The organism is Pseudoflavitalea sp. G-6-1-2 (assembly GCF_012927185.1).
GTDB lineage: Bacteria > Bacteroidota > Bacteroidia > Chitinophagales > Chitinophagaceae > Pseudobacter.
The window spans coordinates 288,358-346,028 of sequence record NZ_JABBGB010000002.1 but is presented as its reverse complement, the minus strand read 5'-3'; the positions used below and the strand labels follow the sequence as shown (position 1 = coordinate 346,028).

Annotated in this window: 50 protein-coding genes and 1 riboswitch (2 of these 51 only partly in view); of the genes, 31 read left to right on the top strand and 19 right to left on the bottom strand. The window is 45.2% G+C overall.

The window, feature by feature from the left end; genetic code table 11:
* Positions 1-588: the 5' portion of a hypothetical protein gene (locus HHL16_RS11085; protein ID WP_169425269.1), read on the bottom strand. Its footprint begins 351 nt before the window's first position; the window shows 588 of its 939 coding nt (coding positions 1-588); its start codon is at positions 586-588; the stop codon falls past the left edge of the window.
* 306 nt (positions 589-894) lie between these two features.
* On the opposite strand from HHL16_RS11085, the gene HHL16_RS11080 reads away from it, so the two are divergent.
* Positions 895-1,317 (top strand): DUF6326 family protein, encoded by a 423-nt coding sequence (locus tag HHL16_RS11080; RefSeq protein ID WP_169425268.1) that lies wholly within the window; start codon positions 895-897, stop codon positions 1,315-1,317.
* Positions 1,318-1,326: 9 nt separating this feature from the next.
* On the opposite strand, the gene HHL16_RS11075 is transcribed toward HHL16_RS11080, so the two are convergent.
* Positions 1,327-2,241 (bottom strand): helix-turn-helix domain-containing protein, encoded by a 915-nt coding sequence (locus HHL16_RS11075; RefSeq protein ID WP_169425267.1) that lies wholly within the window; start codon positions 2,239-2,241, stop codon positions 1,327-1,329.
* 202 nt (positions 2,242-2,443) lie between these two features.
* Between HHL16_RS11075 and HHL16_RS11070 the strand changes: the two genes are divergently transcribed.
* From HHL16_RS11070 to HHL16_RS11060, 3 genes are all read left to right on the top strand, one after another.
* Positions 2,444-2,650 (top strand): 4-oxalocrotonate tautomerase family protein, encoded by a 207-nt coding sequence (locus HHL16_RS11070; RefSeq protein ID WP_169425266.1) that lies wholly within the window; start codon positions 2,444-2,446, stop codon positions 2,648-2,650.
* A gap of 2 nt (positions 2,651-2,652) precedes the next feature.
* The gene (locus HHL16_RS11065) at positions 2,653-3,396 is read left to right on the top strand and encodes an SDR family oxidoreductase (RefSeq protein ID WP_206022383.1); all 744 of its coding nucleotides are present in this window, start codon (positions 2,653-2,655) and stop codon (positions 3,394-3,396) included.
* A gap of 208 nt (positions 3,397-3,604) precedes the next feature.
* On the top strand, positions 3,605-4,351 hold the full coding sequence (locus HHL16_RS11060) for a Bax inhibitor-1/YccA family protein (RefSeq protein WP_169425265.1): 747 nt from the start codon (positions 3,605-3,607) through the stop codon (positions 4,349-4,351).
* Positions 4,352-4,443: 92 nt separating this feature from the next.
* Here the strand turns inward: HHL16_RS11060 and HHL16_RS11055 are convergent, their stop codons facing one another.
* From HHL16_RS11055 to HHL16_RS11045, 3 genes are all read right to left on the bottom strand, one after another.
* A complete protein-coding gene (locus HHL16_RS11055) occupies positions 4,444-4,782 on the bottom strand; it encodes a TfoX/Sxy family protein (RefSeq protein WP_169425264.1) in 339 nt (112 codons plus the stop codon).
* A gap of 131 nt (positions 4,783-4,913) precedes the next feature.
* Positions 4,914-5,150, bottom strand: a complete 237-nt coding sequence (locus HHL16_RS11050; protein WP_169425263.1) for an RNA-binding protein — start codon at positions 5,148-5,150, stop codon at positions 4,914-4,916.
* Between the two features lie 129 nt (positions 5,151-5,279).
* A complete protein-coding gene (locus HHL16_RS11045) occupies positions 5,280-5,747 on the bottom strand; it encodes a DUF3291 domain-containing protein (RefSeq protein ID WP_206022382.1) in 468 nt (155 codons plus the stop codon).
* 48 nt (positions 5,748-5,795) lie between these two features.
* Between HHL16_RS11045 and HHL16_RS11040 the strand changes: the two genes are divergently transcribed.
* Together HHL16_RS11040 and HHL16_RS11035 are read left to right on the top strand one after the other, a co-directional pair.
* The gene (locus HHL16_RS11040; protein ID WP_169425262.1) at positions 5,796-6,194 is read left to right on the top strand and encodes a helix-turn-helix domain-containing protein; all 399 of its coding nucleotides are present in this window, start codon (positions 5,796-5,798) and stop codon (positions 6,192-6,194) included.
* Positions 6,195-6,205: 11 nt separating this feature from the next.
* Complete coding sequence (locus HHL16_RS11035; RefSeq protein WP_169425261.1) at positions 6,206-7,063, top strand: AraC family transcriptional regulator; 858 nt, start codon at positions 6,206-6,208, stop codon at positions 7,061-7,063.
* Between the two features lie 394 nt (positions 7,064-7,457).
* On the opposite strand, the gene HHL16_RS11030 is transcribed toward HHL16_RS11035, so the two are convergent.
* Both HHL16_RS11030 and HHL16_RS11025 read right to left on the bottom strand, forming a co-directional pair.
* Positions 7,458-8,375: a VOC family protein gene (locus tag HHL16_RS11030; protein ID WP_169425260.1), complete on the bottom strand. Its 918-nt coding sequence runs from the start codon at positions 8,373-8,375 to the stop codon at positions 7,458-7,460.
* 103 nt (positions 8,376-8,478) lie between these two features.
* Positions 8,479-9,690 carry an acyltransferase gene (locus HHL16_RS11025; RefSeq protein WP_169425259.1) on the bottom strand — a complete coding sequence of 404 codons (1,212 nt, stop codon included), beginning with the start codon at positions 9,688-9,690 and terminating at the stop codon, positions 8,479-8,481.
* 238 nt (positions 9,691-9,928) lie between these two features.
* On the opposite strand from HHL16_RS11025, the gene HHL16_RS11020 reads away from it, so the two are divergent.
* Both HHL16_RS11020 and HHL16_RS11015 read left to right on the top strand, forming a co-directional pair.
* Positions 9,929-10,819, top strand: coding sequence for a helix-turn-helix domain-containing protein (locus tag HHL16_RS11020; RefSeq protein ID WP_169425258.1), 891 nt, complete (start codon positions 9,929-9,931; stop codon positions 10,817-10,819).
* 65 nt (positions 10,820-10,884) lie between these two features.
* Entirely contained in the window at positions 10,885-11,670 is a 786-nt protein-coding gene (locus HHL16_RS11015; RefSeq protein ID WP_169425257.1) for an alpha/beta hydrolase, read from the top strand.
* Positions 11,671-11,722: 52 nt separating this feature from the next.
* On the opposite strand, the gene HHL16_RS11010 is transcribed toward HHL16_RS11015, so the two are convergent.
* Both HHL16_RS11010 and HHL16_RS11005 read right to left on the bottom strand, forming a co-directional pair.
* On the bottom strand, positions 11,723-12,643 hold the full coding sequence (locus HHL16_RS11010; RefSeq protein ID WP_169425256.1) for a nucleotidyl transferase AbiEii/AbiGii toxin family protein: 921 nt from the start codon (positions 12,641-12,643) through the stop codon (positions 11,723-11,725).
* A gap of 6 nt (positions 12,644-12,649) precedes the next feature.
* Positions 12,650-13,255: a hypothetical protein gene (locus HHL16_RS11005; RefSeq protein WP_169425255.1), complete on the bottom strand. Its 606-nt coding sequence runs from the start codon at positions 13,253-13,255 to the stop codon at positions 12,650-12,652.
* Between the two features lie 110 nt (positions 13,256-13,365).
* On the opposite strand from HHL16_RS11005, the gene HHL16_RS11000 reads away from it, so the two are divergent.
* From HHL16_RS11000 to HHL16_RS10985, 4 genes are all read left to right on the top strand, one after another.
* Complete coding sequence (locus HHL16_RS11000) at positions 13,366-13,848, top strand: hypothetical protein (protein ID WP_169425254.1); 483 nt, start codon at positions 13,366-13,368, stop codon at positions 13,846-13,848.
* A gap of 186 nt (positions 13,849-14,034) precedes the next feature.
* On the top strand, positions 14,035-15,720 hold the full coding sequence (locus HHL16_RS10995) for an amidohydrolase (RefSeq protein WP_169425253.1): 1,686 nt from the start codon (positions 14,035-14,037) through the stop codon (positions 15,718-15,720).
* 506 nt (positions 15,721-16,226) lie between these two features.
* Positions 16,227-18,929: a discoidin domain-containing protein gene (locus HHL16_RS10990; protein ID WP_206022381.1), complete on the top strand. Its 2,703-nt coding sequence runs from the start codon at positions 16,227-16,229 to the stop codon at positions 18,927-18,929.
* A 201-nt stretch (positions 18,930-19,130) separates the two neighbouring features.
* Positions 19,131-19,997 (top strand): hypothetical protein, encoded by an 867-nt coding sequence (locus tag HHL16_RS10985; RefSeq protein ID WP_169425252.1) that lies wholly within the window; start codon positions 19,131-19,133, stop codon positions 19,995-19,997.
* A gap of 108 nt (positions 19,998-20,105) precedes the next feature.
* On the opposite strand, the gene HHL16_RS10980 is transcribed toward HHL16_RS10985, so the two are convergent.
* Positions 20,106-20,261 carry a hypothetical protein gene (locus HHL16_RS10980; RefSeq protein WP_169425251.1) on the bottom strand — a complete coding sequence of 52 codons (156 nt, stop codon included), beginning with the start codon at positions 20,259-20,261 and terminating at the stop codon, positions 20,106-20,108.
* Between the two features lie 149 nt (positions 20,262-20,410).
* The gene (locus tag HHL16_RS10975; RefSeq protein WP_169425250.1) at positions 20,411-21,235 is read right to left on the bottom strand and encodes a hypothetical protein; all 825 of its coding nucleotides are present in this window, start codon (positions 21,233-21,235) and stop codon (positions 20,411-20,413) included.
* Positions 21,236-21,427: 192 nt separating this feature from the next.
* Here HHL16_RS10975 and HHL16_RS10970 point away from each other — a divergent pair, with 192 nt between their 5' ends.
* Positions 21,428-21,841, top strand: a complete 414-nt coding sequence (locus HHL16_RS10970) for a putative quinol monooxygenase (protein WP_169425249.1) — start codon at positions 21,428-21,430, stop codon at positions 21,839-21,841.
* A gap of 234 nt (positions 21,842-22,075) precedes the next feature.
* On the top strand, positions 22,076-23,032 hold the full coding sequence (locus tag HHL16_RS10965; protein WP_169425248.1) for an ADP-ribosylglycohydrolase family protein: 957 nt from the start codon (positions 22,076-22,078) through the stop codon (positions 23,030-23,032).
* 375 nt (positions 23,033-23,407) lie between these two features.
* On the opposite strand, the gene HHL16_RS25020 is transcribed toward HHL16_RS10965, so the two are convergent.
* Positions 23,408-24,313, bottom strand: a complete 906-nt coding sequence (locus tag HHL16_RS25020; protein WP_169425247.1) for an SRPBCC domain-containing protein — start codon at positions 24,311-24,313, stop codon at positions 23,408-23,410.
* Positions 24,310-24,630, bottom strand: a complete 321-nt coding sequence (locus HHL16_RS10955; protein ID WP_169425246.1) for a metalloregulator ArsR/SmtB family transcription factor — start codon at positions 24,628-24,630, stop codon at positions 24,310-24,312. The genes HHL16_RS25020 and HHL16_RS10955 overlap by 4 nt, the downstream gene beginning before the upstream one ends.
* Before the next feature lie 193 nt (positions 24,631-24,823).
* Here HHL16_RS10955 and HHL16_RS10950 point away from each other — a divergent pair, with 193 nt between their 5' ends.
* The 8 genes from HHL16_RS10950 (at position 24,824) to HHL16_RS10915 (ending at position 34,869) form a co-directional block, all read left to right on the top strand.
* The gene (locus tag HHL16_RS10950; RefSeq protein WP_169425245.1) at positions 24,824-25,762 is read left to right on the top strand and encodes an alpha/beta hydrolase; all 939 of its coding nucleotides are present in this window, start codon (positions 24,824-24,826) and stop codon (positions 25,760-25,762) included.
* A gap of 187 nt (positions 25,763-25,949) precedes the next feature.
* The gene (locus tag HHL16_RS10945) at positions 25,950-26,507 is read left to right on the top strand and encodes a sigma-70 family RNA polymerase sigma factor (RefSeq protein WP_169425244.1); all 558 of its coding nucleotides are present in this window, start codon (positions 25,950-25,952) and stop codon (positions 26,505-26,507) included.
* 162 nt (positions 26,508-26,669) lie between these two features.
* Positions 26,670-27,713 carry a FecR domain-containing protein gene (locus HHL16_RS10940; RefSeq protein ID WP_169425243.1) on the top strand — a complete coding sequence of 348 codons (1,044 nt, stop codon included), beginning with the start codon at positions 26,670-26,672 and terminating at the stop codon, positions 27,711-27,713.
* A 157-nt stretch (positions 27,714-27,870) separates the two neighbouring features.
* Positions 27,871-31,215 carry a TonB-dependent receptor gene (locus HHL16_RS10935; protein ID WP_169425242.1) on the top strand — a complete coding sequence of 1,115 codons (3,345 nt, stop codon included), beginning with the start codon at positions 27,871-27,873 and terminating at the stop codon, positions 31,213-31,215.
* Between the two features lie 21 nt (positions 31,216-31,236).
* On the top strand, positions 31,237-32,001 hold the full coding sequence (locus tag HHL16_RS10930) for a hypothetical protein (protein WP_169425241.1): 765 nt from the start codon (positions 31,237-31,239) through the stop codon (positions 31,999-32,001).
* A gap of 197 nt (positions 32,002-32,198) precedes the next feature.
* On the top strand, positions 32,199-33,230 hold the full coding sequence (locus HHL16_RS10925) for a hypothetical protein (RefSeq protein WP_169425240.1): 1,032 nt from the start codon (positions 32,199-32,201) through the stop codon (positions 33,228-33,230).
* Positions 33,231-33,343: 113 nt separating this feature from the next.
* Positions 33,344-34,456 (top strand): serine hydrolase domain-containing protein, encoded by a 1,113-nt coding sequence (locus tag HHL16_RS10920; RefSeq protein WP_169425239.1) that lies wholly within the window; start codon positions 33,344-33,346, stop codon positions 34,454-34,456.
* Between the two features lie 62 nt (positions 34,457-34,518).
* The gene (locus tag HHL16_RS10915) at positions 34,519-34,869 is read left to right on the top strand and encodes a DUF2200 domain-containing protein (protein ID WP_169425238.1); all 351 of its coding nucleotides are present in this window, start codon (positions 34,519-34,521) and stop codon (positions 34,867-34,869) included.
* 12 nt (positions 34,870-34,881) lie between these two features.
* Here the strand turns inward: HHL16_RS10915 and HHL16_RS10910 are convergent, their stop codons facing one another.
* Complete coding sequence (locus HHL16_RS10910) at positions 34,882-35,259, bottom strand: VOC family protein (RefSeq protein WP_169425237.1); 378 nt, start codon at positions 35,257-35,259, stop codon at positions 34,882-34,884.
* Positions 35,260-35,604: 345 nt separating this feature from the next.
* On the opposite strand from HHL16_RS10910, the gene HHL16_RS10905 reads away from it, so the two are divergent.
* The 3 genes from HHL16_RS10905 to HHL16_RS10895 all read left to right on the top strand — a co-directional run bounded on the left by HHL16_RS10905 (position 35,605) and on the right by HHL16_RS10895 (position 43,972).
* Entirely contained in the window at positions 35,605-37,338 is a 1,734-nt protein-coding gene (locus HHL16_RS10905) for a hypothetical protein (protein WP_169425236.1), read from the top strand.
* Positions 37,339-37,539: 201 nt separating this feature from the next.
* Positions 37,540-40,548 (top strand): AAA domain-containing protein, encoded by a 3,009-nt coding sequence (locus tag HHL16_RS10900; RefSeq protein WP_169425235.1) that lies wholly within the window; start codon positions 37,540-37,542, stop codon positions 40,546-40,548.
* A gap of 238 nt (positions 40,549-40,786) precedes the next feature.
* On the top strand, positions 40,787-43,972 hold the full coding sequence (locus tag HHL16_RS10895; RefSeq protein ID WP_169425234.1) for a reprolysin-like metallopeptidase: 3,186 nt from the start codon (positions 40,787-40,789) through the stop codon (positions 43,970-43,972).
* Between the two features lie 73 nt (positions 43,973-44,045).
* Here the strand turns inward: HHL16_RS10895 and HHL16_RS10890 are convergent, their stop codons facing one another.
* Both HHL16_RS10890 and HHL16_RS10885 read right to left on the bottom strand, forming a co-directional pair.
* Entirely contained in the window at positions 44,046-45,734 is a 1,689-nt protein-coding gene (locus HHL16_RS10890) for an RluA family pseudouridine synthase (protein ID WP_206022379.1), read from the bottom strand.
* A gap of 135 nt (positions 45,735-45,869) precedes the next feature.
* Positions 45,870-46,346, bottom strand: coding sequence for an RDD family protein (locus HHL16_RS10885; RefSeq protein WP_169425233.1), 477 nt, complete (start codon positions 46,344-46,346; stop codon positions 45,870-45,872).
* Positions 46,347-46,540: 194 nt separating this feature from the next.
* A riboswitch (cobalamin riboswitch) is annotated at positions 46,541-46,748 on the top strand.
* Positions 46,749-47,145: 397 nt separating this feature from the next.
* Between HHL16_RS10885 and HHL16_RS10880 the strand changes: the two genes are divergently transcribed.
* From HHL16_RS10880 to HHL16_RS10865, 4 genes are all read left to right on the top strand, one after another.
* The gene (locus HHL16_RS10880; RefSeq protein ID WP_169425232.1) at positions 47,146-48,621 is read left to right on the top strand and encodes a PKD-like domain-containing protein; all 1,476 of its coding nucleotides are present in this window, start codon (positions 47,146-47,148) and stop codon (positions 48,619-48,621) included.
* 48 nt (positions 48,622-48,669) lie between these two features.
* Positions 48,670-49,593 carry a DUF4465 domain-containing protein gene (locus HHL16_RS10875; protein WP_169425231.1) on the top strand — a complete coding sequence of 308 codons (924 nt, stop codon included), beginning with the start codon at positions 48,670-48,672 and terminating at the stop codon, positions 49,591-49,593.
* Positions 49,594-49,674: 81 nt separating this feature from the next.
* Positions 49,675-51,198, top strand: coding sequence for a hypothetical protein (locus tag HHL16_RS24815; RefSeq protein ID WP_206022378.1), 1,524 nt, complete (start codon positions 49,675-49,677; stop codon positions 51,196-51,198).
* 107 nt (positions 51,199-51,305) lie between these two features.
* Positions 51,306-52,655 (top strand): DUF5074 domain-containing protein, encoded by a 1,350-nt coding sequence (locus HHL16_RS10865; protein WP_169425230.1) that lies wholly within the window; start codon positions 51,306-51,308, stop codon positions 52,653-52,655.
* Positions 52,656-52,739: 84 nt separating this feature from the next.
* Here the strand turns inward: HHL16_RS10865 and HHL16_RS10860 are convergent, their stop codons facing one another.
* The 3 genes from HHL16_RS10860 to rluF all read right to left on the bottom strand — a co-directional run bounded on the left by HHL16_RS10860 (position 52,740) and on the right by rluF (position 56,888).
* The gene (locus tag HHL16_RS10860) at positions 52,740-54,617 is read right to left on the bottom strand and encodes a M1 family metallopeptidase (RefSeq protein ID WP_169425229.1); all 1,878 of its coding nucleotides are present in this window, start codon (positions 54,615-54,617) and stop codon (positions 52,740-52,742) included.
* 112 nt (positions 54,618-54,729) lie between these two features.
* Positions 54,730-55,656, bottom strand: a complete 927-nt coding sequence (locus HHL16_RS10855) for a hypothetical protein (protein WP_169425228.1) — start codon at positions 55,654-55,656, stop codon at positions 54,730-54,732.
* 50 nt (positions 55,657-55,706) lie between these two features.
* Positions 55,707-56,888, bottom strand: a complete 1,182-nt coding sequence (gene rluF / locus HHL16_RS10850) for a 23S rRNA pseudouridine(2604) synthase RluF (RefSeq protein ID WP_206022376.1) — start codon at positions 56,886-56,888, stop codon at positions 55,707-55,709.
* Between the two features lie 246 nt (positions 56,889-57,134).
* On the opposite strand from rluF, the gene HHL16_RS10845 reads away from it, so the two are divergent.
* Together HHL16_RS10845 and HHL16_RS10840 are read left to right on the top strand one after the other, a co-directional pair.
* A complete protein-coding gene (locus HHL16_RS10845) occupies positions 57,135-57,491 on the top strand; it encodes a DHCW motif cupin fold protein (RefSeq protein WP_169425227.1) in 357 nt (118 codons plus the stop codon).
* 4 nt (positions 57,492-57,495) lie between these two features.
* A protein-coding gene (locus HHL16_RS10840) for a RidA family protein (RefSeq protein ID WP_206022374.1) crosses the window boundary here: on the top strand, positions 57,496-57,671 show its 5' portion. Its footprint extends 289 nt past the window's final position; 176 of the gene's 465 nt are visible here — the first part of the coding sequence; it begins with the start codon at positions 57,496-57,498; the stop codon falls past the right edge of the window.

The window sequence follows — 57,671 nt, the reverse complement described above, 5'->3', positions numbered from 1 at the left end:
AAGGAAGTTAGGCAGACAGCTCACCGTTGGACTGCCGGGTAATCCCAGTTTCACTACACGATTGTTGGGATTGGCAGTACCACGGTTAATGGCGTAGTAGGCGCCGGTTACAGGATCCCGCTCGATATCGCTGAGGTTGAGTGAAAGTGCGCAACCTGAAACAACGGCTGCGGCAGGAGATACGCAGTTGGGATCGTTGAACTTCAGGATATTGTTCACAGGTGAACTGGGTGGAAGCCCTGTTGTTCCATAGAATGTACCTGATGCTGGTTCATAAGAAATACCGGTTGCAAACTTGATTGGAGCACCGGAGCAGGTAGTAAGCTGATTGCTACCGGCAGAACCAATCACGGGCGAAAGACTTACCGGACCGGCAGATGGCGATCCTACCACTTTGAACAGATAACTGAAACCAGTACCCGGATCTACAATGAGACCGAAATACACTGGTTGACAGGCAGCAGCGGCTGTAATGGCATTGGCAGCTGCATCATCATTTACCGGCAGGTTATCGCCGGAATTCTTTTTTTGACAGGCGGCTAGCAATAGCATAGCAGCAGCCATCAAAGCAAGGTTGATTTGCTTCATACATTTGGTTTTAGCTGTGGAAGAAATGAATGATGAGGGTGGGATAGCGGGAAGAGAATGTATGTACTCAAATTTAATGTGTTTACCGGAGATGCGTAATCGTAATTGCCGTAAAAATGGTTCATACTTCCACATATCTTACCGGCCTTCAATTGCTGTTTCCATAGAGCGCTATGGTCCGGAATCGGTAAGATCACGGTACTGGTCCCCAGACAGTTGGGGCAATTTCGGATAAACCGCAGCTAAATTTTCAGCACCCTGTAACATATTGCCTGCTGCATTCGTAGTACCCTAAACTAACTTAGCATGCCAGGCACATCAACCGGTTTACAGGATTTTACTGTCAATGTAAAAATCAAGCTCGCAGGCCTTTGGGCCTCGCTCATGTTCTGCTATATCTATGGAGATTATTTTGAACTCTATGTGCCGGGTAAAACTGAAGGGCTGGTAAACGGAAAGAATCTATTGGATAGTCCGGCTAAATTGTTTGCAGCCACATTGCTGCTGACCATCCCTTCGCTGATGATCTGTCTTTCGCTTTTACTGAAGCCGCGCGTCAACAGGATGCTCAATATTGTGTGGGGTGCTTTTTATGCAGCGCTGATGCTGCTGATTGCAGTTACCTCTTTCTCTGAATGGAGATTATTCTATGTTTTTCTTGCATTAACAGAAACTATACTCGCCATCACTATTCTGGTGACTGCTGTGAAATGGCCGAAGAATATGTAAGATGATGAATTAACTCCCGGCCTGCAGCAGGTACGATGGTCCGGCTTTCGGATTATTTTCTTTGTATTCCTGCGGACTTATGCCGGCATGTTTCTTAAAGAATCTGGTGAAGTAGGCCGGATCTTCAAAGCCCAGCGAATACCCGATGCCTTTGATGTTATCCGTGCTGTAATACAGTTCCCGCCGGGCTTCGAGCAGTATGCGGTCTGCAATCAATCCACCTGCAGTTTTGCCCGCGAACTTTCTGCAAATTGCATTCAGGTTACGCGCCTGTGTGGAAAGCATGTCTGCATATTCCTGAACGCCGTGCAATTTTTTAAAGTTATGCTCGATAGCCGATTTGTATTTGGTGAACAGCAGATATCCTGCATCGACGCGCGCATGCTCCTGTGTTATTTGCGTGCGTTTGAGTCTTTGTATCTGTGTGAGCAAAATCTTCAGATAGGAGTGCAGCACCACTTCTTTGTCTTCTTCATTTGAATTGTATTCGATCTCCATCTTGTGCAACAACTCTTCAAAAACTGTATGCATGGCAGCAGGAATAGTGAGCATTGGCTTAGCCTGAATATTATCGAACAGGTGGCTGCCGATCAAAGTATCCTCCATATCTCTCGTGTCTTTGAAAAGGGCAGGTAGGAATTTAATGAGAAAGCCATCGGCTTTTTCTTCCGGACTGATCTGGTGTATTTGTCCGGGTGAAAGCAGAAAGAATACCGATCCGGAATAAGGATAGTTCACCATATCGATCATATGCACGCCCTTTCCTCTTCTCAACCAGATGATCTCATAGTATTGATGGCGGTGATTTTCTTCAAACTCAACCATCGTGCAACTTTCATTGGTGAATGAAGTTACTTTCATATTATCGATGATACTCTCGCATTGTTGCCCGATATGAAATACAGGCGCTTCTTTCTTTGCCATGATCCCGGATTTACTGCTGCTAAGATACATAGGTTCTTCTGCCCGCGGGATGGACAAAACCACCTTTTACTTGCACAATTCCTACATGATGCCGGAAGATGGTATAAAAATGCAAGTGATATGATCTTTTATCCATTTACCCGCGGCGATGAACTTTTCAACTTTGCATAGTCAATCATTCAATCATCGTAAACAATAGAATATGCCTTTCGTACAAATAGATGTAACCAAAGACGGAGTTACCAGAGAGCAAAAAGCACAACTGATCAGCGGCGTAACAAAACTGCTGCTCGATGTATTGCAAAAAGACCCTGATCTCACGCATGTGATCATCCGCGAAGTGGAAACCGATAACTGGGGACTTTCAGGCATTCAGGTAACCGAAAAAAGAAAACAATCAAAAGCATAATTATGAAACGGACAGTAATTGTAACAGGCGCATCAACAGGAATAGGAAAAGCCATTGCCAAATCATTCATCGAAGCAGGACATAATGTAGTGCTGAATTCCGTGAGCAAAGAAAATCTTTCCAAAACGTTTGAGGAACTGGGCGCTCCGTCCAATGCAAGAATGCTGGCAGGGGATGTGGGGAGGAAGGAAACAGGAGAAGCGCTGGTGTCGCTCGCAGTGAGTGCATTCGGGCGGTTGGATATACTCGTTAACAATGCAGGTGTTTTTGAAGCAAAACCATTTCTCGATGTGGAAGAAAGCGATCTGGATCGATACTTAGGCACCAATCTGAAAGGCACTTTTTTCACGAGCCAGGCTGCCATCAGGACAATGGTGCAAAATGGTGGCGGTTCGGTAATCAATATCGGTACAGTGCTGGTAAATCATGCCATTGCAGGTTTTCCTGCTACGGCACCAGTGGTAAGTAAAGGAGGGATACATGCGCTTACCGTACAGCTGGCAGCAGAGTTCGGCGCACAGAATATTCGTGTGAATACCATTGCTCCCGGAATCATCAGGTCTCCGTTGCAGGGAAAGAACGGTATAACGGACGCTGATTCATTGGGAAGTCTTGCTTTGCTTAATCGCATCGGTGAGCCGGAAGATATTGCCGAAGTGGTGCGCACGGTTGCGCTCAGCAATTTCATCACGGGGGAGATCATCAATGTCGATGGCGGAACGGTTGCCGGGCATGCATTCAGATAATCAATCATGATCAGGCCGCTGGCAGATTGTTAACAAAACTTTTATCGCTTTTTAATCCTGATAATCAATTTTGAGTGAAAATCACGAGCGAAGCCGCATCCGGGAGATGCGGTTTCTTGCTTATATGGAATCTCCTTTCTATATTCGGCCGGTACGGAGTTCCAATATCAGGGAATTTCCTATTTTTACGTAAATCAACCGATTGTATATGGATAATTTCAATCAGAATTCTTCTTTTTTCACTACGCAGGAGCAGGCAGCTTCACAAACTGTTGCCAGAAGCTTCATGGCGAATGTATTTATGTGGATGTTTGTAGCGCTCGGCATTTCTGCTGTGTTCGCTTTCTTATTCTCGAACAATCTGAGCCTGCTGTCTTATCTCATCAGTTTTGAAACAGGCAAACTGAATATACTTGGCTGGATCGTTATGTTCGCTCCACTGGGCTTTGTGTTGCTGATGTCTTTTGCTTACAGCAGATTATCAGCCCCCATGCTCACACTGCTCTTCATGTTGTATGCAGCTATTAATGGTATCAGCTTCAGCTTCATTCTGCTGGCTTATACTGCCAATTCAGTACTGGGTTGCTTCCTGTCAGCATCCGCCATGTTTGGTGTGATGGCAGTGATGGGATATACTACCAAAAAAGACCTCACTTCATTCGGACGCATCCTGATGATGGCGCTCATCGGAATAGTGATCGCAATGCTGATCAATATGTTCCTGAAAAGCGATACCATGGGTTATGTGATCAGCATCATTGGTGTGATGGTATTCACTGGTCTTACCGCTTACGACGTTCAGAAACTGAAACGCATCGGCGCTGGTATCGAATACGGAGATGTGCCTGCATCTGAAGGCAAGAAATTGTCTATTCTTGGTGCACTCACTTTGTACCTCGACTTCATCAATATCTTCCTGTTCCTGCTGAGATTGTTCGGAAGCAGAAGAGACTAATATTGTTTAGTAAGAATATTCGTGAACCCTTTGGCTATGCTGAAGGGTTCTTTTGTTTTTGGGAATAGTTACTGAGCAGTGATGCAGTGGGATTATTTAGACGCCTTTGCTTTGGGGTTGAACTCGAGGCAGATATTCATCCACCAGTCAAAATCCTTCTTTGTTTTGTAGCCTTCTGCATTTACGTAGCAGTATCCGGCGAGTTCTTTTCCTTTCATGATCATGGGCTCGAAGCCGCGTCTGCCTGCAACTTCTTCCTGCAACGCTTTATCGAAACGGCACATCAGGTTTTCTCCGCTGATATTGATGCACATTTTCCCATTCACCAGAAAGGCGAGGCCTTTGAACATTTTCTTTTCCTCCAGTTTCAATGCAGGAATGTCTGCAAGATATTCCCTTACCCTGGCGGCGAGTTTTTCGTTGTAAGCCATACCAGTAAGGTACTGATTTATGAAGAAACAAAAAATCAGTAGGCTGCTTTTGTTTAGTGCATTAATGATGCAACAGCTGTTTTACTAGCAGTGGGAATACTATATTTTTCAATTACTGAAGTGGAGTAAGCTTAATCTGTGAGTTCGTATACTTCGAGATAAAAGTTCATGAACAGGAGATTGTTCAATCTTTCAATGGCCATCAGGCCTGCGCGGTAGTCGATTCTCACGATTCCTGTACAACTGGATCTGCCGGCGGGATCTCTGCCTTCGATGGTAACCGACCTTACATTTCCGAATGGAAACAGTAGCCTTTTCAAATGATCAACCGTTGTGCGGCTGTTCAGGTTTGTAATAGCAATTTTCATAGAAATATTGAGGTTAAGGTAGATACCGAAGATACCGATAAACCTTAACCTGACAAATTAAAAATAATCGTTGAATGGCAGTCGTGCCAAGGGTTTTGGTTAACCGTAAGGCAGTGTAATATCAACACTTTATGCATTGATGTATTCTCTTGCTTGCTCCGGTGTAAACCTGCTTCTGAATCCAAATGCATAAGGCGTATCTCCATGCTGCCTTACATGATCGAGGCGGGCTACAGCTTCCTCAACGGAGGGTGTGGTTCCGGCAGGGATGTACCATAACACCATATGCATCTGCTGCATCTTCTCAAACCACTGCCTACGCTTCCGCATGATGTCTGAATGTGCGGTCTGATACGTGAACTGGTGCAGGGTATCCGCGTTGGTCCATACGGACATATTCACTAAAATAAAGTCGTCGTTGTATACCCGAACGGAAGTGGCATTGCCGGCTTCTTCCTGTAGTCTCCAGACGAAACCTTCGCTCTGATCGGCAATGGCATTGATCCTGTCGAGATTATCCATGAATTCAGCCATAACCGGACTATCGGCCGGTGCCAGCATTTTGGCGATATTGATTTGTGCGAGATGAAATTCCATTATGAATAAATTTGACGATAGATTTGTAAAATTAAACCCGGCGAAATCATGGAACAAGAGGTTACGAAAAGGTTACCGGCCAGAAAAAGAACGAGCATCGTTTTAAACGAACAGTGTTCAGTAATTGCAACGCTGAAATTATTTGCTACCAAATGGAAGCCCTGCATACTCTGTTATTTGTCTGAAGGGCCGTTGCGCTACAACGATCTCTACCGCATCATTCCGAATATCAGCAGAAAAATACTGTCGGAACACCTGCGAGAACTGGAACGCGATGAAGTGATCACCCGCACGCAATACGATCCCAAACGCCAGAAAGTAGATTATGCACTCACGGAGAAAGGCCGCTCATTGCTGCCGCTGCTGAATCAGTTGCAGGATTGGGGAATGCTTCATCTCAACAACGTACTCACCATCAGGCAGATGCTGGATGCCACTTTGAACTAAATAATTGGTTAATGACTAAGATCCCGGTCAGAACGCTCAAATCTTCTTTTCAACGGGCCCGCATTACAGGTAGCTTCAGCATTCGCAGCATTCAGCAAATGCTGAAAGGAGCAGACATGAAACAGCATCTGCATCGCCACGATTATTATCATATGATGGTAATTGAACGTGGAGAAGGTGTGCATGAGATCGATTTCAATTCGCATAAAATAACCAACAGAACCATCTTCTTTATTCGTCCGGGTCAGGTGCATCAGCTGCAACTGAAAGCAGACAGCACAGGATATATGTTGCAGTTTGGAGCAGAATTCACCAGTGGCCGCGAAAAAGCCGCCGGCAAACTGCTTCGCAGCGCCAGCAATAAAAGTTATTATCAACTGGATGCTGCCAGTTTCAGCAAGCTCTCCAATCTGCTAGGTGAAACTTTGCAGGAATACACGGATAAGAATAGCCGGTACGAAGATGTGATCCGTGCCAACCTCGATGTATTGCTGATCTCGTTGCTCAGAATGCAAAACAATCCCACCACCACTTCAGAAAACAGTCTGCAGCAGGAGCAGCTGGATAAATTCCTCGAACTGCTCGAAGCCAATATCACTGAAGTGAAGCAGGTTTCAGCATATGCGGGCATGATGAATCTTTCGCCTTATCAACTCAATTCCATCACTCGTCAAATGCTGGGAAAGAACAGTTCGGAAGTGCTCAACGATTATGTGATACTCGAATCTAAACGGTACCTGCTTGCCACCGATAGTCAGATTAAGGAAATAGCCTGGCAACTGGGTTACGAAGACCCTTCGTACTTTGTCCGCTTCTTCAAAAAACATACCGGTTACTCGCCCGCAGATTTCAGAAACAGTTTCAGATAAGTACTACGGAATTCGATTTTTGTCCTGTTTCCCGGCTTTTGGCGAAACTAGCTTTGCATTCATAAAATTGAATTGCATGAAACCAAAAGCCAGGATAATACTATCGCTCAAAATCTGGAGTGTTCTATATCCATCCATTACTTTATTTATGGCCGCGTTCGGCGAAAAGCTGTCTGCATTGCCACTACCCCTGAGGACCATGCTTATTACCCTGTGTCTGGTACCCTGGGTTGTATTTGTGGGATTGCCATTCCTGGAATCGGTCATCCGGTTCGCTTCAGCGAAGAAAGAATCCACAGAAAAGGAATCTATCGGGAGAACTACATGACCCTTGCTCTGACAACAAAACCCGCTTTGATAGCGGGTTTTGTAATATTTCGATGCAACCTGTTCATTACATGGCTGCTTTCAGTTTTTCTACATCAAGCTTCTTCATGGGCATAAATGCTTTGGTGAGTCTGTCGATCTGCTCCTGTGAGCCGGTAGCGAAAGCCTGTTCCATAGCGGCATAGCTGATCTGCCAGGATACTCCGAACTGATCTTTCACCCATCCGCACTGCTCCGACTCCGGTACTTTGGAAAGCTTCTCCCAGTAGTAATCGATCTCCTGCTGATCTTCGCAGTTGATGATGAAAGACACGGCTTCGTTGAAATTGAAGTTGTGCTCATAGTTGTTTTCCATGAGAGCGAACCAATGATTCCCGAGCATGAAATCCGAATACATCACTGCATTCTCTTTTTCATTTGGTGTACCGGCAGGATAACGAACCCGGAAGCCATCCTTCGAATTTTTGAATGCAGCGAGATAGTAGTCGATGGCCTCATCTGCACGTCCGTAATTTTCTTTGATGAACATGAATGCGGGAACAATGGCAGGGCGCGGATCTCCATCGGGTTTGCCCAGCATCAACTGCCAGGAGAGACCGTACTTATCCTGTATCCACCCATACTTTTTGCTGAACGGATATTCGTTGAGCGGCATCAGCGCCGTGCCACCATCGGAGAGCTTATTCCATATTTCTTCCAACTTATCACCGGCAGCTTTTTCTTTGTCAGGCGACCCGGAAAAGAACAACGGATCGAAATTTACGATGAAAGAAATGCTGGGATTGAGTTTGAAATACGGACCTGCACTGATGGCCATGAACTCCTGGTTCCATAATGTAAATCCGATTACATCACAGTCTCCGGAAGGCGTATCGCGCAGCACAATACTGTGCAGTACTTTGGACTCAGGAAATATAGATGTGTAGAACGCTACTGCTTCTTTTGCTTCTTTATCGTACCACAAATGCGGGATGATCTTTTGCATAAACAATACATTAGGATGAAGAAATGATGGAAGTGGAACAACAAAAATAGTTCCTGCTCCCTGCAAAAGAGTAAAAATCTTATGCCAGCATTCTTGTGTGGGGCTATTCCGGCAAAACAGGCTCAGCCGCGGGAACCGGCGCTGCTGCCGGTTTTCCCCCTTTGGGTGCAAATGTGTTTTTCAGTTTCAGGAACCTCGATTCAATCAGTCTGTAACTCAGCCATGCCACCAAAACGGTGCAACTTCCTGCCAGCACATACAGCACAATGGTGGATACAACGGGCGACAATGGCCGCAGCACGTTCTGCAAAACCCTGATCATTGCCAGCAGCACAATGGTGTGATACATATAGATGCCGTAAGAAATATTGCCAAGGAAATTCAAAACCATGTTCTCTGTGCGGATGATGGTTCGTGGATTGCTGCTTACATTGAGAATCAGCCAGAGAAACAATCCTTCCAATAGTAAGAAGGAATAGAACTGATTGAAGAGTGCGCTGTAAATGATTCCTGCAACATTATCAGTTTCCACCAATGTTTTATGAAGTGTAAAACGAAGTACGATCAATCCAAGGAATAAGCATTGAATGCCGATGCTGAAGATCTGCTGCTTCATCAACCGCTCTTTGTGATGAAAGAGCAGCCAGGCACCGAGTCCACCCATGGCCATGGCTTCGAATTTCAGGGTTCTGAGAAAGGCCACCACCAGTCCGGTTCCTTCAAAAGCATCTTTGATATGATGCGTAAAAGCATAGAACGCAAAACGTATAACGATGATGCCGATAAACAACTGCAAAGCATATCGCTTGAAATATTTCATCAGTGGAGCCCAGAAGAAATAGAACTGTTCTTCCACACCAATGGACCAGAGTGGTCCGATGAAATTGAAGCCCCATAGACTAACCGCCAGATTGGGAAGGAAGAAGGCAAAGAGCAATGCGCCTCCTACAACAGGGTAGGGCTGATCGAAATCGAGATGCAGGTATTTCGAAACAATGGGAATTACGGCCATACCCAAAATAAGTACAATGTAGTAGAGCGGCCAGATGCGCAGAACGCGCCTCCAGTAGAAATGCCTGATGCTGATGGTGGATGTTTTTTTGTGCTCAACCAACAGCAGATAAGTAATGAGAAAACCGCTCAGCACAAAGAAAAACTCAACGGCAATGGCTCCGGAAGAAAATAATGTTACCCCTTGCAGGTTGAAGAGATTGTAGTTGTTTCTCATCATTTCTCCGTGCATCATCAGCACAAGAAAAGCAGCAAAAAAGCGGAGGCCATTCAGTCCTTTGAAATATACGCCAGACTCTTTCATGATATGGTTGCAGGATCTTTGATTGTCTAGGGATAGTGCAATTAGGGATCATATCGTATTGGAGGAGATCTGCTTCAGCGGAGATCGGTGCGGGATTTCAGAGGATGAGGCGGAAGATGGATGCTTAGCGGGACTAAGCGTTTCCGGGGTGTAAGATACTGCTTTCCCGGGCTTCTGCAACTATTTGCAGAAAGAAGTGTGAATCGATACATTTGTTGACTCATCAGATAACACTCGCATGAAATTCAGGATCGATAATGAGAAAACAGGCGCTGCCATGCTGCTTTTTGCCGGGGAAGAGAACCTTCACCGCAACTGGTTTGGCCGGGACAGAGCCAATAAATATTTCACCATAGCCTGGAACCGGGGGCCGAAACAGACCATCACCATCGATGGCAATCCATATGAGTTTCCTCAGGATTGCATACTCACGTTGTTATTCGACCAGAGTTACCAATTTGAGGATGCGAAGAACATTGTGGCCTGGCAGTTCAACCGGGAGTTCTATTGCATCATCGATCACGACAGTGAAGTGAGCTGTGTGGGTTTTCTATTCGGAACAACGGAGCATCTTTTCATTAAGCCGGCAGAATCGGACCTGCACCGGCTTCAATTGTTGCTGGATGTATTCATAGAAGAATTCAAAACTGCAGACCGCATACAGCACGAGATGTTGCTGGTGCTGCTCAAAAGGCTGATCATACTGGTAACGAAGCTGGCCCGTTCCGCCTACATACCCGAAACCAAAATGAAGGATGAGAAATTCCATCTGGTAAGGAAATTCAATCTGTTGGTGGAAGCCAATTTCAGAACGGAACACGCAGTGAGTTTTTATGCGAAACAGCTCTTCAAATCGCCCAAAACATTATCGAACCTGTTTGCCATCTATAACGATAAATCTCCCTCGCAGGTGATTCAGGAGCGCATACTCATCGAAGCCAAACGGCAGCTGACATTTACCGACCTGCCTGTGAAAGAGATAGGGTATGATCTGGGATTTGAGGATATGTCTCACTTCTCCAATTTCTTCAAGAAACTGACCCGCCAATCGCCACTCGATTTCAGAAATACCATTGCAATTGCTGAAGAAGGGAAAAAATTGCAAGTGTCCGGGAAATCCACGCATTAGCCAGGGGGCTTTTTCATCGCAACTTTGTACTGTTGATTAAAACAAACAACTCAACAGCTAAAAAGATGAAAAAGCAAACTATCAGCAACCGGATCAAATCAGCAGCAATCGCAGTAGCCATCGGAGCCTCAGCCATCGCCAATCCTGCAGAAGCATCGGCGCAACAGGTAAAGAATGTGGTATTGGTTCACGGAGCATTTGCAGACGGATCGGGTTACAGAGGTCTGTATGAGCAGCTCGTAAAGAAAGGCTATAATGTAGTGGTGATGCAGAATCCGCTTTCTTCACTCGAAGATGATGTGAAAGCTACTCAGTCAGCGCTCGACAAACTCGACGGACCAGCCATACTCGCCGGCCACTCATGGGGCGGAGCGGTGATCACAGAAGCAGGCAATCACCCCAAAGTAGCCGGACTCGTATACATTGCGGCCCTCCAGCCAGACAAAGGCGAAACAGCAGGCCAATGGTTGCAGACAGCGCCTCCAGCACCGGAGAACGGAGTGCTTGCACCGGATGATAAAGGCATTGTTTACTACAGCAAAGAAAAATTCCATGCAGGATTCTGCGCAGACCTTCGCAAAGCAGCAGCAGATTTCATGTATGCATCGCAAGGCGCTTTCTATGCCAAAGGATTTGCAACCAAACTCACAGAAGCTGCCTGGAGAACAAAACCGAGCTACGCAGTAGTGGCCACAGAGGATAAAAGCATTGTTCCGGAAATTCAACGGGCTATGTACAAACGTTCAAATACCAAAGTAACGGAGATCAAAGGAAGCCATGTGGTATTCATATCTCAACCAGCTAAGGTAGCGGCAGTGATCGACGCAGCAGCGAAGGCAATATCAAAATAAGTTGCTTTTTCAGGAGGAAGCCTGTGTGCGCTTTGCACGCAGGCTTTTCCGTTTAGAGCAGCCCCAATCCGAAAACCTGATTGAAATCTACGGAATAAAAACCAGCGCGGCGGAAGGCTGCTGAAAACAGCTCTTTGAATTCAGTTAATGTTTCGGGAAGTTTATCGGGATTGGTGATCTCAATAGCTATATCATTGTAAACATCGTAGCCTTCCAGCAAATGAAGTTGACCATGTCTCCATATTTCCCATGTTCTTGCAGAAGAGTTTTGATAAAACAATTCATCCCAGCCCCCATTCAAAAGATAGTTGAGCCTTAAAGGATCTGTATTATCGAGTGCGCATTCCCGTTCGAGTTCACGCAATGTTATTTGCAGGGTATCGGCAGTAAATGCCGGATGGATTACCAGATGCATCAGATCAAAAAGATCTTTGTATCTGGGTCTGACCAAAGTCTGATGTAGTTTCCATGAAACCTGCAATGCAAGCGGTGCAGTGTTTTCAATGTTAAATGCTGTACCTCTCAATGGTTTATACTGCAAAAATACACCGTCTATATTTATTGGCAGATTGAAGGAAATATCGATGCGGCAGGGTGGACCTGTTTCTCCGTCAACTTCACAATCGAGATCGGTACTGGTTGTTGGAAAATCATCATCCATAGCATAATCGATCTGTCTCCAGAATGGGTTCTCTCTGAAACTCCTGAATTTTACACCATCGTTTCCATGTAATTCGCTGATGTCTGTAACCCATTTTTCAAATGAAGCCACAGCTTCCTCTTTGTGATCGAGTCGTCCATTAATATACACCCAATCAATGTCGTTGGGAATTCTATCTTCAGGGTTTGCGAAATATTGCCGTGTCAGATAACTGCCTTTAAGCATAAAAGGCAGATCAGTACTGGCAGCCCTTCGTAGAAAAGCTTCATATGCAATGATCTCAATATGTTTCCTGTCCGGATTAAATATCATAATAAATTATTTTGGGGAGGGTAACCATCCGTTATCGAGAAAAACATTATTGTCGTACACACAGTACTCTGAAATGTGTTTGAGCAATGGCAATTCTGACGCATGAATATCCTGTATCAGCCCATGTACTCTTTTTTCAAACTTAAGCCTGGAGCCGAACTCACGCAGTGTAATGAACCGGATATTTCCTTTTTTATTCAACGCATTCAGAGAAAGATGTGCTTTATGCTGTTCGCATAACTCTTGAAGATTTCGGGATACTTCTCCTTTTATCTTTCCATGCCACTCAAAATAAGGTTGATGATTAGATGCAGGTTGTTTCCATGTTTCAAAACAATAGGCAGGGATTTCGATCTTCAATCTTTTTACCAGCCAGCTTTTTTCTATCAGTTCTTCCGAATATGATGTTGCAATAATTAAGGCCTCCTGAAGATTGGCACAAACCACCACCTTGTTGAACATTGGCTGTTCAATAAATTCTCCTCTTTCCAATTCAATCAGGAGTGGTTTTGCATTTCGATCTATGCAAAAATCAGTGAATGCCGGTATTTCTGCAGGAGAAAGCGGAACGGTGGTAATATGCAGCTCAAATGGAACAGGGGTATCCGGCATGTATGTTAATATTTACAAATCCAGGCTGGAAATTACTTAAATAACCGTAAAAGAAAAATGCTTTGCGGCAATTCTTCCTTGTTTCATGATTATCGTACCTTCCCTCCGTTATGATACTGCAATACAATCCCAAAAGAGAAGTGATACTCGATACAGTGCGGCTGCCATTCGGCATCTCCAGAGAGATTGCACGCGTATTGCTCGGCAATACTCACAAAGAAGAGAACGAAGAGTTTCACTTTCCCGACGAAGAGCCCATCAATCAACGAAGGGATGTGTACAACAGAATGGATGCATCCGGAGAATATTTCTTTCTGCTTTACGACCGCAATGATCTGCTGAAAGAAGTGGAAATGCATCATTGCAAAAAGATCAGGGTATTCGATATTGAATTCGGATTTACGGATGATGTGGATCTTATTGCTGAAGAGCTGTCTGCGCATGTTGCCATTACAGAGCAGGAAGAAGGTTCGTACTCATTCAAAGATCTCGGCATCAGCATTATCAGCGAAAAACAAATGGGAGGGGAGGAGAGCAACAATCTGGCTTATTTTTACTGCACTTCAGATACGGGTCACTGGGAGAAACAGTGAACTGATATCACAATGTTCCTGCCCGGTATTTCCTGAAATGGGCAGCAGGTCTTAAATTTCATTCTTCATCCATTTACAGATTCTCATTTCTGCCTACATTAGTGTATCTGATTGCGTTAGACGTTCTATCAGCGCCCCGCCTGCCTTAGACTGATTGCATTTCGATCAATCACTAATCAACACATAATGAAATCAATTCTTTGGGCAATCGCATGCTGTGGTTTGTTTGCAGCCAGCTGCAACAACATAAAGGCAGACAGCATTTACTACAATGGAGAAATTGTAACAATGGAAGGGGATTCCGCTGTCTATGTTGAAGCCGTTGCTGTTAAAGACGGAAAAATAATTTTTGCAGGAAAACAATCAGAGACCGAAAAATACAAAGATGATTCAACGGCCATGTTCGATCTGAACCATCATGCCATGTTTCCCGGATTCATCGACGGGCATGCGCATTTCGGAGGATTTCAGGCACAGGCCATCGGTGCGCAGATACTTCCTCCGCCCGATGCCAAAGTGACCAATATTCCGCAGCTGCTGCAAACCCTGCGGGAGTGGAATACTCCCGACAACCTTTCTCTTACCGGATGGATCTTCGGAATGGGATACGATGATTCGCAACTCGAAGAACGCAGACATCCCACCAAACTCGATCTCGATTCGGTTTCAAAAGACATTCCGATAATGGTGATCCATATATCCGGACATTTCTGTGCAGTGAACTCAGCCGGATTGAAAGCGCTTAACATCACTGCTTCAACGCCAGACCCTGCGGGTGGTGTAATCAGAAGGATGCCGGGCTCACTGGAACCCAATGGTGTGCTGGAAGAACTCGCAGCCATTCCGAATTTTCAGGTAGCCATGGCTCCAAAAACACCGGAAGCGGCTGCGAGATTTCTCACTGCTGGTCAGGATATGGCGCTGAGTTACGGCTATACCACCGCACAGGAAGGAAGAGCGATGGATAGTCATCAACTGCTTGCACAGGCAGCAGAAAACAAGTTCTTCAAACTTGATGTGGTTGCTTATATCGATTATGCCTACTCCAAATACATGCATACGAAATGGTACGACAGCAACTATCAGAACCACTATCGCATAGCCGGGCTGAAACTCACGCTGGATGGGTCTCCGCAGGGGCGGACTGCATGGCGCACCATTCCCTATCTGCTGCCTCCTCCGGGGCAGGACAGTTCCTATAAAGGTTATCCTGCCATACCCAACGATGCCGATGTAGCGGCCATTTATGATTCTGCCTTTAAAAATGGCTGGCAGATCATCACACATACCAATGGAGATGCGGCGGTGGATCAGATGATCCGATGCATCAAACCCAGCATTCAGCAATATGGGAACGCTAAAAGAAGAGATGTGATGATACACGGACAGTATGTCCGTGAAGACCAGCTGGACTCGCTGAAGAAATGGAATATCATGGCATCGTTGTTTCCATTGCATACATTCTACTGGGGCGACTGGCATAAGCAACTGATTGGAGATTCGCTTGGGAATCTCATCAGTCCAACCAGAAAAGCACTCAAAAAAGGATTACACCTTACCATTCATACAGATGCACCCGTAGCGCTTCCCAATCTCATGCGCGTGATCTGGACGGCAGTTGCACGAACATCCAGATCGGGCGCCATCATCGGAGAACAGGAGCGATTGACGCCTTACGAAGCACTGAAGTGCATCACAGACTGGAGCGCATATCAGCATTTTGAAGAAAGCAGAAAGGGAACCATCACCAGAGACAAGCTGGCTGATTTTGTTGTACTGGATAAAAATCCACTGAAGGTTCCGATGGATGATATCAAAGACATTGTAGTGCTGGAAACCATCAAAGAAGGCAAGAGCGTGTACAAAAAATAACCAATGATGTAACCAAAGGCCATGCGGGGTACGAATATCCGGCATGGCCTTTTTGTTTGGTGTACAAATAACTCAACACAATGCAATAATCGCTTAGTCAGGATAACTTGATTGGTAGTAGTTTAATGCCTGCACCAAAACATACTGTATGCAGAAAACCACTACACCAATGTGGCGGCTATTGCTTGTCATCATTTTACTGTATTCTTCTTTCAATGCATCGGCACAAACACCGTTGCTCTATCTTCAAAACGGCAAACTGGTTTACACTCCTTACGCAAACCAGGGACAGACTGAGGCAGTCAATCATGTTCCAGATTTTTCCAATGCAGGTTATCGCGGTGGCGGCGTACAACTTCCGGATATTCCAGTTGCAGAAACCGTAAATCCGCAGCAGGGAGATTGCCGGGCGCTGATTCAGGCTGCGATCGATCGCGTATCGGCGCTAACGCCCGATGCCAGCGGGTTCCGCGGCGCTGTGCTGCTGAAAAAAGGATTGTATCTTATTGAAGGTACAATCACTATCCGCGCCTCCGGCGTTGTATTTGCGCGGCGAAGGCAATGGCATCGATGGCACCGTGCTCGATGCAACACAGAAATCACAACACACCCTCATTGTTTTGCAGGGCAGCGGCAGCGGCTATGGAGAGATAGCCGGCACCAAGGCACGCATAACACAGAACTATGTAGCCACCGGCGACAAAAGTTTTGAAGTAGCAGCCGGACATACATTTGCGCCCGGCGATAACGTAGTGATTCAACGCACGCCCAATGATGCATGGATCACGCTGCTGGATATGGCGCAATACGGATGGGCAGCATCCGGATACAAGACCACCTTCGAAAGAAAGATCACAGCAGTGAACGGAAACACCATCACCATTGATATTCCCGTAATGGACCCGATGGAAATTCAATATGGCGGAGGCGAAGTATTTAAATCGAATATCACCGGTCGCATTGCAGAAAGCGGCGTAGAGAACATGCGTCTGGAATCAGACTTTGAAGGCGACAGCGATGAAAACCACGGCTGGAACGGCATTCAGTTCAATCGCGCTGAAAACTGCTGGGTGCGCGATGTGGTGGTAAAGTATTTCGGATATGCAGCTGTAAGCCTTTCAAATATGAGCCGTTTCAATACCGTGCAGGATTGCGCAATGATCGATCCTAAGTCGGTAACAACAGGCGGCAGAAAATATTCTTTCAATCTGGAGGGCAATGCTACTTCCAATTTGTTTCAGCGTTGCATCACCTGGGGAGGCCGTCACGATTATGTGAGCGGATCGAAAGTGCCTGGCCCGAATGTTTTTCTGGATTGCGTTTCAGAAAATACACAATCGGATATTGGTCCGCATCACAGATGGGCCACCGGTCAGTTGTATGATAATATTTATGGCGGACAAATTCAGGTGCAGAACCGAAAAGCCATGGGAAGCGGACATGGATGGGCAGGGGCGCAGATCATGTTCTGGAATTTGCAATCCACTAAGAGTGGCATCAAAGTGGAGAGTCCTGCTGCAGCCATGAACTGGGGAATCGGATGTATCGGCACCGCTAAGAACGGGACGGGATACTGGGAAAGCTGGGGCACACACCTGCTGCCAAGAAGCCTTTATCTGCAACAGCTCGAAGAGCGTCTGGGAGCAGCAGCAGTACAGAACATTGCAACAGCAGATCAGCTGAACAATACGCTGCGGGCGCTTTTGCGCACACGCATAGCGCAAATTGCAAATGAAGCAAAAGTGTACCTGCCGGAGATTCCCGGCGGAAATACAGCAGCATTCGATATCACCGATAACGGCGGTGTGGTAACAGCACAGTTTGTGAGCAACAGACCGCTGGAGAATTTCCCGAATATCATCGATAACGATATCAATACGAAGTATTATCAGAACGGAAAGAAAGCGCTGTGGGTGCAGTACCGTTCAACGGTTCCGGCCATTGTTACAAGATACACCATCACATCAGCCAATGATGTGGAAGAAAGAGATCCGAAAGACTGGAATCTGCAGGGCTCCAATAACGGCACCAGCTGGACGACCATCGATACCCGTACGAACGAAGACTTCCCCACGCGGCTGCTCACCCGAACATTTGAAATCAGCAACACAACAGCCTATCGTTATTACAGACTCAACATACTCTCAAATGGCAATAACAACAATACGCAATTTGCAGAGTGGGAGTTATGGCAACGAAAATTGCAGACGATCTCCTTTGGGGATATTCCTGCCATCACATTCGGAGATGATCCTGTAGAACTCACGGTAAGTTCCAGTTCAGCATTGCCTGTTACGCTGGAGGTTGTTTCGGGAAATGCTACAGTGAATGAAGAAGGCATACTCACCGTGAATGGGGCAGGAGAGATCGTACTTCGGGCTACACAAGCGGGAGACACCAATTATTTTCCGGCAGCACCGGTTGAGCGCATCATTGCTGTAGAGAAGGCAACACAGACCGTTACATTCGAGCCGATCAGCGACAGAACTTACGGAGATGCGGCATTTACTCCGCAAGCCGCTTCTGACGCACATCTCCCGGTTACCATTGAAGTGGTATCCGGATCTGTTTCATTGAATGCTGAAGGATTACTGAGCATCAACGGAGCGGGTGGCGTAACGCTGAAAGCTTCACAGGCCGGCAATGAAAACTATCTTGCCGCCTCGGCAGAAATAAGTTTCAATATTGCCAAAGCTGCTCAGCAGATCAACTTCCCGTATATCAGCAGTCAATTGAGAACAGCCACACTTACACCAGGTGCAACGGCCAGTTCCGGCTTACCGGTAAGTTACTTTGTAGCATCAGGCCCGGCAAGTGTATGGGGTGATGCCATCCGATTCAATGGAGAAGGTGAAGTGGTGTTGAAGGCGGTTCAGCCGGGAAATGAAAACTATCTCGCAGCAGATACGGCAGATCGCAGGTTCATAGTGTACGGAACAGAAAGCAAAACGGAGAAATTCAAACTGGTGATTGCGCCGAACCCTACACGCGGACCATTGACGGTGCTTATTCTGAACAAGATGCGGGACAAGCAGTATACGTTCAGGCTTTGCGATCAGAATGGACGAGTGATCAGTTCCTGCATCATTGCAGGGAATAGTCTGGTGAGTGTAGCGCATTTCAATTTGTTTAATCAACCAAACGGAACGTATTACCTGTATGCAACCAATGGCGAAGAGCAGCTGGTAAGAATAATAGTGAAGCAATAAAGTTGCTTATCCGAAGAACGTCATTTAAGAATAGAGGTAAAACAGATGAAACCCGCCTTTGGAGCGGGTTTCATCATTATGACCGTTTCATATCAAAAATAAATTTTTATACAGAAGCAACCGACGTTAATGCTGTCGCGTAAGATTGAAGTGTAAAGAAACCACGGATCAATTCTACCGTCACAATTAATCAATCATTACATGAAACTTACATTATTAGCGCTGTTGCCGGCGCTGGCAATATCTTTTGTCAGCTGCAGTAAAGACAATAACAATGAAACACCAGAAACAAAACTGTCTGTAAAGTTATCTGCCAATAGTACATTAGGCTCCATATTGGTGGATGGGGATGGTCGTTCTCTCTATTATTTCGCCAATGATGCGGCAGGCGCCAATACCTGCACAGGCGGATGCGAACTGGTTTGGCCGGTTTTCAATGCAGATAATTTAACAGCCAGTGTTATCGGCAAAGGGCTTGATGCAAATGATTTCAAACAGATCACTACAACCAGCGGAAAGAAACAGCTTAGCTACAAAGGACATCCATTGTACTACTATGCTCCTGCAACAGGAGGTACCAATCAGCAGGAGGCTGCCGGCGCTACTGGTGGCGAAGGAGTGAATGGCGTTTGGTTTGTGGCTAAACCAGATTACAGCATTATGCTCGCAAATGCACAATTGATAGGCCACGATGGTAAATCCTATACATCAGCATATGTTGAAGGAGTTGGCAAAACCATTTACTTCACCGATGCCAATGGCATTACATTGTATGCATTTTCCAAAGACAAAAAAGACAAGAATAATTTTACTAAACCAGATTTTTCGAATAACGGCGTGTGGCCAGTGTTTGAGGGTGCAGTCGGTGCAGTGCCTTCTGTATTGGATAAAACATTGTTTGGTACAATCGATGTATTTGGAAAGAAGCAGCTGACTTACAAGGGATGGCCTCTCTATTATTTTGGGCAGGATAACAAGGTACAGGGTGCAAATAAGGGAGTGTCGTTTCCTGCGCCCGGGGTATGGCCGGTGCCTGTAAAAAATATTGCGGAAGCGCCTGTGTTCTAAAAGGTCTTATAGAAAAACAATGGCAGCCCCGCTATGTATGTAGCGGGGCTTATTATCCCTGTGACAGGTACACACAAAGCGGACCTTGCATAGATAGCAGAGCAGGTATTAAGTAGCTGAAGAGGCAGTATGGAGCGGGTAGGGTGCCTGTTTTAGTGCTGTTGATGTGGACTTGATCCGGAAACGGTCTGCAGGTGTGTTGTACATGATGTTATCGAGGAATGAAGAGGTGGTTTTGTTGTTGCGGAGAGTGGGCAACAGCATTTGAAGTGGATTAGATAATGATAGAGGTAACACGAGGAATACAATTAGTGTAGAAATTGCAGAAAAACGAGGGTAGAGAAAATAACAGTCCGCGAAGCCATGCTTCGGAGTGAAAAAATGAAATAGTGAATAAGTACGATTTCAGATTATTATTCCCGCTGTTCTTTCAGACGATAATTTTGAGTAACAGGGTTGCTTGTTGCCGTAACTAAATCCGACACAGATTGCAACTCCTGCTTGTCGCTTGTATGCAGCGAATTCTGTGCCGGTTGTGGTTTTGAATGCACGATTTTTTGTTGCCTTCTTCGCTGCTTTTTAGAGAGTGTATTTGTTGAGGGCACCTCTACTTTAATGATGTCTGTAGCATGGTATCGTTTATCATATAAAGGGTATTTTCCCTGATACGGATTAACCTGCAACACAACAATCAGTGTGCCTTTTCCGGGGAGGTTGCCATCTAATTCAACAGGTGTAAAATCTTCTGTCCACGCCACCAGTTTATGGGTGTAAGATCGCTCACGCGATTGAAGAACTTCACCGGTGGTGATATCCAATCGCATAGAAATGAGTTTGTATTCCATATGAGTAACCTTTAAATGTCGAGGCGCTATGATGCTGGTGATGCGGAGTATGTTATCTTCTCCAGGCAGGAGAGATTGCATGAATTGCGAGGCAGACGTTAGCCGATTAAAACGATAACCGCTGAGTCCTGCCACACCTGACTGAATGAGTGTTTTATTGAGCCGATTGACGTGTTCTCTGTCTTTCTTTCCATACAGATAGGGCGCCAAAGCATTCCTGATGAGTTTGCCGGTATGGCTGGCTTCGCCAAAACGTTTTGCAGCTTTTTTTGTGGCATTCGTTTGCTTTACTTCCATCGGCATGCTGCGTAAGCATGATACTCCATTGCGCTTGTAACCAATCAGATCTCCGCATCTGCCGGTGAATTTGATTTTACCTGTAAGGATAGCCATATAAAATGATTTGTATATAATCTACCGAAAACCACAAGGTCAATTCCGGAAGGGAATGTTAATAATGAGTAATCTGGTAAACCAACACCGTAAGACGGTAGCGTTTATCCCATTGCGGGAGCCCGCCATCCTTCCAGGTTGTTTTTTCAATTTCCAACCACATTATCTTTGAGGTGAAATAAACAACAAATCATGTTCCCCAGATTAGCTTTAACCGTAACGGCTTTATTTGTTCTCTCAGCTACCTATGCACAAAAGGGTATTGCTGCAAAACACAACGCTAAAAAAGCACAGACCACGAGCATCGATACAGCAAAATCAGTGAGTATTTATGGATTTCTGCGACCAAAGGAAGGTAAAGCAGATGAGCTTCGTTCGGCACTCATTGCGCTGGCCAAACAAACAAAGGCAGAACCAGGCAGTATCTTCTACAATCTTCATGAAGAAAAAGATGGCACTATATTCCTGTACGAAGTATGGCGCTCGCAACCAGATCTCGATCAACACTGGCAGCAGCCTTATCTGAAAGCATTCATGGCAAAACTGGAATCGCTGATTGAAGGCAAACCAGAAGTGCATGCAGGACAGTTGCTGTTTGCGAAATAAAAACGATTGGTAGCCTGAAAATATACAAGGCATTATGTGAATGAATTTAGATACAGCTCGATGAAGAAGCCAATAATTCTAAAAAGACTCTTCAATAACATAATTGCCAGAAAACAAAATGCCTGTAAGCATCAGCGCTTACAGGCATTTTAGTACAACTTATATAACCACTATATTCATACGAAAAAGGAACAGATTTTTTACATATCTTGAACAATTCTAAATACCCCTGCAATGAATAAAGAAGAGTTATCTGGATTAGTAAAGTCTGTTCTGTTTGGCGTAGCAGTTGGAGATGCATTGGGAGTGCCTGTTGAATTCAGAAGCCGTGAAGGGATATCGCAAAATCCTGTTTCGGATATGATTGGATACGGCACACATAATCAACCTCCCGGAACCTGGTCTGACGACAGCTCACTCACATTCTGTCTGGCCGAAGCCCTGACTCTTCCGTTTAGTCTTCAACAGATAGCTGATAATTTCATTCAATGGCGGGATCACAATTACTGGACAGCAAGAGGAAATGTTTTTGACATTGGCAATGCAACCAATGAAGCCATCACTACCTTAAAAAGTGGGACAAGGCCTGATCTCGCAGGCGGGTTCGATACGTCTTCCAATGGCAATGGTTCTTTGATGCGCATTGCACCGCTTGCATTCTATGTTTCCGGAATGGAGATCGACAAACGGTATGAAACCATCAAACTTGTTTCATCCATTACCCATGCACATATCCGATCGGTGATTGCCTGTTTTTACTATATAGAATTTTGTCTCCAACTGATGAAAGGAGAAAACAAATTCACTGTTTACGAAAACCTGAAAGGAAGCATTACAGCTCATCTCATTCAATTGCGCATCAATACGGAAGAAGTTATGTTGTTCGACCGATTACTTAAAGGCAATATCTACGAACTTCCCAATGAGCAGATATTCAGTTCCGGCTACGTGCTTCATACGCTCGAAGCTTCTGTATGGAGCCTGCTTACCTCCGATAATTATCATGATGCAGTATTGAAAGCTGTGAATCTGGGATCAGACACAGATACAACAGGTGCGGTAACCGGCGCATTGTGTGCATTGTTGTATGGATACGATAATATTCCTCAGCATTGGATTGACGCAATTGCAAGAAGAAAAGATATTGATGATCTTTCAATCAGGCTTACAGAAACCTTGTACAAAGCGTAAGCTAAATCATGGCTATGTTGCATGATTTATGTGCTTTTTGAGCTTGTCAAAAACACTTTATTTATTGGTCTCTTATACCACTGACCGATTTGTTTATTATCTGGGAATATTCCTTTGTCGAGCGATGCAGCAATATTATCAGCCACAGCCACATATTTAGCAGATTTGGGAACATTCATCATAGCAGATTTTGCGCATGCAATCAATGCTTAGGCCCAAGCTTTGTCTTTTTCCCAGATATTCTTTGTCAAATAAATACTCAGGTTAAGATTGTCTGGTTTCAATTCCAGCGATTTATACATTCGGCAAAATAAAGAACCCTGCCAATGACAGCAGGGTTCTTTATTATAGGCTTGCATTGCAAAATTATACCAATCAGTTTGCTTCTGCATATTGTTTGAAGCTGTTGAGAATCGCCTGCCATCCACCTTTCTGCATATCCGCAGGATTCTCCGATTCAGGATCAAAACTCACCACAGCTTCGGTTTGCTGACCGTTCTTGCTGAAGCGTACATCCACGCGTCTGCCATCCGGCATAGTATAGGCAAAGCTTTCGCCATCTACAACTCTGTCGTACACTGCTTCGAAATCGAAGCCGAAACTTCCGTCTTTCGCTTCCATTCTTGCAACGTATTTTCCGCCTGGGCGCATATCGTTGCTGGCACTTGGGCAATGCCAGGATGGATCGGCAAAGTTCCATTTGGTGATATGATCAGGATTGGTGTAGAAGTTCCATACCTTTTCGATACCGGCATCGATGGTAGTTGTAACAGTGATCTTTTTGCTGAGCACTTCCAGTAACTCGTCGAGTTTTTCGAGTGTGGCCAGCATGCCCTGTTCCATGCCCATCTGAATAACAGTTTCGAGATCGGACAGCGACTTGTAGGTTACTACGGTTTCAACGATAGCGTTGTCTCCTTTATCCGTGAAAGTAACGCGCCAGTCTGCACGTGGCAGGTCGGTATTGATCTTTCCGGATGCATTGGAGAAGGCATCGAGCGCCGTATAAAAATCGATGGCTTTAATGGTTCGGTATTCTGTATAACCCCAGTGCTCGGTACCGTTTGGTTCAACCATTGCATAGTGCCAGTGGCCGCCTTCGCGAAAATCCATCGATCTGGTTTTGGTTGTTAAAGGTTTGGGAGCAAACCATTGATCGAGCAATTCACTTTTGGTATAGCAATCCCAAACCAGTTGGCGGCCTGCAAGAAATTCGCGTCTGATGGTGAGGGTGTTTTTTTCCTTGTCAACAAGGAAGTCGAACTGCAGATTGTGTTTCATTTTTTTTGTTTTTTGATTGTTGACAGAAGCTGATCGAGTTGCTGGAAGCGGGTTTCCCAGATCTTCCTGAATTGCTCCAACCATTTGTCTATTTCTTTCATTTTATCAACTTCGAGTTGATAGTATATTTCACGGCCCTGTGATTGCTGTTTCACCAGGTCGCATTCTGTTAATATTTTCAGGTGTTTTGAAACAGCTTGCCTTGTTGTGTCGAAGTGCTCGGCAATGGCATTGGGAGTCATGGCCTGTACTGCAATCAGCACAAGAATGGCCCTGCGGGTAGGGTCGGCAATTGCCTGAAACGGATCTCTCCTCATGACGATACTTTTATTAGCAACTATTCGGTTGCAAATATACGTGCAACTATTTGGTTGCGCAAAATATTTGTACTTTTTTTGCAGAGATCCCTTTTTACAGCGCGCCGCAATTAACCCTTTCATTGTCGCAGGCACACAGCCTCTGAAATAAAAATGTGGCGCAGATTTGCATTGTAAAAAACAGCAAACAAATATGAACAAGTACCTGATCATTCCTGTAGCATTTGCCTTCGGCGCTGCACTTGCCTTATCCTGCCAAACTCAATCTCAGAAAGAACCCGCAAAAACAGCTATTGCAAAAGACAGCTCCATCACAGCATCCGCGAAACCAGTGGAATCCGGTTATGCTCCTGTAAACGGATTGAAATTATATTATGAAGTATACGGACAAGGAAAACCACTCGTGCTGATACACGGAGCATTTATGACCATTCCATTAAACTGGGCAAATGTGATCCCGCTCTTTGCCAAAGACAGAAAAGTAATTGTTGCCGAAATGCAGGGCCATGGCCGCACAAGAGATACCGACAGACCATTTGCTTATGAAGCAATGGCAGATGATATTTCTGAACTGCTCAAACACCTGAAGATCGACAGTGCAGATATTCTCGGTTACAGCATGGGAGGGGGAGTAGCGTTTCAAACTGCTATTCGTCATCCTCAACAGGTTCGCCGGTTGATGGTGCTTTCCGGTACCTACGCGCACGATGGCTGGTGGCCCGATGTGGAAGCGATGTATCCTCAAATTACTGCTGACGCATTCAAAGGATCACCCATCGAAAAACAACATGATAGTCTCGGTAACGACATGACGAAGTTCCCCGCATTCGTAAAAAAAGTAATGAGTGTAGATCTGAAACCTTATGACTGGACGAAAGATGCAAAAAGCATCAAAGCTCCCATGTTCATCGCAATTGGTGATGCGGATGGAGTCCGTTACGAACATGCACTTGAGCTGTTCCGTGCAAAAGGCGGTGGCAAGATGGGTGATATTTATGGTCTCCCGAAATCAAGGCTGGCTATTGTTCCCGGCACTACGCATGTAGGCATGATGCAGCATATGAACTGGCTGGCGCCCATGATCACAGATTTTCTCGATTCGGATCTGAATACAGCACCACCATCTTTCTGATACTAAAACAATCATACGAAGCCCGCTCCTGCAAAGAGCGGGTTTCATTTTTTATTGCATAATTGCATTCATGCTTCCTAGTACTGCAAACGGTGGTTACAATAACTTAATGCTTCAATAACATTCAAACCTGCAAATTTGCATCCGTAATTATTGTATCCGGATGAACTACAAACAGGCAACTGACATGGAACTATGGCATGGATGTCAGCAAGACGACGTGAAGGCATACAATGAACTGGTAGCCCGATATATTCCCCGTCTCAGCCGGATCACCCACAATATTGTCAAAGATCCTTTCGTTACCACAGAACTGGTAATGGACCTGCTTTTCAGCCTCTGGCAAAAAAGACATACCCTTCAGATCAGAGAGAACGTTTCTGCCTATCTTTTCCGCGCATTCAAATACATGACCATCCGGCATCTGCGTAATGCGCTTCCTCAAACAATCGATATCGATGCGCTGGAAGAAGAACTGCCTGCCGGTACATCGGACTATCGCTTACGCTACAGAGAAGCCGAAAAAGAGTTTACACATAAGCTTCATCAGTTAAGTCCTCAAATACGCAGAACATTCGAATTAAGCCGCAACGAAAACCTCTCCTACAAAGAGATCGCCGAGCGGATGAGCCTTTCCGTAAAAACAGTGGAAAGCTATATGGTGTACGCACTCGCACATCTGCGCAAACATTACAGCAATGCAGAATGCCTGCTGCTGCTGACTTTGGGCTGCTTGTCGATCTGATAGGACAATTACTTCCTCAACTTCCGCAATACCTGCAATAGCATTGTATTGCATTGTATCCGCATGCTTTTTTCTCCCAAAAAATATTTTTAAAAAAAGTGCAGGTCAACACCAGGTACCCCTGTCTGATTTGTCACTATATACTCAGAAGCCATATCTCACATGAAAGAAGCAGAAATAGCCTTACTGAAAAAACATCTTCAGGGAAACTGTACACCTGAAGAGCTCGAACAGGTACATTTACTGCTGCAACGGAACGGCAGCCAGTTTGTACTGAACAATCTCATGGATGAATTATATGCAAAGCAATGGGAGCAGGCTGAGCAGCCGGGAACGCAGTTGCCTGTAGACACAGAGCAGATGAAACATCAGTTGCATCAACAGGCCATAGAATCGCTGCCTGCTATAGAGGATCAACCGCAGCAAAGAAAACCGGTATGGTTATTCCGCAACTGGAGAAATGCAGCAGTCTGCTCTGGACTTATTTTTTTAGGAGGATTAACCTGGTGGCAGTTAAGATCGGATACATCAGCTACGGAAGAAACGATGTATGCCGGACAGGTCAACAATAGTACCATTCCGCAATCCTACATATTACCAGACAACTCTGTGGTGCATCTTGGCGCAGGGGCGAGCATCCGTTATGCATCGGACTTTGGTAAAACCAATCGTACACTCACATTGCAGGGGCAGGCATTCTTTGATGTACGTGCAGATAAGAATCTTCCATTCACAGTTAGCACAGGACAGGTGGAAACCATTGTGCTCGGCACATCATTCAAAGTAGATGCATTTGCCGGAGAACCTGTGGTTGTAGCAGTAGCAAGCGGAAAGGTGAGTGTAAGCAAATCAGATTCGCAGCAACGCCCGGCGATACTCAATCCGGGAAGAAAAATCACCTGGGATGTGCGCACCGGAAAATCAGCAGAAGAAGCAGTGGAAACAGCTGCACTTGAACAATGGAAATCCGGAGACCTCATCTTCGACGAACAGCCGCTGGGCATCGTTTTCAGGGAACTTGAAACTCGGTACAGCTGCACCATTCAACTGTCGGATGCAACATTGGGCAACTACAGAATCAGTGGCATGTTCCCCGCCAATGAAACGCTGCAGCAGATAATGAAAGTGCTTTCCGTATCAGGAAAGTTCAGCTATAATTCCGCTAACAAAAAAGATTATCGCGTAACACCAAAAGCAGGGAGGTAAAATGACCAGCTAATATTGAATAAAAAAGCGTTCCCGTTTTCGGGGAACGCCTCACAGCTGCAAATTCCAGATTTGGCGATCGGCGGAATTTGTTCGCTGCCGGATTGCTCCGGAATCTCATTATGAATTACAATAATCCACAATTGTCTACAAACTTATGCAAAAGTTGATTACCCCGTATCTGGGTAAAAAGCAGACTGTAACAAAACAAAGTTTCCTCTTAGTATTCATTATTTTATTGGCTTCTGTGAGTTTTGCACAGAACCAGCACATTTCTGTTTCTCTGAAAGAAACCAGCATCAAGGCTGCTCTGATGCAGGTTCAGAAACTCGGCAATGTAAAAATCACTTACGGGCAGGATCTGAACAAATACGCTGATGTTAAAGTAACCTACAGTGGCAGCAACGTTACCGTTTCAGAAGCCATCACACATATTCTCAAAAACACCAACCTCAGGGCGGTGAATGTAGATGGTTATCTGGTGATCGAAGAAAAACCTTCTGCTGCTGTACCTGCCCCGAAAAAAGATCTGACCAATAGTCAATCCCAGCAACCAGGCAGCATCACCGGTATTGTGATAGACCACCGGAATCAGCCATTGACCGGAGCATCCATCCATATTGCAGGCAGCACTCAGGCCACACAATCTGCGCTGGACGGAAGTTATACGCTCAATCTGAAACCAGGCACCTACACGCTGGAGATCAGCTTCACTTCTTATCAGCCCCAGCGCATTACAGATATTGTTGTAAAAGCCAACAGCAATACATCACTCACCATTGCTATGAAACCTGAGCAGAATACGCTCAGTCAGGTTGTGGTAACATCCGGGTATAAAAAAGCAAGCATATCAGGATTGCTCACGCAACAAAAGAATGCAGCAGAATTATCCGATGGCATAGCTGCAGAGCAAATAGCGAGAAGTCCGGATAACAATGCGGCAGACGCACTGGGCCGTGTAACAGGTCTCACCACCATCGATAAGAAATACGTGGTGGTACGCGGAATGGGAGAGCGCTGGAACGAAACTGCCATAGATGGCATCACTCAGCCGAGCACAGAACCATTGAAGAAATCATTTTCTTTCGATCTGATCCCTGCCAGCATCATCGACAATATTGTGGTGAGCAAAACACCCACACCAGACATGAACGCCAACTTCACCGGCGGTTATGTGCAGGTGAATACAAAGGATATTCCCGATCAGGATTTCTTCAACGTATCACTCGGCACTTCATACAACGATCTCAGCACTTTCAAAGCACAACTGGGTCGTAAAAACGGCAGCACCGATTTCCTGGGTTTTGATGACGGACGCAGAAAACTGCCAAAGCGTGATCAGATAGAAACCATGCTGGAACTCGGCAACAACCCAACCGATAACCCGAAACTGTACGAGCAATCGAGACTCTTCAAAAACGACAACTTTACCACCTACACCAGCACAGCGCCACTGGGACTGAACGTGAAACTTGCGGGGGGTAAACTCTATCGATTCGGAAAAGACAATACCAGCAAGTTTGGATTCACCGCTGCCGTAAGTTTCAAGAATCAGCAGGAAACTGAGCAGATCGATTTCATTTCGCGAGGAGGCTGGCAGAATGCAATAGGCCCGAATGTAGAAGAAAAAGAACCCGGACATAAATACTACAATACCGGCAACAATTACAATTTCAATACCACCTGGGGTGGATTGCTGAATATGGGATTGCAGGTGGGCAAGCACAGGTTTGCATTCCGCAATATCTATTCGCATATTTTCAATCAGGATTTCACCCGCATCCGCGGATATAACAAAGACCAGACGAATTTCGGAAACGATATTCCTTCCATCGAGGAAGTGAACAGACCACTCTTCACCGATTTTATTCAGAACAAACTGGAAGGTCGTCATCAGCTCGGCAATATCAAAGCAGAGTGGGGGATTGCCAGAACGGAGATCAGCAGAGAACAACGCGATGTTACCTATCTCGGTTATTCCAATGTGATGGTAAACGGAGAAGTGATCGATTATCCCGCCACCAATACATCCATCTCTACCAATCGTTTTCCATTCAGCCGTGGCAACTATGCATACAGAGGAAAAGACCTGAACTGGAATGCTTCACTGGCTTATCCTTTTAAGATCAACTCAGCAAAACAGCTCTTCAAAATTGGTTATTTTGGTGCAACTAAAACCGGCATGCAGGAGTATTTTGAAGCCGGTCTCTTCAACCTCACCAACAATCTGCCGAGAGAGTTTCAGTATGCTACAGCAGCAGAACTGCTGAGACCGGAAAACTACCGCAAAGACGGACTGGCATGGCTTCCTACGATGGGTGGCAATTCGAAATATGAAGGGAAAGTATACCAGCATTCTCCTTTCGCCATGTTCGATAACCGTTTTGGGAAGTTCAGACTGGTATGGGGAGTGCGTGCGGAGTATTTCAAATACGAGGAGATCTCCAACCCCAACGACGGACGCTATGGTCCAAACGACGCACCACTGCCGAAAGAAAAGAAATGGCAATATCTTCCTTCTGCGAACTTCACTTACAGTCCATGGACAGATTTCAATTTCCGCATAGCGTATGCAAAAACGGTATCGAGGCCGCAGTTTGCAGAGCGCAACAGGTTCTCTTATTATGATCCTGTATATTCCGCTTACGTGTGGAATATGCCTGTGGTATCATCCGTAACAGACGGATATGATTTCAAAGCGGAATGGTATCCGGAGCCCGGCGATATTCTTTCAGCCGGCGTTTACTACAGAAACATCGCAGATCCCATTGAGCTGTACAATGCTTATTCTGCCACCAATAAAAGTGAGTTCACTTTGAAGAACTCAAAGCGTGCACAGATCTATGGCCTCGAAATAGACATTCAGAAAAACTTCGGTTTCATTCACGAACAATTGAAATACCTCCGGTTTTCCGGTAACCTTTCTCTCAACAACAGCAAAGTGGATGCGTACAGCAGAACCAGCATCGACGAAAATGGCAACCCGATTGAGCTCGATGAGGCAGGAAAACCCGTATCCAAAGAAGTGGTTTACCGCGATAACCGCCCATTGTACGGACAATCACCTTACAGCTACAATATAGGACTGGCTTACATTACAGAGAGATGGGGCATCAATGCGCTGTACAATAAATCCGGAAGAAAATATATGCTGGTAGGTTCAGCCATGCGCTTCTCGGAATTGCAGAACCCATATGGTAAAGTGGATGCACAACTCAGTTACCGGTTTCTGAAAAACCGCAATCTGGAATTGGTGCTCAATATCTCTAATCTCTTCAACGAAAAGCTGCTGTTCTACAATAATCACGACAGCTACGGATTCGATGCAGAAGTGAAGAACGAGAACAACAAGATGGACCCCCGATTAGACAATCCAACTTTCTATACAAAACATATTGTACTGAAACCGGGGAAATCCGACAACTACGATAAAGGTGATCAGGTTACCTATCAATCTCAGTCTGGTCGCAGGTTTTCACTGAGCATAAATTACAAGTTCTAAATCTTCATAAATACAAGAAACATGAAGTTCTTACATACAACAACACTGCAGTTTGCATTGCTGATACTGGCGGCTTGTTCACTTGTCGGTTGTACCAAATCGCAGAAAGAATTTTATCCGGAGCATAAGATCATAGATGTACGCATCCAGGGATATATTGCGCAGGATTCGTTGCAGATAAAGCTGGGAAACAGGATCATTAAACCCAGTGAAGAAGGAGATGCAGCCTATTTTTCCGGGAGTGTTTACTCAGATCAGGTATCGAATGGAGCAACCACATTAACTATCACAGATGGCAAGGGTAAACTGATGCTCGAACGAAAGATCGAAACTACCACACTCACCAATATCATCAAATTTTATTACGATGGAGTGAGCATCTTAGATAAGATACCGGGTATGCCCAAACCCGCTGCCGGCAATGTAGGGATACTCGTAAACTTTCCGGAAAGGATCATCAGCAATATGGCACTGAAAGATATTGCGCTGAGCGTATCGATCATGAAAAGAGGAAAACCTACCATTTCAAGCTTGCATACCTTCAGGGAAGATGGCACAGTATTCATAGACACTTATTTTCCTCCGGACTATCAGTATTTTTCTTTCAAGCTGGTGAACCCGGCCAATCCTTCTCAGAAATACACGCCGGATGCAATGACCAATAGTTTTACATTGATGAATCCGAAAGCAGATAAGGGATACCTGTTTTACGTAAAGGAAGTAACAGACGCAAACGGAACATTCGACGGCATTTCGGCTGTTGAACTCACTCAGTATCTGAATTAGAACATACACTGCAGCATAGTTTTAGATGATACAAAACCCGCTCCTGCAGCGGGTTTTGTTATTGGCGTTCAACTTCGTTTCGATAGAATGCCGTCCATGTTCAAAAAAATGCCGAAGCTTTTGCCTGCCGGGAAATATTATTATCTTGTCGCAACAGAACCAGCAGCCTCTCTAGTAAAACACCTAAACCCACGCACATGCGTATTGTCTATGGATGGAATCATTTTAAGATCAAATCTTTCAATCCATCTGATCTTAGAATTTCTACAACGGAAGAACAGAAATTCACTATCGAGCGGCGGCAAAAGTATTTTCATTTATTCTGGATACCCTTTTTCGGTATCGGGAAGAAATGGGTACTGAGAAAGAACGGAGAACTCTATGAAATGCCTGCGGATTTCGTAGCGCATATAGAGCAGCAGCAGGTGAGAGCAGGTACGCCCTGGTACACATTTGCCGGTCCGCTGCTGATTGTTGCAAGCTTGCTGATATACAGCTGGTACGAGAAGGCGGAAAGCATGCGGGAGGCCATTTCATGGAAGCGAAGCTTCGATAATGAAGCAGCAAACCTTAAATCGAAAGTGGCTGCCATACGCCCCGGAGATTATGTGTGGTTGCAGGATAACAGCTCCGTAGGCACTCAGCTGTTACTTAAAACAGGCGAAAGAAATGGCGACAAAGTGAGTTTCAGCATGATAACTTCAGGATTGGCGCAGTATGAATTGTCCCATGAAAAAATTGAATCTTTATTCCGCATGAAGGAAAACCCGGAGAAGCTGGAAGTGGATATTCAAAAGCTGGTTGCTGCCGTGCCCAGCGACATCAAGGAGCCGGGTAAAGGAACAGATATACGTGGTGATGGCGTAAATTATGCATTGCATGAGATCTTCCAGCCTGCCGGTCCTGCTTTGTTCAGCCGCGGTAATTCTATGTTTCAGGAAAAAGAAATTGGTTTCGATCTGGTAAACCTTGGTACGCCGGGAATTCTCACAAGGATAACCAATATCTATGGCGGATACGAATGGGAGACTGCATTGCCACAACCGATCAGAACAGCACAAAACATGGACGACCGTACTGCACAGCTTTACCTGAAAGGCAAACTCAGCAAACCAGGAGAGATAGGCAGATTCAAGATTCAGCTTACTGTATTGGATACATTGAACAATGAACACAGGTATGATGTAGAAGGGGCGAATGGTTCCAGAAAGATTATCCAACTCTATTAATTTCAGATCGAGCATATTCAGTGCCTGCATAGAAGCCTGTGCAGGCTTTTTTTATTGTACATTCATGCGTTGATTGTGATTTATCCCCCGGTTAATATTTATTTTCGATACAGATGTTTAGCTTTCCAAGAGTTATTGTTACGCTCCTATTGTTGATTGCGGCACAGCGCAGTCATAGTCAGAGCTTACGTTCCACGGCAGAAAGGATAAGGCTTAAATACCATATACCGGAACTCGGCTATGCTGTTGTTGCTGCCGATACTGTGTATGAAATCAATTTATCAGGATACAAAAAAGCAGGGAGCCTGCAAAAGGCAGCGTCAGGAGACAGGTTTCGCATTGGATCCAACACCAAAGCAATTACAGGCGTGCTGGCGGCCATGCTTGTACATAAAGGCATAATAAGCTGGGAGACAAAATTCTTCGACCTTTTTCCAGAGCTGAGGTCTCAGAGCGATACGGCATATTACAATATGAACCTCCTGCAAATGTTATCGATGCGCAGCCCGCTTCCCGGTTATACCTACACCAATGAAGAACCGCGCCCGGAACAATTCAGCGGCGATAACATTGCACAAAGGCTGGCATTCTTTACATGGGCGTTGAAACAGCCGCCGGTAATTAAACCTGACATGAACCTTACGAACATGGGATATGTGGGAGCAGGACTGATGCTCGAAAGGGCCACCCACCAATCTTATGAAGAGCTGGTAGCCGCACTGGGCGCACAATTGCATATCAGCTTTGGTCTTGACAATCCAAACAATTCGGACAGTCTGCAAACATGGGGACATAATGCACAATTGATTCCGGATCCACCGGGAGCTCATTACAAACTCAACTGGCTATGTGCGGCAGGCAATATCAATATCTCCCTGGGGGATTATGTGAAATACCTGCAATGGATACAGGCAGGTCTGAAAGGCCAGCTTTCCGAGCTGACAAAAACTGATTTTGAGTTTCTGTTGTTTGGACAACCTTCATTTTCTATCGGCTGGTTCAACCGGGAGGATAAGAACGGTAATAAGATCGCATGGAATTTCGGGAACCCCGGTACATTTTTATCGGACGTACAGATCGATACATCCAACAATATTGCCTTTGTGATATTTGCGAACGCACAAACACCGGAGGCAGAAAAGGGACTTGCTGTATTGCATGCGGCAATAGAAAAGAAATATCAGAAGAATGTATCAAGGCGCAGCAAACAAAGGTCTCACAATTGATGGAACCCGTTACAGGAGACATCCGCAGAATATTGTAACTTCAGAAACCCAATACAATAACTATGGATAATGCAAGAGTTTACAAACTGGTATTTGCGAGCATCTATCCTTTGTATCTAAAGAAAACTGAAACAAAGGGACATACAAAAGCAGAGCTGGATACCATACTCTGCTGGCTTACCGGTTATGATCAGGCAGGCCTGCAAAAGCAGATCGACAGCAAGGTGGATCTCGAAACCTTCTTTGCCCAGGCGCCACAAATGAATCCCAATGCATCGCTCATTAAAGGTGTTATTTGTGGATACCGGGTGGAAGAGATTCAGGACAAACTCATGCAAAAGATCCGGTACATGGATAAGCTGATCGATGAACTGGCCAAGGGAAAGGCCATGGAGAAGATCCTACGAAAATAATCTGCATGGCTTCTAAACGGCAGGCTCCCACAGTTCAATCTTATTGCCTTCGGGATCGAGAATATGAACGAATTTTCCATAGTCGTAACTCTCGATCTCATCCAGAATAGTCACGCCTTCTTTCTTCAGTTCCGCTACCAGCGCTTCGAGGTTATCAACTCTGTAGTTGATCATAAAATCTTTTGTTGAAGGTTCGAAGTATTTCGTTTTATCTGAGAAAGGACTCCAGATAGTGTAGCCGGTTTTAGTAGAATCTACAGCTTCGCGCCATTCGAACCTGGTACCGTATGGATCTGTTTCCAGTCCGAGATGGGTCTGGTACCATTCTTTGGTTTTTTCGGGGTCCTGGCATTTAAAGAAAATGCCTCCGATACCTGTTACTCTTTTCATGGTGTTTTGTTTTTGGGTTGTTCCGGTTAAGACGGAATTGAATGCAAAGCCAAATCCGAAGGATGTTGCCAATGCCAAAAATATCACTGTTTTTTTCATTGTTTGTCGATATTAAACGATAAAAAAAAGGGCGGGGCAGCGGTTGTGGCAGAGCTTATGGATGGGGTCTAAAATAAATATTTTTGTGTAGAAACCGGTGCTTTTCCGTATATTAGAAATCTGTTTTTCCACTCCCCGAACAGTGTTGAATGCTACCCTCGGAATAGCTGTCCTTTTTTTGATGAAGAGCCTCCCTGTGGCTTGCCATATTGATTTTGCCTATTAGCAACTCAAACCAATACAATTATGAGGCAGATTTATTTGTCGGCTATCGCATTGCTGGTGTTGTCCGGATGCAATAACGGGGAGGAGAAGAAACCAGCAGAGTCATCCGGAAAATCATCACAGGCAATTGGCTGTTATAACCCCAACACAACCGATAAGCAATGGTATTTATCGGGAAAAAAAGCACCGAAATTCAAAGGGCTCGATGGCATTGAATTTACAGTTACAACAACTTCTCCGGAAGCACAGGAGTATTTTAATCAGGGTATGATGCTGGCATATGGTTTCAATCATGCGGAAGCAGCAAGATCTTTCTTTGAAGCTGGCCGGCTCGATAGCAGCTGCGCCATGGCTTTCTGGGGATTTGCTTTTGTGCTTGGTCCCAATTACAATGGAGGAATGGAAGAAGATAATTATCAACGGGCCTGGGAAGCAGTGAATAAGGCGAAGTCGCTTTCTATAAATTCCACACCAAAAGAAAAGGCATTGATCGATGCATTGATGGTGCGGTATGCCGAAAAACCACCGGCCGACCGGAGTGCATTGGATATCGCATATGCAGCTGCAATGAAGAAAGTGTATGCGCAGTTTTCAACGGATGCCGATGTGGGAGCGCTGTATGCGGAAGCGATCATGGACCTGCATCCATGGGACCTGTACGACAAAGCCAGCAAGGCTCCAAAGCCCTGGACGCCAGAGCTGATCAGCGTTCTGGAGCATCTGATGAAGCAGCATCCTCAACATCCGGGAGCACATCACTATTTTGTACATGCAATGGAAGCATCGGCAACGCCCGAAAAAGCACTGCCCAGCGCGAAGCTGCTCGAAACATTGGTGCAGGGGTCCGGACATCTGTTGCATATGCCTTCGCATATCTACATCAATACGGGAGACTATCATGCCGGTTCATTATCGAATATCAATGCAGTGAATGTAGACAGTATCTATACAACCGCCTGCCATGCACAGGGGGCGTATCCATTATCTTATTATCCTCATAACTATCATTTCCTGGCTGCTACAGCTACACTCGAAGGCCATACTGCACTGGCGTGGAAAGCTGCCAAAAAACTGGAGCAGCATACTTCGGAAGAAATTATGCGGATGCCCGGATGGGGTACGTTGCAGCATTACCATATCATACCATACTATATAGCTGTGAAGCTTTCCATGTGGGATACAATACTTGCATTTGCACCACCGGCGAAGGACCTTGTTTATCCACGCGCTATCTGGCATTATGCAAAGGGAATGGCATTTCTTGGAAAACACAATATGCCTGCAGCACAAAAAGAAATGGATAGTCTTGCGATGCTCTCATCCGATACCACACTGCAACAAATCACTATATGGAACATCAATACCACTGGCGACCTTGTGCAGATTGCTGTAAAAGTTTTGTCAGCAGGAATAGCGATGCAGCAAAAGGAAATCAACAAATCGATCACGCTGTTGCAGCAGGCCGTTGCTTTAGAAGACAAGCTCAATTATAACGAACCACCTGACTGGTTCTTCTCTGTGCGGCATTATCTGGGAGCTGTTTTGCTCAAGGCTGGAAAATACATTGAAGCAGAGAAAGTGTATCTCCGCGATTTGCAGACATGGAAAAAGAACGGGTGGGCATTGATAGGACTTCAACAGTCGTTGGAAAAACAAAACAGGCATGCCGATGCGAAAAAGGCGAAGGAAGCATTTGAAGAAGCATGGAAATATGCAGATGTGAATATCAGTTCTTCTTCAGGATTTGCGGAGTAGGGCAGTATTCATCAGATAGAATTATGAAGCCGGCGGATGCCGGCTTTTTTACATTGCAGGAAATCCGGCTATGGGATTACCGCTATAAAAGTAATAGGGGCGTCTGCTCCATAAAAGTCAATTCTTTAGTAACTTTCAGAACACGTATGCATACACGCGGCATATTGAAAACAACATTCATACTTTTATAGGTTTACTAATATGGAACAAAAGACGTGGTTATCCTATTGGAAAAAATGCCTGTCCGATGCTTTATCAGTTGATATCGACATCGATAAACTGCATCATTTTGAACTTGAAAATTATGATAGTCAAGCCAGAGAAATAGAAGACCTGGTTCAGGTAAACCAGCTCATCGACATCGAAGAAATCCGTGTAAACAAGAAAAAAGGAATAGAACTCAGAGAGAATGAAAACTGGATAAATATAGATTCTATCCAGGTAATGATATCCCCATTCAAGCTAATCCCATTGCCTGAACGACTGCTTGTAATGAGGGATCAGAAAACGAAATTTCCTTTCTGGTTCTATGCGAAACTGAACAGAAAAGGGCAGTTGTCGGTACCTGAAGAACTCTTTCCTGTGTTCCAGCGAAAGTATCTTGAACCATTGGCAGATGAAAAGACTGAATTTATATTCAGTACAGTTGCCAAAATAGATGAAGTATCTTCTTTAGGAAAAGAAGAATACAAATCGCTTGAAGAGTACCTGCAATTTGTACAGGAGGTTTTTTCGTCAGCAATCGGCCAGTCAATTAGTGAATACGAAACTGAAGGATATGCTACTATCCACAATGCCATCATACTATTGCCGGACGAGGAAATAAATGCAGCTTACGCCATCGTTCAGTTGTATGAGAAGATATTGAAGGGGAAAGATATTCCCGCACTGCTTTCGAAACTGATCACTCTTGAGAATCGCACAGAACTAAGCGCTGTTCAGGTAGATGATCTGATAGGTCCTAACCCGCTGCATCTGGGACAAATGGGTTATGCCTATCCGCTTTCCATTTCACAGCGTAAATGTTTGTATACCTTTCTTCAATCAAAGGATAAGGTTTTTGCAGTGAATGGCCCTCCCGGCACCGGAAAAACTACATTGCTGCAAAGCATTGTTGCCAATATGGTAGTTGAAGCTGCACTGGATGGGAATCAGCCACCGCTGATTCTGGCATGTTCAACAAACAACCAGGCAGTAACCAATATCATCGACAGTTTCTCCAGGTCTACTACCATGGAAGGCCCACTGCAGGGCAGATGGATTCCGGAAATGGAAGGCTATGCCACTTATCTTCCGGCCAATGGAAAATCGGCAGAAGAGCTCAAAGGAATAAATTACAAGAAACTCAGCGGCGTTGGCATTTTCAGCAAACTCGAAACTTACGAGTACCTGCAAGAGGCAGGACCTTTTTTCGTCGAAAAAGGAAATGCTTTTTTTGCTTCCCAGCTGATGGATACACAGGCAATCATTCTGCTCCTGCAAAAAGAAATCAAACATATTCAGGAGACATTATTGCTCGGTTCGGAATACTGGAAACTATATCTGAAATCGCAGGAATTATTCAACCGTTCTTACCGGAATGAAAACACCGGCACAGACAGATACTTTACGGATGGCATGCTCTCGGAAACTGCATTTGAGTTAGATCTTGCCAACCTTTCATTGCTCGAAAAGAATGTGATTGAGTATTTCAGAACCGAACCTTTCTTCAGAAAACTATGCTGTTTCCTGAATTTTAAGTTTGCGTGGAGAAACAGGGCAACTGAGCTGCGCATCCTCCTGAGAGATTCCCTTATTGCTACTGATGAAGGATTTGAGTTTACAAGAAATGCCATCCTCGACAAGATCGACAGAAAGATTACGGAGGCAAAGCAAATCATAAAAGCGATCAGGGAATGGAAGAGCTGGAAGATTCGGAACAACATCACCGGAAATCCGCCTCCGAATGAAGAGGCATATTGGGACAAGGAGTACAGCAAAATTACAGGTCAAAGAAACAATGATCCGAAACGTGCTGCGCCCAATTGCTTCTACGATGAACTGGATGTTGGTTTGAGGCATAAGGCATTTCAACTTGCCCTGCATTACTGGGAGGGAAGATGGTTGCTGAAGCTGGAAGAAGACCTGGCATCCAATAATTTCACCGGCAGAAACGATGAAAAATCGAGAAACCGCTGGCTAAGGCAAGCCATGTTGACACCTTGTTTTGTTAGTACGTTTTATATGGCTCCAAAATTTTTCAGTTCTGCCAGATTTCTACAGAATACCGACAAAGGTGATCCGATATTCGATAACCCGCCATTGTATGAATTTATCGATCTGCTGATTGTAGACGAAGCCGGGCAGGTTTCACCGGAGGTAGGCATTCCCACCTTCTCGATGGCAAAAAGAGCTGTTGTGGTGGGCGATGTAAAACAGATAGAACCGGTTTACAATATCACCAACAAAATGGATATCGGAAATCTGAAGCAGGGAGGGTTGATAAAGAACTACGATCATACCATATTCGAAACAGAATATAGTCCCAAGGGATTCCTTGCATCCTCCGGAAGCATTATGAAAATGGCGCAGAACAGCTGCAATTACCGTGAAAAAGAACTGCCTGAAAGAGGATTAATGCTTGTAGAACACAGGCGGTGTTACGATGAAATAATCAACTATTGCAATGTGCTTGCTTATGGAGGACTGCTGAAACCGTTGAAAGGAAAAGGAGCCGGCATTACACTCTTTCCATCCATGAGCTGCATTCATGTAGAAGGAGGATCAGTTGAAGCGAACAAAACCCGCCACAATCAACAGGAAACAGATGCCATAGTTAAGTGGCTGGTAGCTAACCGCGATAAGATCGAGCACAAATACCAGAAAAAAATTGAACAGGTTGTAGGCATCATAACACCGTTTGTTGGCCAGAAAAATAACCTGCGCAGCGCTCTCAAAAGAAACGGATTCGACCTTGCATCGATGAAGCTTGGAACTGTGCATGCATTGCAGGGAGCGGAGCGGCCGATCATTATATTATCGATGGTCTATGGCGATGGCGAAGTAGGCACGATGTTCTTCGATAGGGATAACAAACCCAATATGCTGAATGTTGCCGTATCGAGAGCACAGGACAGTTTTATTGTATTTGCCAACACACGGATACTCGATAAAAATGCCAGAACTCCTTCGGGAATCCTGGCTAATCATTTAACTTATCAACTGGCTTAACACAACTTTTTTCTCTTCTCCGAAGGGGCTTTAACCACAATGAGTTAAAGCCCCTTTTTATTTCAGCCTCAGCAAACATAGCATTTTGCCATATCGCATGAAACGCATGCCTCATGCGGGTTTTACGCCTTCACAGAAGCAGTCTGCCGCCAATATTTGTACGGTAAGTACCATTTGAAATGGCCTGAACATTGGGTAAATTTAATATGCCACATTTTATTCCATTAAACCATTTCACATGAGAAGAATTCTACTTTTTACAATGGCAATATTGTGTCATACAATGTTGCTTGCGCAGGATTACTGGCGGCCACATAACGCAACCGCCGGAATCACTACCGACAAAGCCGTTGAGCGGCTTGCATTTCCTGCAACTTTTAAATTATTCGATCTGAAATTCGCTCCATTGCAGGTGGAGACATCCAAAGCAATCGGAAGAACAGGGGCTCAGTCGAGCATCATTTCGTTGCCGAATGCCGATGGGCAGATTGAACAATTCGAGATCGTTGAAGCATCCAATTTCGAACCGGCGCTTCAGGCGCAGTTTCCTGAGATCAGATCCTTTTCAGGAAAAGGCATCACAGACAAGGAAGCGAGATTGAAGCTGAGCATTTCGCCACAGGGCATCCAGACAATGGTGTTCCGCAACGAAAAGGCAACCGAATTCATTGAGCCGTATTCTGCAGATCACACAGTGTATGCCGTATTCAAAAAGCAGCCCAGAAACCTGCCCTGGAAATGCGGTACACCGGAACAAAAGATGTCTGATCTCATCACCACTCAGGCAGGCACCGTAGTGAACAGATCAACAGGTGATATGAAAACCCTGCGCCTCGCGCAGTCGGTTACTGCCGAGTACTCCAATTATTTCGGAGCCACCAGCGCTGCACAGGTTTCTCTTGTACTGGCAGCTATCAATGCCACGCTCACACGCTGCAACGGCATTTATGAAAAGGATCTTGCATTGCACCTTAACCTGATTGCAGCCAGCACCAATGTGATCTACTACAATCCTTCCACAGACCCGTATTCAGTGGCCAGCACCGGAGCCGGTGGCGCATGGAACGACGAACTGCAAACAACCCTTACCGCTCAGATCGGTGAAGCCAATTATGATATCGGTCACCTGTTCGGAGCAAGTGGAGGAGGCGGTAATGCAGGATGCATCGGTTGTATCTGTACAGATAATCAAAAGGGAAGTGGCTTCACTTCACCTGCCGATGCTATTCCTCAGGGAGATAATTTCGACATCGATTATGTTGTGCACGAAGTTGGTCACCAGTTGGGAGCCAACCATACTTTCTCCATGAACAATGAAGGCACCAAAGCCAATATGGAAGTAGGTTCCGGCATCACCATCATGGGATATGCCGGCATTACCGGGCAGGATGTTGCGCCTCACTCCATACCCATCTATCATGCTGTGAGCATCTGGCAGATCCAGAATAACCTGAACACCAAAACTTGTCCGGTTACCACTGTGATCTCTGCCAACAATGCAACACCTGTTGTTACAGCAGGCAGCGACCGCACCATTCCCAAAAGCACTCCATTTGCATTGACAGGTTCAGCAACCGATGCCAATGCAGGCGACATACTCACGTATTGCTGGGAACAATACGATCTGGCAGGAACCTCACAAACAGGTACTGCGAGTGTTGCAAGCCCAACCAAAGCAACCGGACCAAACTGGATCTCTTTTGCACCTACCACTTCACCCACCAGATACTTCCCTAAGCTGGCCACCATACTCGCCGGCAACCTAGTATCGGGACCATTACCGGGTGGCGATGCCAATGCAAATACAGAAGCATTGAGCTCTGTTGCAAGAACCCTGAAGTTCAGGCTCACAGTGAGAGACAATGCGCCGTACAGCTCCACAGCGCCTGTATCCATCGGCCAGACAAACTTTTCGGAACTCACACTCACCGTAGATGCAGCATCAGGTCCGTTTGTGGTAACATCTCCCAATACAAACGTAACATGGGCAGGCAATTCAGCACAAACCATCACATGGGATGTAGCCAATACAACAGCGTTGCCTGTGGCTTGTGCCAACGTGAAAATATCCATCTCAACAGATGGCGGCAATACCTTCAGCACACTGGTAGCGAGCACTGCGAATGATGGATCTGAAGCAGTGACCATACCCAATACACCTTCAACAACAGCAAGGATAAAAGTGGAAGCAGTAGGGAATATCTTCTTCGATATTTCAAATGCGGACTTCATCATTACTGCAGGTTCGTCCTGCGCATCGCCATCCGGCTTAGCAGCATCTGCAATTACCAACAACTCCGCAACCGTAGGCTGGACGGCCATTAGCGGTGCTGTATCTTATGATGTGGATTACAAAGCCAGTACATCAGGCACATGGATCAATGCAGCTACAGCAACAACATCTACCTCAGTTGCTCTTTCATCACTTACAGCAGCAACCATTTACGATTACAGAGTAAGAGCCAATTGTGCCAGTGGAAGCAGCACGTATTCAGCTGCACAATTCACTACCACCTCCAGCTGTGGTACACCTACCGGCTTAACCAGTTCTTCGGTTACAGCCACCAGTGCGACAGTATCATGGACAGCCGTAAGCGGAGCACTGAACTACGATGTGGATTACAAACAAAACTCTTCCGGTACATGGACCAACGCAGCCACTGCAACCACCTCCACATCCGTTGCATTGAGTTCACTTGCATCCGGCACCTTGTACGACTGGAGAGTAAGAGCCAATTGCTCTGCAGGCCCAAGTGTTTATGCAGTTGCGCAGTTCACCACTCTCACATTAACCTGTGCTAGTCCATTGGATAACTCAACCAACGGTACAACTGGTGGTGCAGCAACCATTCCATTCAACACCAATGTAACCGGACTAATCAGCCCGGCAAACGATATCGATCATTACAAGTTCGTGATCACCACAGGAGGCACCATCACCATTACGCTTGGAACACTTCCTGGTGATTATGATCTGAAGCTGCTGAACAGTTCAGGAACACAGCTTGCAATTTCACAGTTGGGCGGAACCAGCAGTGAAACAATCAGCAGAACAATGACGCCGGGCACTTACTATGCACAGGTATACGGATACAACGGTGCAAACAGCGCAACAACCTGTTACACATTGAAAGTTCAGTTAGGAACTGCAAGCCGCGAAACTGACCGTGGCACAGCAGATGGCGTGCAGAAAGTGGATGTGTATCCGAACCCTGCAACCAGTACGGTTAACCTGAATCTGTCTGGCTTTGCAGGAAAATCGGACCTGAGCCTGTTCGATGTAAATGGCAGACTGGTATTGCGTCGCGAAGTGCGCGCAGTGAATTCGCAGATCGATATTTCCACATTGCCTTCGGGCGTTTATTTGCTGCGTGTAAAGAATGGAGGAAAAGAAGTGAAAGTAACTAAGATTGTAAAAGAATAAAACATAACCGAAGCAAATGAAAAGCCAGTGCCATCAGGTGCTGGCTTTTTTATGATGCATACCTGTTTACAGATCAGAAGTTTTCAGGTACTTCAAAACTGATCTTCTCTTTTGTCTTAGGATGCGTAAACTCCAGGTAGGCAGCATGCAAACACATTCTCTTTGCCGCAGTGCCATACAAATCATCGCCAACAATGGGAGCGTTGAGCCCCTGTTGATGTGCTGCGTGCATTCTCAACTGATGCGTTCTGCCGGTCAATGGCCAGAAATCAACTTTAGTGGTGTCTGCGAATCGCTCTACGAGTTTCCATCTGGTGATGCTTTTTTTGCCGGTCTCAAAACATACGAGTTGTCTTGGCCGGTTGTAGAGGTCCGGAGCAAGCGGAAGATCGATCTCGCCTTCAGATGCGTCGATGGCTTTTGAAAGTAAAGCTCTGTAACGCTTGCTGATATTACGTTGCAGGAACTGCCTCTGAATATGTTTATGTGCCTGCGGTGTTTTGGCAACCACCAGCAGTCCTGAAGTATCCATATCCAACCGGTGAATCATCAGGGGTTCTGTTTCGCCAAGTGAATGTTTCAACCGGCTGTATACAGAATCATCGATATCCACTCCGGGCACCGAGCGGAGCCCTTCGGGTTTATTCACCACAACAAAGCTGTCATCTTCATACACTATTTCTAGCTGGCTGTTTGCTTCAGGTGTAAGTAAGAAAGGATTCTCGTCCATTGGTATCCCTTCGAGCATATGTGCAAGAATAGGCTTGCATTTGCCTGTGCATGCAGGATAGAACTGCTGGTGCTTTCTGATTTCAGATTTTGGAGAAGCTCCCCACCAGAACTCAGCCATGGCTATGGGTTTCAGTCCATTCGCAAATGCAAACTGCAATAGTTTGGGAGTGGCGCATTCACCGGCAGCGGCGGGTGGCTTGCCAAAAGGAGTGAGGCTGAAAATATCCTGCAGGCTTTTGCTTTTGCCGTCTTTGTTGAGGAAAGCATATTGCTCAAAGAGTTGTTGCTGCAATATTGCTGATCTTTCTTTGCGGTCGTTTCTGAGAACGTCAAGGTCTGCATCATACTGAGATAATGCCGACCGCTGTTCGGAAAGCGTTTGTTCCCATTTGTCTGAAAGCAGTTTCAGTTGATGTTTATCGAAAAGACTTTGCTTTATCAGATCGGCTTCGAACAATTCAAAGTCCTGCTCACTCAAGTCTGGTCTGTGTTTATCGCGAAGTTTTTTTCTGTTGTCTTTATTCGATTTCAGTTGTTGTCTCAAATGATCGATCTCCTGTTTCGATTGCGCAGCTGATGCCTGCAGATCATATTTCAGGCGTTGGTATGTTTCATTCGATTCGAGGTCCTTTATTTGTGCATTGATTGAATTGATCACTGCAATCTCTTTGAGAAAGAAACTGTTTTCGGCGAGCATGTCAAATACAGGCGGAACAAATTTCGGATGATCATTCGATCCGGCCAGTTTACCAGAAAATGCAGAGAGGTAGGCAAGTTTGTCCTGCGCATCCTGCACAACCAACACGCCGAACATCTTCCCAATCACCATACCATCCTGGTTTTTGCTTAGTCCGAAATTATGGTCGAGGTCAGCCTGCGTTTGAAGGTATTGCTGCAGCTCAGCTGCTGCGAGTTTAGTCAGCGGGTGAGGTTCGTAATAGAACGGGAATGTGAACCGCTCCGGTACTGCAATGGATGCGATCTGCTCTTCCTGAAAATAGGTGATCTTGCTATGATGATTGACTGTCAAGTACTTCCTTTCGTTTAATCTGCAAAAGTATCACCTTTTTTTCTATTGAATTAAGTTGTGAGAGAAAGTACATAAAATGCAAAACCCGCTCTGAGAGCGGGCTGCACATATCTTCCAATTGCAATGCTGCAATGTTTAGTATTTAACAACAGGTTTGTCGTTAACAACCATGGTGTTGGTCCATCTGTCCTGCCATGGATTACAAGGATCACCGAAGGCGCTGAATGCACAGAAAGGAACAGCGCGGCTGAAGCCTCTGCCAAAAGCCGTACCGAAGGTAATGGGAGTGCCATCCGAATTCACAGCTCTGGTTTTGGTGATGAATTTGCCGATTGATTTTCCTTTGAGCAATCCTTCTACTAACGACATATACAATCCGTAGAAGAAGAGGGTGATGATACGGTCCAGCAGATTGAAACTGGTACTGTCGTCGTCCAAAGAGGCCAGTGTTTCCGGAGATGCAGCTGCAATTCCGAAAGCCACCACAAAGATCAGGATGTAAAATACTACCAGGTCAATTATGTAGTTGGCTAAACGTTTACCTGAAGTGGCTCGTTCGAATTCAAATTCATCAGACAATAAATCCACGGGAGATTCTTCAATTTGGTGCATGGGGGTTTAATTTTTAAGGGTCATAGTTGGATGATTGATCTATTGGGCTGATCGGTTTTCAAAATACAAAACAAATCGGGATTATTGAACAAGATAATCTCACTGAGCATGTTGCAATTAATCAACAGTACATCATATAATTCTTTTTGTACAGGCATTGTAACCGGAGAAGTTGGCAGTATGTTCAATTAATAGTACTTTCGCCCCGCTTTGGTTCCCGGCATACATTTCACGATGTCGGGATTAATAGGGAATCAGGTGAAAATCCTGAACAGACCCGCTACTGTAAGTTCTGCAACAACACTTCGACATCTGCACGCCACTGTTTTTAGTGAATAAAAATGGGAAGGCCGTCGAAAGTGAGAACAAGTCAGGAGACCTGCCAATGCAGATAGGTTTTAAGCTTTCGAGGATGAGGCTTGAATACATCTTAAACTAATTTATTTCAAGGTCTTTTGTTTTTGTTTGTCATCCGGTAGGTTATCCGAGGAAATCAATTATCAATGGCATGTCAGCAATGTGTACGCTGCCGGCATAGCATTTATTTATTGATGTACACTCAATCCGAAAGCAAGTCCGGAACAATTTATTGCTGAATCCACAGGTGTTATTCCTGTTTTTTCAACTACGCAAGGCCAGGTGAAATAAAATCATTCTCAGAAAATCATCGTCAGTTATCTGCTTCAAACCTGCATCAGCAGATAGTTGTATCGTTTACTGCCGGCAAGAAAACAAACCGTTCTTCCGGATGGCATCTTCATGCATGGATGCAAGTGCAGGGAAACCGAAAAAATAACTTATGAAAAAAAGTATTTTGCTGAAACTGCTCACCGTTGTTTTGTTCTTTGCATTCGCCTGCAAAAAAGAACAGGAACGGGCTCCCAGTATTTCCGGAGTAGGGTCGGAGACAATAGTAATGAACATCGGTGACAAGATGGTACTGGCGCCCAACGTCACTAACCTCAAAGGCAACAAATACACCTGGCTGATCAATGGGAAGGAAGCAGCCACAGGCCAGCTCAATTTCACTTTCGAAGCTGCAGAGCCGGGAAATTTCGATGTAGCATTCAAAGTAGAAAACCCTGGAGGATCAGACAGCCAGACATTCAAAATATTCGTGGAAAAAGCCATTGCCATTTCGATGGAAAGCAAACTTACTGTTGCCATGTGTGAAGTAATTGACATCACTCCATCGGTAACAGGGCCCGACAGAAATGATTACACGTATGAATGGCTGATCGGAGATTCAGTAATTGGCAAAAACAAGCAGTTGAATTTTATCTCTCCTGCCGCAGGCACTTATGATCTTACCCTCCGTGCCACAGCTGGCAAACAAACAGCAAGCGCTACACGCACCATTACAGTTAAGCCGGCAACGTATGTAAATAATGCCTTTACCGTTTTGGAATATCTTCCTGCACCGGCTAAGAACCACAACTGGTCTATCATTGGCGATGCAGAGTTCTGGGATTACGGCAGTGAGTTTCCCCTTGGCTACACCGATTTTCTGGCAAAAGCCACTGAGATCAGAAAGCAGGATTTCAGCGCTGCCCTTATTCTTGGCTCCTGGGGTGGATCTGCTACGTTCAAATTCGATCACACAGTAGTGAATGCTCCCGGCAAACCCGATCTGGAATTGTCTGCAACTTATTCCAGACTCGATCTCCCGGCTGTGTATGTGGCATACGATCGCAACAAAAACGGACAACCGGATAACGATGAATGGTATGAGATCAAAAACGAAGATTACGGAATAGAAGATCTGCCGGATTATGCTATCACTTTCACTTATCAGAAAACAGAAACCGACGCAAAAAGAATATCCACTTATTTCAACTGGCAGGACAATCAAAAAGAGCCGGCGAAAGGAGAAGTGATCAATACAAAATCTTACAGCAGTTCCATGACCATGGATGGATTGCTCTCAACAAAAGGTTTCTTTCCGGGCTACAACATGATTGACTTTCCTTCCAAACAGGTAGGGTTGCTGAATGGCTGGAAAGACACTTTCACGCGCACTGGAAAACGCATCACCAAAGACCTCACCGGAGCCGTTTCATTTTCTCAAAAACTGAATATCGATATCGATCAGGCAGTGAACAGCAAAGGCGAGCGTGTGCAGTTGCCGGGAATCAACTTCGTGAAGATTCAGAAAGTGGTGTATCCGTTCCAACAGGATTTCATCAATGCCGGCGGAGAAAAGAAAGACTTCAACATGGAGGAAGGACGCATGTTGCACGTAGCATCCATTACAGACAAGCACCTCAAAAATTAATAGAAAGCCGGGCAAACCGATTTTTAAATCTTATCTAAACTTAGAACTATGAAAAAAACAGTTCTTACTAAAACACTGATAGCTGCGGGCATTTGTCTTGTTGCTGTTTCGTGTTCCAAGCAAAACGATCTATTGTCTCCGGAGCAGCAGCAATCTGCGAAAGCAGGTCAGAATGCTTTGACAAGCACCACGTATACCATCACATTCGAGGGGTTAAGCCGCAGTTATCTGGCCGATACCACCTCTTATGCAGACAATGCTTATTCGGCTTATGGCGGCACCAAAATCACTCCCTATGTACATTCTCCAAGCAATCTGAGATTTGCCATCAAAGGCGCTGGCGGAGCATCTCCGGTGAATTACTGGGACGGCGGTTTTATTGTTTCCGACTGGAATCACAAAGCGAACATTCCTGGTAAAACAGGGGACTGGTGGTACTCTTATCTCAATCAGGCCAGTGTGTATTCCGGAACTTCCGGCGCTAAGAATGGCGGTTATGGCGGAAGCAGCAATTTCGCTGTAATGTTTGGTTATGTGGATAGCTACAATTCGTCCTATGCTACACGCCCAACGATGAACTTTACATCCGGCAGCGGAGTGGTACAAGGCATGTACGTATGTCTCTCCTCATACACTTATGGAGTTATCATCAACGGCAATACATTCGGCGGGTCTGGCAGTGCAACACCACTCAAAGATGTAGCGGGTGGCAAAGGCTATCTGAAACTGCAGGCATACGGCTTTAACGGCAGCACTGCAACCAATGGCGGCAATCCCATTCAGATAGATCTGGCAAAGTATTTCAATCACCTGCCGGTTGTGGGTCCGTTGACTTCCTGGACCTATTTCAACTTGTCTGCTTTAGGCACCGTAACAAGAGTTGAATTCAATATAGTAGGTAACGACAGTGGTACTTACGGATTGAATACACCAGCCTATGTGTGCATGGATAATGTTGAAGTGACTATTTAAGGGAGTAAACATCAATATACCGCCCGGCTTTCTTAATAAGCCATCATTAAAAAATGGCAGTGCATTAATCAATCTTACAAAATGAACAATCGACATAAATTACTGGCTTACCTGACCTTCGCTGCAATCTTTATCGCAAGCTGCGGTAAAAAAGATGCTGCGCTTCCTGAAGCTGCACCTGTGATCTCAGGGCTCGAGCAGGAGTATTACGTACTGGTGAAAGAAGCCATACTGCTGAGTCCTGTGATAGAAAACAGAGTGGATTCGCTGGTATGGCATGTGAATGGCCAACGCGTTGCCAATGCCATGAAATACAATTTTCAGGCGTCTGCTGATCCCGGTTCGTATAGCCTGATAGTGATGGCATATAACTCAGGCAATATTTTTCAGAAGGTGATTCAGATCACAACAGGCAGATACGTAAACCGGCAAACGTACACCAATACCATCCTCACACTGGATGCTTCGGAGAAATTCGCCAATAAACCCAATGTGAAATGGGAAGTACTGACAGCACCATCTGAACTCTTCAGGTTATCACAAAGCAACACTGCCTCTGCACAGTTCAGCACAGTGAACAGAGGCGTGTACAAACTGAGGGTATCTTCAGGAGAGCTGGCAGATACGCTGCTTGTTACCGTGAAACAACCCGATCAATTGCAATCTCCCTATATCAAAAAAGTATTCGATTATCTGCCTGCCCCAGGTCAGTTTGTGAATGAGCTCCCTGAATATGCAGCTGGCGATTCCTACGAAACCATGCTCAACAAAGCAGCCAAAGAGCTTACAGGAGAGAATGCCAACATCGTCACTTTAGGAGGATGGGGTGGATATGTAGTGGTTGGCTTCGATCATACCATTGTGAATGTACCGGGCAGAAACGATTTCAGGATCGGGGGAAATGCATTCGGTGCAAACGCCAACCCTCGTCCCAATGCGCCTTTCGGCGGAAGCTGCGAAGCAGGAGTGATAATGGTTGCCTACGATAAGAACAAAAATGGCAAACCGGATGAAGATGAATGGTACGAGATAAAAGGCAGCGCCAATTTCACGGCGGAGAACGAACCATGGTACAGCGCTGCTGTGAGCAAAAATCTCGATACAAGAACCTTCCGTGATTATGAAATGACGTATCACCGTCCGGCTACAGAAACTCCGGATGGCACGCCTCAAAATCATGTAAGCATTAGCAATTACATCAGGTGGACAGATAACCAGGGGCAGCAAGGATATAAAGTGAAGAATACATTTCACTCACAGACTTATTACCCTGCATGGGTGAAAGACAGCAAGCTTACTTACAAAGGTATCCGTCTTTCGAGCAATGGTTTGGATGAGAGCGGACAGGGAAGCTATTACGTGTTGTATGCATTCAGATACGGATATGCAGACAACTATCCTAATGCACATAACAATTCTGGCATCGATATAGACTGGGCCATCGATAAGAATGGCAAAAAAGTTGATCTGCCGGGCATCGACTTCGTAAAGATCTACAACGGCGTAGATCAGGACAATGGCTGGCTGGGAGAAGCTTCCACCGAAGTAGGTCGTGGAGAAGACCTGCATATGCTTGGCACAAAGATCGAAACGATTTTTCCATAGGCCATGCTTTCCGTTTACAGACCAATAGAGCAGGAACTGTCGGGCATCCACGCATTCACTTTGAAAACAATAAACAGGTAAGTATAAATCAATCAGCTTTTAAGATTATGAAAAAGAGTTTTTTAGTATTAGGAACGTCTATTGTTCTCGCTACAGTCTCCTGCTCCAAAGACGATAAGATTGAGCCGGTAAAAGCAACAGAGGTAGAAATCGTGAATGTGTTTTCAAAAAATTCAATTGCACAGGAAGATACTGTAGTATTCAAAGTGAAAGCTACTCCGGGCAGTTCATTCGCCTGGACTGTAAATGGCAAGAGTGTTGATGCGAAAGATTCCATCTTCAAATTCGTTTCGAATGATCTGGGTGAGCATGTGATTGCTGTAACAGCTTCAGCCAACGACAAAAAAGCTTCTTCTCAAACCAATGTAACCGTATATGGGAAATACAAATTCGGAACATTTGTGTTGAACGAAGGAAACATGACTTCAGAAAACGGATCACTTACTTTCATCAGTCCACTGGGAAAAGTAACGGACAACGCCTATTTCAAAGCCAACGGCACAGATCTCGGAAATGTAGCGCAGGACCTCTACGTTCATAACAACAAAGTGTACATTATCTCTCAAAATGGTAAGAAAAACGCAATGGGGCAGCCAGTTGTCAACGATGGACTGCTGGTAGTTGCCAATGCGGAAACACTCAAAAAAGAAGCGGCTTATGACGAAGAATTGGCTTCGCTCAGCTGGCCTACACACATAGCAGTGCTTAATGCAGAAAACGTTATCATCCGCGACAACAATGGCTTGTATCGTTTCAATACAGTTACCAAAGCACTTACGTTCATCAAAGGATCGAGATCAGCTGCCAAATTAACCATGGCTGTATCCAACAATAAAGTTTTTGCTGCTGCCGGATCAAAGATCTATGTGATCGAGGCAAACAAAGACACATTGAGTTACGGCTGGGATATGAAAGCATCTGTAAGCGGTTTGGTAAAAGCCCATGACGGAAATATCTGGGTATCTACTACCGGATCTCCTGCTAAGATCTCCAAGATCAATTACAGAGATTATTCTTTGATCAAAGCCAATGATATCACAACAGGCAGCCTGAGTTCAGGATGGGGAGCAACACCCGGCATTACTGCCAAAGGTGATACACTTTATTTCAGCGGGGCCGGAACAAAAATGTATCGCCATGTATTCAGCATCGGATCAACGGAGTTTATGGCAGATGCTAAGAGTATGATTGAAAACGCTAACATCGTTTACAACAATATTGCCGTGCATCCTCTTACAGGTGAGGTTTACATGAACACCATCAAAGGATATGGCATGGATTATCTGAACAACAGTTGTGCTGTATACAATTTCAGCAATCGTGCTGCTGTAAGTGCGAATTATAAGAACTATACAAAATTCCCTGCGGGTATATTCTTTACCTACAATTTTGAATAAAACAAATTGATTCCAATATCGTAGGGTTGCTCTGTTTCTCAGGGCAGCCCTTTTTTGTTGGGTGCAGGAAATGCCGAAACTGCATCAAAGTGTCTTCCACTCGTTGTCGGAATCGTTGCCGTCCATGAAAATATTGCCATCCAATTTCAGCGCTGCGATAGTCTTATTGGTTTTGATACTCAGCTTTGCCTGTTGCTGATTGGCCTGCCAGATTGCAGGAGTCTGATGCAGTGCAGCTTTGCTGCCATCAGTGTAAGTAACAAGCACATCGAAAGGGATAGCAAAGCCGCCCACATTGCGGATGGATACTTCATATCCCGAATTTGTTTTTGCCACCTGCTGAATGGCCAGATCGATATGATTGAAAGTGAAGAACCAGTTATTCCAGAACCAATTGAGGTTTCTGCCGGAAACCTCATTGAAGGTGTTGAAGAAATCCCATGGGATAGGATGTTTGCCATGCCAGCGCTTCATATACTCCTGCAGGCATTTTTTGAACAAGACATCTCCCAGTAAGTCTTTTGCGGCAAGATATCCGAGTGCTGCCTTGCCATATTGATTTGCTCTCAGCGCATTTCCGGCAAGGGATGTGCCCGGCGCGATGATGGGTATTTCAAAGTCTGATGAAAGATCCTTTGTAAATGGTGCGATACGGAAATCTTTGAATTTCTTGTTGGCGACGGCAGCGTTTTCATCGAGACCAAAGAGATATTCCAGTGCGGTAGCCCATCCTTCGTCCATAAATCCATACTTCGTTTCATTGATGCCCATGTAAAAAGGCATGTAGGTATGTGTAACCTCATGCACTACAGTGAGCAATGCTTCTGCAGTGTCGGAATCATAGGTATCGTCGTTGCACATCATGGGATATTCCATATCGGCATGTCCCTGAAATACGGTCATTTTTTCGTAGGGGTAGGGAATGCCCGGCCAGTTGCGGGACAACCATCGCAGCGTTCGCTGAGTAAATCCGGCCACATGCGGGTAATCGATCGCAGTATCGTTGTAAGCGGTCTGTACGCTTGCGCGACGGCCAGTGGATGCATCAACAACAGTACTGGCGGCATCCCATACAAAATGGTCGCTGATGCCAAACGCCATATCTGGTATGTTACTGGCCTTGAATTGCCAGGCATTCATGTTGTTTTGAGCAGTTACTTTTTTGCTTTGCAGATCAGCTTTGGTTACTACATGAATTACCGCATCACTTGTTTGTGATTGCTGATAACGTTTAGCGATATCGGGCTGCAATAATGTTTCAGGATGTTGCAGTGTGCCGGTTCCCCAAACGACAAAATTGGCTGGTACATTTACTGTTACCGTATAATCGTTGAAATCGCTGTAGAACTCCTGCTGATCGGTGAAATTGGTAAGATCCCATCCGCTCACATCATCATTCACTGCAATACGCGGATAGAAATAAGCGAGGAACATGGTAGTGGAATCGACCATGCCTTCGCGGCCATCCTGCACAGACAAATCGAAATGCCAGTTGAAAGTGAATTTCACAGAATCCCCGGGCATTACTGCGTTAGGGAGCTTCACACGATGCAGTACAAAACCATTGGGGTAGGGCCAATCCTGCTGCTGATTGTTCACAGCAAAATGATCGATATGCACACCGGAAGTGAGGTATCCTTCGAATTTATTGCCATTGCGCATAGCGCCTGGTTTGTGGATGTTGAGCAGTAATCTGAATACCGGATACTGCACTGGTTCCGGGCTTGTGTTGAAATAGATGATTTCCTCCGTGCCCCGTATAGTGCGGTTCGGTGGAGTAGCCGTTACAGCTATATTGTATCGTGCTTTATTCTGCCAGTATTTTTTACCGGGATGTCCGTCAGCAGAACGGGTGCCGTTTTTGTAAGCCTGCTGAACATCGCGCGGCATGTATAAGTTTTGTGCATTGCTGCAAAAAGCGATACTGCAAAGCAAAGTGCTGAATAGTAGAATACGAACCATGTGCATAGTTTTAAGCGTGAGCAATATACCAAAAGATGAGCTATAGCCCTGCCTGATTAGACAAGCGGCTGATTTTCTCCAATGAAATGTTTGCGAAACCGACGCAGTTCAACTATGACTTGTTCTTTAGAAATTTATCCTTGAATATTTTTGTATGTTCTTCTGCGTTATCGAAGCAATCTTTGCCTCTGGCTTCAACAAAATGCTGCTTAAACCATTGATGGATGCGGGTTGTATCATGGGTGAACTCAGCGGACTTATCTGTTACTTTGCCCTCATCGATAAACTGTGTACTGTAGCTGGTGTAAAACAATAGTGCTGTTTTGCCATCATCATACATTATCGAGTTAGGCCCACTGAGTCGAATTACTTCTTGCGTCTGCCATTGGTCCGATTTTACATATGGACCATCTTTGTGCTGATCTATTTTGAAATCGGGGGCAGATCTGGAAAAATAGAAATCAAGGTAACGATGATTGGCTGTAATTATTTCTGTGGCTTTCTCCTGACTTACCTGTTCAAAATATCTTTTCTTATCAGCATTGCGCCAAAACCAGCAGTACATATTGAAATGAAGTTCTTCAGCCATGAAAGAAATGAATCGTTTCAGATCGTTATGAGCCCAGTAGCTGCTGATGGAAGTGAGATTGTATTTGAGAAAAGGTTGTTCGCAAAAAATCAATGGCTCATCGATCAGTTGATCCGTAGGAGAATAATCGATGTCAACAGACATCGCTTTCTTTTCCAGCTGACATTGCGTGCAGCTGATTGCAACATTCACTTGTTTTATGTCGGGTGTGTCTTTGCGGGGAATGTAGTCGAAACGAACAAAGAACCATTCGTTTTTGCATTTGCATTTTGTAAGGCCGGGCGTTTTTCTGGTTTGAATGAGGTCGAACCAATAATCCGCGCTATCGAGTATCAGGTAGTTCTTATTGTCAGCAGCAGTGAACAAACCCACTGCTTCATCTTTCATTATCCTGATTTGGAATTTCTTTTCTCCGTCTTTGGTGATAATGTCTTTAGAGAGCAATTGCATGATAATGTTGGATGAAGACTGTTTAAAGTTTATCGTTTTTATTCAGAATGCTACCGGCGTCCTTTGCTTCTGTAATCTTTGAAACTCCCTTTCTGCCTGCCCTTTTTCTGATCGTTGTCTTTCTGATTGTTCCCCGCATTTTTTTCCGGACGATTGTGCTGCGGCTTTTTTTCGGGTGCAGATTTCTGTCCGGAGTTTTCTTTCTTCCAGTTACCGGCCGGCTTCTTTCCTGCCTGTGCTTTGTCTTCTTTTCTGAATGCAGGTTTTGCGGCTTTGGTATAACCAGCCCTGGCTTTGTCCTTAGGCGAAAAATCAGGTTTGGAGCCTGTTGACTTATTGCCGGTTTTCTTGTGATTACCAGCTGCTGGTTTGTCGTCTTTTTTGAAGGTTGGTTTCGCCGCTTTACCGCTACCAGTCTGTGTTCTGTCTTTAGGAGCAAATTCAGGTTTGGGAGCAGTTGACTTGCGTGCAGCTTTTTTATATGCACCATTTGCTGGTTTCTCCGGCTTTTTCTGCTGGCTTGAATCTGCAATGTCTTCCATGAGCAGCGACAATTCAGCTTCACTGAGGTACCGCCACTTGCCCACAGCAAGTTTGTCGAGGCGGATGTTCATGATGCGTACACGCTGCAATCCAACCACTGCATAGCCCAGGTATTCACACATGCGCCTGATCTGGCGATTGAGCCCCTGGGTTAGTGTGATCCGGAAAGTCTGACGCCCCATCATCTGCACCTTGCAGGGGAGGGTGCGCGTATCGAGAATAGGCACGCCCTGCGACATCTGCTGCACAAACGAATGATCGATGGGTTTGTTAACTCTTACGATATATTCTTTCTCGTGCTTGTTATCGGCTCTCAGGATCTTGTTGATGATATCTCCGTCGTTGGTGAGCAGAATCAGTCCTTCAGAATCTTTGTCGAGCCTGCCGATTGGAAAAATCCTTTTGGGATAACCTACAAAACTGATGATGTTATCCTTGATGTGCAACTCAGTTGTAGTAGTGATACCAATAGGTTTATTCAATGCGATGTAAACACGTTTCTCCTTTTTGGCGGCGGTTATGAGGCTGCCATCCACTTCTACCGTATCTCCGGGTTTGTACCGATTACCCAGCGATGCTGGTTTATCGTTCAGCAATACCCGTCCTTCGGTAATGAGATTATCCGCTTCTCTTCGTGAACAATAGCCCGTATCGCTGATAAACTTGTTTAAACTGATCGAATTATCCAAAATGGTATCTTTTTTAGAGTGTAAGCTGGTGCTTCCGGGTACAAATGTCTGGAATTGACAACGAAAAAAGCGATTTCCTCCAAAATCCCTTCAGATTGGGCGCTTTGAACGGCAGCTTCAGCTTATTCCCAAAAATCTGATAATTCGGCTGAACTGCACGTTTGAGCAGCGTCTTTTTCATATTTTGTAACAGCCCTGACAATGCAGCAAATGTAATTTCATTGAATCTAAAACCGAACTGGCAGCATGAGCAATATTCCATTTACAACGATCGACTGGTCGACAATCGAAAAAACTATCCATCCCGGAACTACTGGCGAAGCATACTGGCAAACGGTGCAGTCAGCCGGACTTCGTATCCGGATTGTAGAATACTCCGAAGGTTATCTGGCCGATCATTGGTGCCAAAAAGGACATATTGTGCATTGCCTCGAAGGAGAATTCGTTAGTGAAATGGAGAATGGTTCAGCGTTTTCACTCACCAAAGGCATGACCTATGTAGTTTCCGATAACCTGAGTTCTCATCGCTCAAAAACAACCGGACCGGTAAAACTGCTGATCATCGACGGCGATTTCCTGCAAAACAATTCAACCAATAAATAAGCGTATGCGAAAATTCTCCTCATTCAAACATTTGACATTATTGTTGTTGCTCATTTCCGGCCATACTGCCCTGATGGCACAGAAAAAGGAAAACGACATTGCGAAAGAAAAATGGCATTGGGGTAATAAGCTGCAACAGGACACTACTGCCGGATATGTGCAGGTACTCAAAGTAGACAA

Excerpts from the sequence above, each read along its gene's own strand:
- HHL16_RS11000 (WP_169425254.1), top strand. The coding sequence starts at position 13,366 with ATGATACTGCAATACAATCCCAAAAGAGAAGTGATACTCGATACAGTG.
- HHL16_RS10965 (WP_169425248.1), top strand. The coding sequence starts at position 22,076 with ATGAATAAAGAAGAGTTATCTGGATTAGTAAAGTCTGTTCTGTTTGGC.
- HHL16_RS11050 (WP_169425263.1), bottom strand. The coding sequence starts at position 5,150 with ATGAAAATTGCTATTACAAACCTGAACAGCCGCACAACGGTTGATCAT.
- HHL16_RS10985 (WP_169425252.1), top strand. The coding sequence starts at position 19,131 with ATGAAACTTACATTATTAGCGCTGTTGCCGGCGCTGGCAATATCTTTT.
- HHL16_RS10945 (WP_169425244.1), top strand. The coding sequence starts at position 25,950 with ATGGAACTATGGCATGGATGTCAGCAAGACGACGTGAAGGCATACAAT.
- HHL16_RS10920 (WP_169425239.1), top strand. The coding sequence starts at position 33,344 with ATGTTTAGCTTTCCAAGAGTTATTGTTACGCTCCTATTGTTGATTGCG.
- HHL16_RS25020 (WP_169425247.1), bottom strand. The coding sequence starts at position 24,313 with ATGAAACACAATCTGCAGTTCGACTTCCTTGTTGACAAGGAAAAAAAC.
- HHL16_RS10900 (WP_169425235.1), top strand. The coding sequence starts at position 37,540 with ATGGAACAAAAGACGTGGTTATCCTATTGGAAAAAATGCCTGTCCGAT.
- HHL16_RS11075 (WP_169425267.1), bottom strand. The coding sequence starts at position 2,241 with ATGGCAAAGAAAGAAGCGCCTGTATTTCATATCGGGCAACAATGCGAG.
- HHL16_RS24815 (WP_206022378.1), top strand. The coding sequence starts at position 49,675 with ATGAACAATCGACATAAATTACTGGCTTACCTGACCTTCGCTGCAATC.
- HHL16_RS10905 (WP_169425236.1), top strand. The coding sequence starts at position 35,605 with ATGAGGCAGATTTATTTGTCGGCTATCGCATTGCTGGTGTTGTCCGGA.
- HHL16_RS11080 (WP_169425268.1), top strand. The coding sequence starts at position 895 with ATGCCAGGCACATCAACCGGTTTACAGGATTTTACTGTCAATGTAAAA.
- HHL16_RS11040 (WP_169425262.1), top strand. The coding sequence starts at position 5,796 with ATGGAACAAGAGGTTACGAAAAGGTTACCGGCCAGAAAAAGAACGAGC.
- HHL16_RS10950 (WP_169425245.1), top strand. The coding sequence starts at position 24,824 with ATGAACAAGTACCTGATCATTCCTGTAGCATTTGCCTTCGGCGCTGCA.
- HHL16_RS11045 (WP_206022382.1), bottom strand. The coding sequence starts at position 5,747 with ATGGAATTTCATCTCGCACAAATCAATATCGCCAAAATGCTGGCACCG.
- HHL16_RS10845 (WP_169425227.1), top strand. The coding sequence starts at position 57,135 with ATGAGCAATATTCCATTTACAACGATCGACTGGTCGACAATCGAAAAA.
- HHL16_RS10880 (WP_169425232.1), top strand. The coding sequence starts at position 47,146 with ATGAAAAAAAGTATTTTGCTGAAACTGCTCACCGTTGTTTTGTTCTTT.
- HHL16_RS11010 (WP_169425256.1), bottom strand. The coding sequence starts at position 12,643 with ATGATATTTAATCCGGACAGGAAACATATTGAGATCATTGCATATGAA.
- HHL16_RS10970 (WP_169425249.1), top strand. The coding sequence starts at position 21,428 with ATGTTCCCCAGATTAGCTTTAACCGTAACGGCTTTATTTGTTCTCTCA.
- HHL16_RS11065 (WP_206022383.1), top strand. The coding sequence starts at position 2,653 with ATGAAACGGACAGTAATTGTAACAGGCGCATCAACAGGAATAGGAAAA.
- HHL16_RS10975 (WP_169425250.1), bottom strand. The coding sequence starts at position 21,235 with ATGGCTATCCTTACAGGTAAAATCAAATTCACCGGCAGATGCGGAGAT.
- HHL16_RS10860 (WP_169425229.1), bottom strand. The coding sequence starts at position 54,617 with ATGGTTCGTATTCTACTATTCAGCACTTTGCTTTGCAGTATCGCTTTT.
- HHL16_RS10935 (WP_169425242.1), top strand. The coding sequence starts at position 27,871 with ATGCAAAAGTTGATTACCCCGTATCTGGGTAAAAAGCAGACTGTAACA.
- HHL16_RS10915 (WP_169425238.1), top strand. The coding sequence starts at position 34,519 with ATGGATAATGCAAGAGTTTACAAACTGGTATTTGCGAGCATCTATCCT.
- HHL16_RS11005 (WP_169425255.1), bottom strand. The coding sequence starts at position 13,255 with ATGCCGGATACCCCTGTTCCATTTGAGCTGCATATTACCACCGTTCCG.
- HHL16_RS10955 (WP_169425246.1), bottom strand. The coding sequence starts at position 24,630 with ATGAGGAGAGATCCGTTTCAGGCAATTGCCGACCCTACCCGCAGGGCC.
- HHL16_RS10895 (WP_169425234.1), top strand. The coding sequence starts at position 40,787 with ATGAGAAGAATTCTACTTTTTACAATGGCAATATTGTGTCATACAATG.
- HHL16_RS10930 (WP_169425241.1), top strand. The coding sequence starts at position 31,237 with ATGAAGTTCTTACATACAACAACACTGCAGTTTGCATTGCTGATACTG.
- HHL16_RS11030 (WP_169425260.1), bottom strand. The coding sequence starts at position 8,375 with ATGCAAAAGATCATCCCGCATTTGTGGTACGATAAAGAAGCAAAAGAA.
- HHL16_RS10925 (WP_169425240.1), top strand. The coding sequence starts at position 32,199 with ATGCGTATTGTCTATGGATGGAATCATTTTAAGATCAAATCTTTCAAT.
- HHL16_RS10980 (WP_169425251.1), bottom strand. The coding sequence starts at position 20,261 with ATGCTGTTGCCCACTCTCCGCAACAACAAAACCACCTCTTCATTCCTC.
- HHL16_RS11015 (WP_169425257.1), top strand. The coding sequence starts at position 10,885 with ATGAAAAAGCAAACTATCAGCAACCGGATCAAATCAGCAGCAATCGCA.
- HHL16_RS10940 (WP_169425243.1), top strand. The coding sequence starts at position 26,670 with ATGAAAGAAGCAGAAATAGCCTTACTGAAAAAACATCTTCAGGGAAAC.
- HHL16_RS11070 (WP_169425266.1), top strand. The coding sequence starts at position 2,444 with ATGCCTTTCGTACAAATAGATGTAACCAAAGACGGAGTTACCAGAGAG.
- HHL16_RS11060 (WP_169425265.1), top strand. The coding sequence starts at position 3,605 with ATGGATAATTTCAATCAGAATTCTTCTTTTTTCACTACGCAGGAGCAG.
- HHL16_RS11025 (WP_169425259.1), bottom strand. The coding sequence starts at position 9,690 with ATGAAAGAGTCTGGCGTATATTTCAAAGGACTGAATGGCCTCCGCTTT.
- HHL16_RS11035 (WP_169425261.1), top strand. The coding sequence starts at position 6,206 with ATGACTAAGATCCCGGTCAGAACGCTCAAATCTTCTTTTCAACGGGCC.
- HHL16_RS10855 (WP_169425228.1), bottom strand. The coding sequence starts at position 55,656 with ATGCAATTGCTCTCTAAAGACATTATCACCAAAGACGGAGAAAAGAAA.
- HHL16_RS10885 (WP_169425233.1), bottom strand. The coding sequence starts at position 46,346 with ATGCACCAAATTGAAGAATCTCCCGTGGATTTATTGTCTGATGAATTT.
- HHL16_RS11055 (WP_169425264.1), bottom strand. The coding sequence starts at position 4,782 with ATGGCTTACAACGAAAAACTCGCCGCCAGGGTAAGGGAATATCTTGCA.
- HHL16_RS10875 (WP_169425231.1), top strand. The coding sequence starts at position 48,670 with ATGAAAAAAACAGTTCTTACTAAAACACTGATAGCTGCGGGCATTTGT.
- HHL16_RS11020 (WP_169425258.1), top strand. The coding sequence starts at position 9,929 with ATGAAATTCAGGATCGATAATGAGAAAACAGGCGCTGCCATGCTGCTT.
- HHL16_RS10910 (WP_169425237.1), bottom strand. The coding sequence starts at position 35,259 with ATGAAAAGAGTAACAGGTATCGGAGGCATTTTCTTTAAATGCCAGGAC.
- HHL16_RS10995 (WP_169425253.1), top strand. The coding sequence starts at position 14,035 with ATGAAATCAATTCTTTGGGCAATCGCATGCTGTGGTTTGTTTGCAGCC.
- HHL16_RS10865 (WP_169425230.1), top strand. The coding sequence starts at position 51,306 with ATGAAAAAGAGTTTTTTAGTATTAGGAACGTCTATTGTTCTCGCTACA.